Source organism: Pedobacter sp. Bi126 (assembly GCF_918698245.1).
Taxonomy (GTDB): domain Bacteria; phylum Bacteroidota; class Bacteroidia; order Sphingobacteriales; family Sphingobacteriaceae; genus Pedobacter.
This window is the reverse complement of the sequence record NZ_CAKKMS010000007.1, coordinates 1-57,671: the sequence shown is the minus strand read 5'-3', so window position 1 is coordinate 57,671 and position 57,671 is coordinate 1. Positions and strand designations below refer to the sequence as shown.

42 protein-coding genes and 2 tRNA genes (1 of these 44 running past the window's edge) are annotated in these 57,671 nt (G+C 39.1%); 6 read left to right on the top strand and 38 right to left on the bottom strand.

Annotated features, from left to right (window positions below):
• The 8 genes from LQ201_RS21875 to LQ201_RS21840 all read right to left on the bottom strand — a co-directional run.
• Positions 1 to 1,276: the 5' portion of a RagB/SusD family nutrient uptake outer membrane protein gene (locus tag LQ201_RS21875; RefSeq protein WP_230145802.1), read on the bottom strand. The gene continues 248 nt to the left of window position 1, outside the view; 1,276 of the gene's 1,524 nt are visible here — the first part of the coding sequence; it begins with the start codon at positions 1,274 to 1,276; the stop codon falls past the left edge of the window.
• 11 nt (positions 1,277 to 1,287) lie between these two features.
• On the bottom strand, positions 1,288 to 4,437 hold the full coding sequence (locus tag LQ201_RS21870) for a SusC/RagA family TonB-linked outer membrane protein (RefSeq protein WP_230145801.1): 3,150 nt from the start codon (positions 4,435 to 4,437) through the stop codon (positions 1,288 to 1,290).
• 21 nt (positions 4,438 to 4,458) lie between these two features.
• Entirely contained in the window at positions 4,459 to 5,547 is a 1,089-nt protein-coding gene (locus LQ201_RS21865) for a DUF5007 domain-containing protein (RefSeq protein ID WP_230145800.1), read from the bottom strand.
• A gap of 37 nt (positions 5,548 to 5,584) precedes the next feature.
• On the bottom strand, positions 5,585 to 6,694 hold the full coding sequence (locus LQ201_RS21860) for a fasciclin domain-containing protein (protein WP_230145799.1): 1,110 nt from the start codon (positions 6,692 to 6,694) through the stop codon (positions 5,585 to 5,587).
• 11 nt (positions 6,695 to 6,705) lie between these two features.
• Entirely contained in the window at positions 6,706 to 8,220 is a 1,515-nt protein-coding gene (locus LQ201_RS21855; protein ID WP_230145798.1) for a RagB/SusD family nutrient uptake outer membrane protein, read from the bottom strand.
• 34 nt (positions 8,221 to 8,254) lie between these two features.
• Complete coding sequence (locus tag LQ201_RS21850; protein ID WP_230145797.1) at positions 8,255 to 11,269, bottom strand: SusC/RagA family TonB-linked outer membrane protein; 3,015 nt, start codon at positions 11,267 to 11,269, stop codon at positions 8,255 to 8,257.
• 541 nt (positions 11,270 to 11,810) lie between these two features.
• Positions 11,811 to 13,346, bottom strand: a complete 1,536-nt coding sequence (locus tag LQ201_RS21845) for a SulP family inorganic anion transporter (RefSeq protein ID WP_230145987.1) — start codon at positions 13,344 to 13,346, stop codon at positions 11,811 to 11,813.
• A gap of 60 nt (positions 13,347 to 13,406) precedes the next feature.
• Positions 13,407 to 13,820 (bottom strand): helix-turn-helix domain-containing protein, encoded by a 414-nt coding sequence (locus tag LQ201_RS21840; RefSeq protein WP_230145796.1) that lies wholly within the window; start codon positions 13,818 to 13,820, stop codon positions 13,407 to 13,409.
• Between the two features lie 132 nt (positions 13,821 to 13,952).
• Between LQ201_RS21840 and LQ201_RS21835 the strand changes: the two genes are divergently transcribed.
• Positions 13,953 to 14,708: an SDR family oxidoreductase gene (locus LQ201_RS21835; RefSeq protein ID WP_230145795.1), complete on the top strand. Its 756-nt coding sequence runs from the start codon at positions 13,953 to 13,955 to the stop codon at positions 14,706 to 14,708.
• Between the two features lie 259 nt (positions 14,709 to 14,967).
• Here LQ201_RS21835 and LQ201_RS21830 read toward each other — a convergent pair whose 3' ends face one another.
• The 5 genes from LQ201_RS21830 to LQ201_RS21810 all read right to left on the bottom strand — a co-directional run bounded on the left by LQ201_RS21830 (position 14,968) and on the right by LQ201_RS21810 (position 20,670).
• On the bottom strand, positions 14,968 to 16,725 hold the full coding sequence (locus tag LQ201_RS21830; RefSeq protein ID WP_230145794.1) for a CocE/NonD family hydrolase: 1,758 nt from the start codon (positions 16,723 to 16,725) through the stop codon (positions 14,968 to 14,970).
• A gap of 17 nt (positions 16,726 to 16,742) precedes the next feature.
• Positions 16,743 to 17,435, bottom strand: coding sequence for a LytTR family DNA-binding domain-containing protein (locus LQ201_RS21825; RefSeq protein WP_230145793.1), 693 nt, complete (start codon positions 17,433 to 17,435; stop codon positions 16,743 to 16,745).
• Positions 17,432 to 18,493, bottom strand: a complete 1,062-nt coding sequence (locus tag LQ201_RS21820) for a sensor histidine kinase (protein ID WP_230145792.1) — start codon at positions 18,491 to 18,493, stop codon at positions 17,432 to 17,434. Before LQ201_RS21820 ends, LQ201_RS21825 begins: the two co-directional genes overlap by 4 nt.
• A gap of 392 nt (positions 18,494 to 18,885) precedes the next feature.
• Complete coding sequence (locus LQ201_RS21815) at positions 18,886 to 19,776, bottom strand: AraC family transcriptional regulator (RefSeq protein WP_230145791.1); 891 nt, start codon at positions 19,774 to 19,776, stop codon at positions 18,886 to 18,888.
• A gap of 75 nt (positions 19,777 to 19,851) precedes the next feature.
• Complete coding sequence (locus LQ201_RS21810; protein ID WP_230145790.1) at positions 19,852 to 20,670, bottom strand: SDR family NAD(P)-dependent oxidoreductase; 819 nt, start codon at positions 20,668 to 20,670, stop codon at positions 19,852 to 19,854.
• Between the two features lie 209 nt (positions 20,671 to 20,879).
• Between LQ201_RS21810 and LQ201_RS21805 the strand changes: the two genes are divergently transcribed.
• Positions 20,880 to 21,494 carry a hypothetical protein gene (locus LQ201_RS21805; RefSeq protein WP_230145789.1) on the top strand — a complete coding sequence of 205 codons (615 nt, stop codon included), beginning with the start codon at positions 20,880 to 20,882 and terminating at the stop codon, positions 21,492 to 21,494.
• 197 nt (positions 21,495 to 21,691) lie between these two features.
• Here the strand turns inward: LQ201_RS21805 and LQ201_RS21800 are convergent, their stop codons facing one another.
• Complete coding sequence (locus LQ201_RS21800; protein ID WP_230145788.1) at positions 21,692 to 22,030, bottom strand: L-rhamnose mutarotase; 339 nt, start codon at positions 22,028 to 22,030, stop codon at positions 21,692 to 21,694.
• 29 nt (positions 22,031 to 22,059) lie between these two features.
• A complete protein-coding gene (locus LQ201_RS21795; RefSeq protein WP_230145787.1) occupies positions 22,060 to 23,577 on the bottom strand; it encodes an alpha-L-fucosidase in 1,518 nt (505 codons plus the stop codon).
• Between the two features lie 295 nt (positions 23,578 to 23,872).
• Here LQ201_RS21795 and LQ201_RS21790 point away from each other — a divergent pair, with 295 nt between their 5' ends.
• Positions 23,873 to 24,286 (top strand): VOC family protein, encoded by a 414-nt coding sequence (locus LQ201_RS21790; protein WP_215125234.1) that lies wholly within the window; start codon positions 23,873 to 23,875, stop codon positions 24,284 to 24,286.
• Between the two features lie 231 nt (positions 24,287 to 24,517).
• On the opposite strand, the gene LQ201_RS21785 is transcribed toward LQ201_RS21790, so the two are convergent.
• From LQ201_RS21785 to LQ201_RS21695, 19 genes are all read right to left on the bottom strand, one after another.
• A complete protein-coding gene (locus LQ201_RS21785) occupies positions 24,518 to 24,835 on the bottom strand; it encodes an energy transducer TonB (protein ID WP_230146692.1) in 318 nt (105 codons plus the stop codon).
• A gap of 167 nt (positions 24,836 to 25,002) precedes the next feature.
• Entirely contained in the window at positions 25,003 to 25,383 is a 381-nt protein-coding gene (locus tag LQ201_RS21780; protein ID WP_230145784.1) for an energy transducer TonB, read from the bottom strand.
• A gap of 288 nt (positions 25,384 to 25,671) precedes the next feature.
• The gene (locus LQ201_RS21775; protein ID WP_230145782.1) at positions 25,672 to 26,088 is read right to left on the bottom strand and encodes an energy transducer TonB; all 417 of its coding nucleotides are present in this window, start codon (positions 26,086 to 26,088) and stop codon (positions 25,672 to 25,674) included.
• A gap of 3 nt (positions 26,089 to 26,091) precedes the next feature.
• Entirely contained in the window at positions 26,092 to 29,664 is a 3,573-nt protein-coding gene (locus LQ201_RS21770) for a DUF6443 domain-containing protein (RefSeq protein WP_230145781.1), read from the bottom strand.
• A gap of 65 nt (positions 29,665 to 29,729) precedes the next feature.
• A complete protein-coding gene (locus tag LQ201_RS21765; protein WP_230145779.1) occupies positions 29,730 to 33,821 on the bottom strand; it encodes a DUF5977 domain-containing protein in 4,092 nt (1,363 codons plus the stop codon).
• Positions 33,822 to 34,241: 420 nt separating this feature from the next.
• Positions 34,242 to 34,315, bottom strand: a tRNA-Asn gene (locus LQ201_RS21760).
• Between the two features lie 313 nt (positions 34,316 to 34,628).
• On the bottom strand, positions 34,629 to 36,194 hold the full coding sequence (locus LQ201_RS21755) for a SusD/RagB family nutrient-binding outer membrane lipoprotein (RefSeq protein WP_230145778.1): 1,566 nt from the start codon (positions 36,192 to 36,194) through the stop codon (positions 34,629 to 34,631).
• Positions 36,195 to 36,212: 18 nt separating this feature from the next.
• The gene (locus tag LQ201_RS21750) at positions 36,213 to 39,440 is read right to left on the bottom strand and encodes a SusC/RagA family TonB-linked outer membrane protein (protein WP_230145776.1); all 3,228 of its coding nucleotides are present in this window, start codon (positions 39,438 to 39,440) and stop codon (positions 36,213 to 36,215) included.
• 106 nt (positions 39,441 to 39,546) lie between these two features.
• Positions 39,547 to 40,707, bottom strand: coding sequence for a TIGR03364 family FAD-dependent oxidoreductase (locus tag LQ201_RS21745; protein WP_230145775.1), 1,161 nt, complete (start codon positions 40,705 to 40,707; stop codon positions 39,547 to 39,549).
• Positions 40,708 to 41,019: 312 nt separating this feature from the next.
• Positions 41,020 to 42,339, bottom strand: a complete 1,320-nt coding sequence (locus LQ201_RS21740; RefSeq protein WP_230145773.1) for a DUF5690 family protein — start codon at positions 42,337 to 42,339, stop codon at positions 41,020 to 41,022.
• A 154-nt stretch (positions 42,340 to 42,493) separates the two neighbouring features.
• Positions 42,494 to 43,384: an alkaline phosphatase gene (locus LQ201_RS21735; protein WP_230145772.1), complete on the bottom strand. Its 891-nt coding sequence runs from the start codon at positions 43,382 to 43,384 to the stop codon at positions 42,494 to 42,496.
• Between the two features lie 91 nt (positions 43,385 to 43,475).
• Positions 43,476 to 44,045 carry a helix-turn-helix domain-containing protein gene (locus LQ201_RS21730; protein WP_230145770.1) on the bottom strand — a complete coding sequence of 190 codons (570 nt, stop codon included), beginning with the start codon at positions 44,043 to 44,045 and terminating at the stop codon, positions 43,476 to 43,478.
• Between the two features lie 140 nt (positions 44,046 to 44,185).
• The gene (locus LQ201_RS21725; protein WP_167346157.1) at positions 44,186 to 44,344 is read right to left on the bottom strand and encodes a hypothetical protein; all 159 of its coding nucleotides are present in this window, start codon (positions 44,342 to 44,344) and stop codon (positions 44,186 to 44,188) included.
• A gap of 293 nt (positions 44,345 to 44,637) precedes the next feature.
• Positions 44,638 to 47,889 carry a TonB-dependent receptor gene (locus LQ201_RS21720; RefSeq protein WP_230145768.1) on the bottom strand — a complete coding sequence of 1,084 codons (3,252 nt, stop codon included), beginning with the start codon at positions 47,887 to 47,889 and terminating at the stop codon, positions 44,638 to 44,640.
• Positions 47,890 to 48,226: 337 nt separating this feature from the next.
• On the bottom strand, positions 48,227 to 48,802 hold the full coding sequence (locus LQ201_RS21715; protein WP_230145766.1) for a DUF4256 domain-containing protein: 576 nt from the start codon (positions 48,800 to 48,802) through the stop codon (positions 48,227 to 48,229).
• A 569-nt stretch (positions 48,803 to 49,371) separates the two neighbouring features.
• Positions 49,372 to 49,956, bottom strand: coding sequence for a YdeI family protein (locus LQ201_RS21710; RefSeq protein ID WP_230145765.1), 585 nt, complete (start codon positions 49,954 to 49,956; stop codon positions 49,372 to 49,374).
• Positions 49,957 to 50,013: 57 nt separating this feature from the next.
• Positions 50,014 to 50,397, bottom strand: coding sequence for a DoxX family protein (locus tag LQ201_RS21705; protein ID WP_230145763.1), 384 nt, complete (start codon positions 50,395 to 50,397; stop codon positions 50,014 to 50,016).
• Between the two features lie 6 nt (positions 50,398 to 50,403).
• Entirely contained in the window at positions 50,404 to 50,871 is a 468-nt protein-coding gene (locus tag LQ201_RS21700) for an SRPBCC domain-containing protein (RefSeq protein WP_230145761.1), read from the bottom strand.
• A 6-nt stretch (positions 50,872 to 50,877) separates the two neighbouring features.
• Entirely contained in the window at positions 50,878 to 51,201 is a 324-nt protein-coding gene (locus LQ201_RS21695; protein ID WP_057931288.1) for a helix-turn-helix transcriptional regulator, read from the bottom strand.
• 214 nt (positions 51,202 to 51,415) lie between these two features.
• Between LQ201_RS21695 and LQ201_RS21690 the strand changes: the two genes are divergently transcribed.
• Positions 51,416 to 52,318 (top strand): PhzF family isomerase, encoded by a 903-nt coding sequence (locus LQ201_RS21690; RefSeq protein WP_230145759.1) that lies wholly within the window; start codon positions 51,416 to 51,418, stop codon positions 52,316 to 52,318.
• 80 nt (positions 52,319 to 52,398) lie between these two features.
• Here the strand turns inward: LQ201_RS21690 and LQ201_RS21685 are convergent.
• A tRNA-Asn gene (locus LQ201_RS21685) sits at positions 52,399 to 52,475 on the bottom strand.
• Positions 52,476 to 52,619: 144 nt separating this feature from the next.
• On the opposite strand from LQ201_RS21685, the gene LQ201_RS21680 reads away from it, so the two are divergent.
• Entirely contained in the window at positions 52,620 to 53,540 is a 921-nt protein-coding gene (locus LQ201_RS21680; RefSeq protein ID WP_029280619.1) for a PfkB family carbohydrate kinase, read from the top strand.
• 147 nt (positions 53,541 to 53,687) lie between these two features.
• Here the strand turns inward: LQ201_RS21680 and LQ201_RS21675 are convergent, their stop codons facing one another.
• The 3 genes from LQ201_RS21675 to LQ201_RS21665 all read right to left on the bottom strand — a co-directional run bounded on the left by LQ201_RS21675 (position 53,688) and on the right by LQ201_RS21665 (position 55,630).
• Positions 53,688 to 53,930: a cytochrome b5 domain-containing protein gene (locus LQ201_RS21675; protein WP_230145757.1), complete on the bottom strand. Its 243-nt coding sequence runs from the start codon at positions 53,928 to 53,930 to the stop codon at positions 53,688 to 53,690.
• A gap of 463 nt (positions 53,931 to 54,393) precedes the next feature.
• Positions 54,394 to 55,098 carry a lycopene cyclase domain-containing protein gene (locus LQ201_RS21670; protein ID WP_230145755.1) on the bottom strand — a complete coding sequence of 235 codons (705 nt, stop codon included), beginning with the start codon at positions 55,096 to 55,098 and terminating at the stop codon, positions 54,394 to 54,396.
• Position 55,099: 1 nt separating this feature from the next.
• Positions 55,100 to 55,630, bottom strand: a complete 531-nt coding sequence (locus tag LQ201_RS21665; protein WP_230145753.1) for a hypothetical protein — start codon at positions 55,628 to 55,630, stop codon at positions 55,100 to 55,102.
• Positions 55,631 to 55,841: 211 nt separating this feature from the next.
• On the opposite strand from LQ201_RS21665, the gene LQ201_RS21660 reads away from it, so the two are divergent.
• Positions 55,842 to 57,323, top strand: a complete 1,482-nt coding sequence (locus LQ201_RS21660; protein WP_230145752.1) for an NAD(P)/FAD-dependent oxidoreductase — start codon at positions 55,842 to 55,844, stop codon at positions 57,321 to 57,323.
• The last annotated feature ends 348 nt before the right edge of the window (positions 57,324 to 57,671 follow it).

Here is a 57,671-nt window from a genome sequence, read left to right as displayed (position 1 = left end):
CATATCTTGATGCTTGTGCCCTATCTCTCACCATATTTACCAGCTTAATTGCTTCGGCATCTTCTCCTAAATCGGCAAGTGCTTCTGCGGCCAGTAAAATTTCGCCACCATACCTAAAAATCATAAACGTATTATCAGGATTGGCATCTTCTTCGCCTGTAGAGAAAGAATTCTGTGCAAATTTTAACATCATAAATTTTCCGTTATCGGCAAAAATATCTTCGTTAAACCAACTGGTAATTCTCTTATCGCTACCATCCTGAAAAAGTTTTTGCATGTACTCACCCCTGAAATAAGCAAAACTTACACGGTGGGTATATTCTGGCCTTTTATATGGGTAATGCAAAAACATATCAGCCACTGGTGCCGTATTGGTATTTTGATCACCATAGTTTATACTGCGGTAAAATTCGAATAAGCTCTCGTCTGATCTTCCTTTAATTACAGTAGCCCATTCTGTAATTGGCAATAACCGGTATGCACCACTGGCAATCATTTCGCGCCCTAAATCAGCAGTTTCCTGGTAATATTTCTTCGAATTATTTGCATCAAAACCGGCATTCCACATGTTCATTTCCATAATTAAGGCAATAATGCTTCCACGGCTGGCCCTAACTCCTTTTAAGGATGGATCGGTATAAGTCCATGGGATCTGATTTTTATAGGTTTTAAGATCAGCTATACATTTGTTTAATACGGAAACAAAGTTTTCGCGTGGCAAAGCTGTTGAATGGAATGCATCGGTATAATACACTACATCGCCATATAACCTTACCATAACAAAATAGCTTAACGCACGGATAAATGCAGCTTCGGCTTTATACTGGTTTTTCTGCACATCGGTAAGCCCGGGTACACCTTCGTCTAGCTTCGCCATTAAAATGTTGGCACCTTGTATGGCACGGTAATAATCGGTCCAATCGGTAATTCTATTGAAATTGTAAAAATCCCATGGGCGATTGCCCGACAGTAAACCTAACAGGTTGTTTTTACCTAAAATCTCGACAAACTCGCGGGCTGGTGCTAAATCAGACTGACTTTCGTAAAGTACCTCGCCAGAGCGGTATTCGCCCGTTGCACCTATAAAATGTGTTTCGTTAAATTTACCGAACACAATACGTGATAAATCGTAAATATTAGCTTCTACATCTTCTTTAGATTTAAAGAAGTTATTTCCTGATAACTTATCTAAAGGTTGAATATCCAGAAACTTTTTACAAGCAGGCAATGAAAATGTTGCTGCTAAAATCAAAGAATAAATGATAAACTTTTTCATAATAATATCTATTAATTGCCTGTATTAAGTTCTAACTGTACGCCAATATTATAAGTACGTGGTACAGGGTATCCTGTAGAAATATCGCGGCCCAATGTGGTTACGTTTTCAGGGTTCGGCCCGGTGTACTTAGAAAAAGTAATCAGGTTATCTGTAGAGGCGTAAATTCTTAAACTGCTCATTCCAAAACGTGAGATAAACTTTTTATCGAACATGTAAGAAAGGGTTACGTTACTCACTTTTAAATAGGTTCCGCTTTCTTGCCAAAGTGTTTGATCGGCCCTCAAAGGTTGAATCTGACCAAATCTCTTATAATCATAGGGATATGGGTATTTTGCCACATCACCTGGTTTTTTCCAGATATTAAGATCGTTTAACGGAACCACCGATGTGAGTGAATATGGATCGCGCATAATGGCTATCCTATCGGCCAACGCATTGTTCAGGATGGTTCTGTCGGCCGTGTAAGTGGCATAAACATTTAAACCCCATTTTTTATACCTGATATTGGTAGATAATCCACCAGTCATTAACGGTTGTGAGTTACCTGTTACTTCATAATCACGGCCATCTAAAATATAATCGCCGTTTACATCTTTCATAATCGGATCTCCACCAAAGAAAAATGCCCCGTTAGATTGATATCTTTTACCAGTAACAGGATCGGTAGGTACATCTGCATCTGTTCTGTAAACGCCCTGGTTTATCCTTAAATAGTTTGACAATGTATTTCTGCCAACACGATAAACGTTATGTTGTAAGTAACCAGAGCCATCAAATTTAATGTATTGACCATTGTACTCAGCCGGAAGTTTTAACAGCACATCGCGGTTAAGTGCACCGTTTACCGAAACCGTAAGGTCAAAATCTTTACTAACCACAGGTCTTACGGTGATCATTATTTCAGATCCATAATTGGCAATACCTAAATCGTTACTCGCCAGCTTATTAAATCCGGTGGTATTGGATAAAAACCTATCAAAAAGCAAATTATCAACCTTTTTAAAATAGGTATCAAAGTTTACAGAGATTTTATCGTTAAATAAACCCAGATCAAAACCTAAATTATACTGGCTAGTTGTAGTTGGTTTTAAGTTAGGGTTTGGAACAATGTCATAATCGATACCGATTGTTGGGTTGTTATTAAAGTTACCGTTTAAGTTAAAAACGCCATAAATACTCTGTAGGTTACCTGTAGGCACAATATTTTGGCCCCATGTTAACCTTAAACTACCATACGTTAACCATTTCATGTCGGCCAGCCAGTTCTCTTTATTAAAGTTCCACCTTAAACCGATAGAAGGGTTTTTAGAATATGGATTTTCCAGACCGCTTGATGATGTACCATCCAAACGGTAAGAAAATTCTGCTACGTATTTCTTATCATAATCATATGATACCGAACCTGCAAATGAAGCAATGGTTGCATTTTTATAATTGGACAATACTCCCCCGCCACGTGAGTAGTATGCATCGTAACCTATTGGGCCCTGTAACTGATCGTTTGGTGTTCTTTCCTGGCGGGTAATGCTAGCTTGTGCACCCTGTTTATAAATTTCATTAAAGGTGTTTACAAAAAGATTATGTTTTTCGCCAAAGCTTTTGGCATAGGTAATACCATTTCTATTATACAACTGGAAATTTCTTCCTACATAATCATACACTTTGGCAAACTGTCCATTTGCTGCTGCTGGTGTAAAGGTCGATTCTGTATCTGATGTATAATCGTAACTCAAAGTAGATGATGCGGCCAAACCTGGAATAAACTCATAACGTGCTTCAATATTGGTTCTCAGGTTTCTTGAGTTGTTATCGTTTAAAGTTTGCAATGCCGATAAAACCCCACCTGATGCCTGATAGAATGATGGTGGTGGCAGTAAGGTAGATACCTGCCCGTTTGCGGCCACACCCGATTGTAAAAGGCCTACACCATTACCCTTATTCTGCTTTCCTACTGAACCATTAATGAAACCAAAAAACCTAAATTTATCGTTTGGTTTAAATTCCATGTTCATGTTTAAATTGTAACGGTTATAGCCAGTATTCTTGATTACTCCTTTTTCTGTGTAGTAACCCAGGTTCGCCTTATAGTTAAACTTAGGATCGCCACCATCTAAAGCGAGGTTATGACTTTGATTGTAAGTGTTCTGATAAAACACGTTCTGCCAATCGGTTGAGTTGTTCCAATACGCATTTAAACTGTCGGCAAGAAATGAAGTGTTGGAAATTCTTCTGATATCATCAACATTTTGTGCATTTAAGATAATCTGTTGGATTTTTAACGATCTCTCTGAATTACCTCCCAAAGTTTCGCGGAGTTTTGGTGGGGTTTTAACAAAGAAATTGGTTACATACCTAATTCTTGGAACTTTAGAGTTACCTCTTTTTGTTGTGATGATAATTACACCATATGCACCTCTTGAACCGTACATAGAGGTAGCTTGCGCATCTTTTAAAATCTGGATGTTCTCAATATCTTCCTGTGGGATTAATGAAAGCGGACTCACACCAGGACCTTGGCTCTGAAAACCAAACTCTGCCGCTTTATCTGCATCCAATGGAACACCATCAATAATATATAAAGGCGAGGTTGGCTGTAGAAATGATTCGTTACCACTGCCCGAGATACTTAAACTCGACAATCCACGAACCTGCACCGAGCCTCTAAAACCCGGGGCACCGGTGTTGTTCTGAATATTTAATCCGGGTACTTTACCTTGTAAAAGCTGTTCGACGTTAGAAACCGGTATATCCTGAACTTCTTTAGCCTGAATTAATACAGAAGATCCGGTTGTGGTTTGCTTAGATCTGCTTTGGTAGGCCACAATAACCACTTGATCAAGCTCTTTATTATCTTCAGTAATGGTTACAGTTATATTGTTTTGATTGGTAATTTTTACACGTTGTGTGTTGTAACCTAGAAACTTAAATATTAAGGTAGCGCCCACCGGTACATTAACCGAAAATTTTCCGCTACCGTTGGTTTGGGTTAAACCTTTATTGGTGCTTTCTAAAATAATAGATACACCCGGAACGCCTTGTTTTGTTTCTTTATCAACAACGGTACCATTCACAAGGTTAAATTTCTCTTGCGAAAAAGCACCGGTGCCAAGCATTATACACACTACAAGTAATGTATAAAAAAGTATATTTCTTTTCATAATATTAGCTTTAAATGTTGCTTATTCGTTGATAAACTTTGGATTGTCTGTTTTGAAGTGGAATACAATTTCCCAATCTCCAGCCTGATAAATGGCAAAATCCACCCCGAAATTGGCAATGATACGCCCCCCACCGAAAGCGCCTCTCGAATAACTCAACTGTGCTTTGGCTCTTGAACCTCCAGGTGCGTAAAATGTTGGGATTTCTACCAATGGAATCGGATAGGCTACATCATACTGAACATATTTATCCGTTTTCTGCATGTTAAAACCATGTATCATTTTGTCCCAAACGGTTTCGTTAAAGGACGATGGATTAATTTCAACCGAATCTTTATTTAATGCTTTAATACGGAGTGAATGACCATTGCCGCCTGTAAACGGACGGATATATACCACTACATCTTTTTGATCGTTGTTACTGATCAGGTTTTTGTTGCTTGTAGCGCCAATTACGTTGTTTAAGTATGGGCGGATATAATCCCTCAGCTTTTTATCTAAAGGAAATTTAGGATCGGGAGCAGGCAAACCGGTATAAGCATTAAAGTCGTTAGAAGGCTCATAAGGTCTTTCTCTAAAAGGTCTGATCTGCAGGTCTCTGATCAAACGTTCACCACCGGTGTTTTTGATCTTTACATCAAAAAAACGGGTATCCTGAGAGAAGTTTGTACTGTCGGTTGGCCTAGGTTTGATTAATTGGTTGGTAGACGACCCCCACAGTATAAACTCTCCCGACGAACGTACTTCAAATAATGAATGTTGCTCTATTTTTCTTTTAGCCTCTATTTCTGCCAGACTTTTTTCTAAGCCTGTATATGGAGCAGTGAACACGTAGGTAGGCACTTTCTGAAAAATATCAGTAACCGGTCTTCCATCGCCAAACCTTGCATTCACAATTTCGAAAGTTATCGGCTGTGTAGAGTTATCGCCATTAAAACCACCCATTAGGTTCGTTCTGCCAATAATTGGCTCTAATATTTTATTGCTAAAGTTTACATTGTTACTCAGGTAATCTTTTTCTTCTGGCAGGTTGTACAGTTTTTTGCATCCGCTAAAAGCGATCAATGCAAACAGAACCACAACCATTTCTATTTTTACGATTGACTTCATAAGTTTCGTTATTTTATTTTTTCTATGTCCCATCACCCTATTTCGATTTGTTTATAGTCCATTCTGCAAGCTGGAAGGTACCCCCGCTTCTCAGCTCGGTAATATTTAAGCGGTAATAGAGATACGCTGTAGTATTGGTACATCTAAAAACTTTTTGCTGATACCTTTCTTCGAAAAAGAAATTAGTTACCCGGTGCAGCTCGGTCCAGTTAATACCATCCTGTGAGCCTTCGTAAGTCCAGGCTTTCGGATCTCTCTCTACCGCATCATTTGCCGAGGTTAACGTGTAAACAGAAGAAACCTCAGGCGTTTTTAACTTAAACTGCATGGTTAAAAAGCCTTGCAGATCGCATAAAAACTTGGTGTGGTCGTCGCCATCGATAACTTTTTTAGAGTTTTCTCCACTGGTTGGTCCACCACCATTTTCGCGGTTGGCAGAAAAAGTACCGCCCACAGTAACCATTAAGTTTGGCGGAGGAGGAATAAAAGTTAAGCGGGTAACAAAGCCATCGAAACCGAAAATATGATCGGGACTGATGACGTGCACAATACCATTTTTGGTTTTGATATTGTTTGATGCGGTTGTACTTGTAGACCAATTTCTGATAAATTTGCTCTTTTTGGTATTGCTAAACTGAATCACTTCCGGACCGGCACCTACCTCGCCTGAGGCAGAGCCCCGCACCGATTTAGCATGCATGGGATAGGCTACTTTAACACTGGTTAAATTAAGTCCATCCTGCAGTTTTAAAGAATCAGACGGTTTTACGCCTCTGATGATGTAGTAAGAAACCATAGTGTCTAACTGTATTCCATCAATATTCGATAAAAACAAGGGGTCTTTATCTGATTGTTTTCTTAAAGTGTTTAAGTTTCTTAAGGCCAGCTGAAAACTAGGGTTGGTAACCGCAAAAAGCGTTACATTACTATCGGTCAGGGTTTTCTTCAAACCCATTCTATCAACTGCCACAATTAACGAGTCGTAAACCCCTGGCTTACTTTTTAAGTATTCGTAAATGTTTCCATTATAGGGTACCGCGCTATCTTCTACATCGTAATAGCCTCCATTTTTTTTACAAGCCGAATAAATGATAGTGAATAACAAGAGTATTGTTAGCACACCAATATATTTTATAAAATTTTTCATATCAATATTATTTAGCGCCAGTAAGGATTCTGAGTTAATAAACTGTTTTGAGAGATCAGCTTTCGTGATATTGGCCAATAGATCCCTCCGGAATTGATGAGGTTCATAAACCTGGCATCGTTCTGCTTAATTTTATTGTATCTGATTAAGTCGTACCACCTATGTCCTTCTCCCAATAATTCGCGGTGCCTTTCTTCGAATATCATTTTGATAATATCATCTTTACTGAAATCGAATTTTATTTCAGTATCAGTGGGTAAGCGTCTGCTCATTACTTGCTTCAACTCATCTGTAGCACCCTGTTGATCGCCCAAGACAGATAGTGCTTCGGCCCTTAACAATACGATATCTTCTAAACGGGTAAAAATTAACGCGCTGGTAAAATACCTGAAGTTTGGATCTGTACCGCCACCTTGAATAACCTTGATTTTACTGAAAATTGGATATTTACCATTTAAATTGGTGAAATACCTGTCGAATTTCGATTGACCCAATGTATCGATAGAGAATCTTTCATCTTTCGCTAAATTGAAATATTTTAGGATCGAATCTTTTGGCAGATAGATATCAGGAACAGACTTGGTAATGATGGGCTCTGCAAGGGTTAACTCTTCAATATGCCCGGTTGATGAACCATCAATATGACCATAATCTGAATTAAAGCCAAACATCTGTCGGTTATTTTTATTGTAGAAGAAACCGTTTGAATTGCTTAAATCGGTAGTAGAAGTAAAACCACCGCCACTTCTGCCATAATTATCTTCAACAAATTTGGTGTATTTGGCAACGTTAGCATAATCTGCATTCCAGGCAGCAACGTGCGATAGCACCGCATAAGCGGTAACTTTAGTGGCCAAAGCCCCCCCCCACCTTCCGCCGCCTTCGTTATAATAGTCGCCTGGTTGCTGAATATCGTTTCCGCTGTAAATATATGGCAGATCGGCCGCAGCCCTTAATATTTCCGATTCTACCCAGGCTAAAACCTTAGCTTGTTTTTCTCTGGCTTTATTCTCAAAAGCACCTTCATTTGACGAGATAATAAAAGGAACATCACCCCAGATGCGCACCATGTAGAAATAAGCAAAAGCCCTTAAAAACCTGGCCTGGGCAATATCTACTGTCATGTTATTATCTGAATAGCGTTTATCGGTTGCTTTAACGTGTGCAATATTTTCCAGAAAAACATTAGCACCATTAACAATAGCATAAAACCTGGTCCAATCAGAAAGTGACTCTACCACAGGATAAGATGCATTTAAGTTGTTGCTGATAACCGCTTTTAAATCCTGTCTTTTCGGGCTCGTAAACTCGCCCGGTCTTACATCACCATAAATCCAGTGGCTGTTGTTATCAGAAAGTGCAGCTCTGGTTAAGGCATAAACCCCCAAAATTCCGGCACGGGCATCCTCTACCGTATTCCACATATTTTTTTCGCCCACCACCCTGCTCGAGTCGGTTTCCAGTGCTTTATTGCAGCTGGCTAAAGCCACCACAGCAAGCAGAAATGCGTATAATATATTTTTCATCGTAATTGATGTATTTTTAGTAGCTATTTCCATATTATAATTCCATTTTAACTCCTAAAGTGTATGTTCTTGGTATCGGTTGTCCGTAGCCGGTATCTACGCCATCATAGCTTACCAGCTCTGGATCTTGCCCGGTGTACGGCGTGATGACAAATACATTGCTTACTGCGCCGTAAACGAAGAATTTATTAATCTTTATATTTCTCTTTTTCAACAGGTTGCCAAGTTCATAACCTACAGATACCGATCTCAATTTCAAGAACGACGCGTTTTCTAAGAAAAGGTCCTGATCTACACGGTAAGGAATAACGGTGCTCCATGGATTGTATAGTGGGTATTTGCTATAATCGCCACGTTTCTCCCAAAAAGTAATTTCTTTCACCGAGCTTACATCAGTATTACCTTCGCGGTTTACAAAATCGAAGCGGCTGGCCATTTCCTGGTTAATCAGCTTTCTGCCCAAATTGAAATATAAATTGGTGCTCAAACTCCAGTTGCCATAGGTAAAAGCGTTATCAAAACCACCAGAAAGTGTTGGCAATGAGTGCCCTTTTAGTACTTTGTCTTTTTCGTCGATTACATGATCACCGTTTTGGTCTTTCCATCTCGGATCTCCAGCCTTTAATGCCTGTCCGTTATATTTTAACGGCTGACCATTTACTACCGGAACTTGTGCAGTAGAAGTGTAGATACCTTCATTTTCCAACAACCAATATTGATCTACCGGTTCGCCCACTCTTAATAACCTGTTTCCGATTATAATTTCATTTAAGCCTCGTGGCAATGCTTTTAAGGTATTGCTATTGTGGTTAAAATTTAATGAAGAATTCCACAAGAATTTATTTTTAGCCATTACCAATGCGTGGATGGATAAATCGACACCAGTATTGCTCACATCCATTCCGCTTTCTATTGATTGTTTGTAGCCATATTCTGCGTACGATGGAATGCCGATCAACTGGTTTTTATCGGCCTTGGTGTAAAAATCGACCGAAACATGCAGGCGGTTTTTTAACATGGCTATATCAGCACCCATATTTAGCTGATCTGAATAGGCCCATGGCACGCCATAACCCACCCAACCAAAAGAATAGGGCCTGGTTAATACACCGAAAGCATTGTATCCTGGCACGGTTAAATTGCCTGTATAACCAACAGATGCAGTATATTGTGGCCCCTGGGCATAATTATCATAGGTAAATGTTCTGCCTAAACGGCCAACACTTGCCCTTAAAACTAAATCATCAACTGATCTGATATCTTTTAATAATTCGTTTTTAACATTCCATGCACCTGAAATTACCGGAGAATAAAACCAGCGTTTTGTAGGTTGTGCATTAGATGATCCATCTAAGCGCAATGTTCCGGATAAGAAGTACTTATCATTATACGAGTAGTTTACTTTACCATAAAATGATAACAGGTTATCCGCTGTTTTATCTAAAAAGCGATAGGTAAGTTCTCTTGGAAATGCTCTTGGCGTCAGATAATCCGGATTATCACCGCCGTTAGGCAATTTTGGATCAGAATTCAGTAAGTTAATTTTGATATAATCATTCGCACCTTTATACGCATAGGCATAGTTATACTTATAAATATCCCACATCATCGATTGGCCTAGCTCTACATGAAAATCATGTGCGGTATTAAGCTTGAAATCGTAAGCTGCTTTATTATCAATCATTAACCGCTGGTTAAAACCATAATAGTTTGAGGCGTAGCTATTGCCCTGCAACAAGGTTCTGGCATAAAATATATCGCGATAACCTTCATTATAATCTACATTAAAAGCCGATGATAATTTAACCTTGCCCAGTGTAGCCACCAATTTGGCATAACCCTGGATCAGGTTGGTTTTATTATCATCAAAACCTTTCTTGTATTCATTTAAATAAGTACTATAATAATCTTTATTGGGCGCAGGTGGAGCGCTCAGATCGGGAAAGTAATTAATCTGCGCAAACCGATCCCTAAGTGTTCTGTTCCGGTCGCGGTTTAACCTGTTCCCGTTAATCATGGCAGAGAAAAGCAACCATTTAACCGGGCGCATGTTGATGTTGAACATGGCACTGTAGCGGTCTAAGCCTGTACCATCGGCAACACTCTGGCTTTTGGCATTACCTAACGAAAATCTAAAATTCGCACGGTCCGACCCTCCGGTTAAGCCAAAATTTATGCCGTATATCAGTGCATTTTTATAGTATAGATCAGTCCAGTTCGATTTACCACTATATACATTATTAAGCGAATCGCTTAAATAAACAGGATATTCTTCATCATCCGAATATCTGCCATTGGTGGTATAAATATCATAGAACCTTTGCCTGAATTCATTTTCATATTTACCATTAATGGTATTAACCGTTGGTTTTTGCACCATACCGATATATGAATTAAAGCTAATGCTCCTCGAATTGCCCGAAGCCGCTTTTGAGGTTAACACGATAACACCATTTACTCCTCTGGGGCCATAAATAGATGATCCTGCCAAATCGCTCAATACCTCTACAGATGCAATGTTATTGAGATCAATTCCGGCAAGGAGATTAGTAGCTGGACCAATTCTGTTAAAATCGTACTGTTGAATATCGAAGGCAAAAGGATGCTCTCCGATTAACGGGATTCCATCCAATACCACCAATGGCTGTATGGCATATACATCCTTCTTTGAAAGCAGTGGTGTAGCAGCACCCCTGATGATCATATTTTGGATAGCGCCGGGTTCGCCTGATGGTTCTTGTACGTACAAACCCGCATAATTTCCTTTCAGGTTTTGCTGTAAGGAAATGGCGGGAAACAGCGAAAGATCTTTAACATCTTTCTGTACACCTCCCGACAATTTACGGTAAATTGTTTTGAGTTTAATTTGTTCTAAACTGTCTTTCCTCAGAGAGTCTTTTGGCGACACATACTTAATTTTAGTTGTATCCTGCAGAACAAAAAGATTGGTTGTTAGGCCTTTATAAACTTTTTTGCCCGCCGAAAAAACAGGTAAAACGTTTAATGTAAACGCGGCAAAAAAGACAAGGCACGCCCATAAGTATCGCATAGTTAATGGATCTTTTAATTGGTAAAAAAATGATTTCTAAAACTTATTTTTTCGGAAACGGCATAGTATGTCCTAGGTTAAAGAGACAGGTACTTCGGTAGTAATAGTTAAGGGTTCTCATAAAATTTAGCATTTGGTTAACTCAAATATATACTATACTAAAACGTTTTAATAACAAATTGTCATTTTTATGAAATTTTTATAAAACACCACAATAATATTTAATTCTATTAAAATAACTGTCAGTCAGACAGGTAAAAAAATAAATATTATCAGAATATCTTAAAAAATTAACATCCTATAAAACAGTCTATAAGGACATTTTTAGCCAGCAATAACAATAAATCGAACAATTTTATGTTGCTATTTTCTTAAAGTACTTAAACGTTTTAGTAAAAACATAAAATACAGATCAAGAAGTAAAGATGAAACCGACAATAATTGTTTAGGGATGAGGATAGCCCTTTACCATATTATATATTATAACATTAGCTTCGATATAGTGGTACCTTATATCATAAAACAGAAAGGTTAAAATCGATTATTTTTCTGTGGCCACCCGATAAGTAGGATCTTCTATAATGTTTACGGCTATAATCTGATCTGCATTTTTCAGCAAGCGCTTACAGTCGTTACTCAGGTGCTTTAATTGGAGTTTTTTATCAGCCGAACGGTAACGTTCGGTTAGTTTATTCAGCGCGTCAATACCCGACATATCAAAAACACGGCTATGCTTAAAATCAATTACGATATGCTGAGGATCATGAGCCACATCAAACAGCTCATTAAAATTGGCAATAGATCCAAAAAACAAGGGGCCAAATATTTCGTAGGTTTTTACACCACCGGTATCGATATGTTTAGTGGCACGTATCCGTTTAGAACTTTCCCAGGCGAAAACAAGTGCCGAAATAATTACACCTATTAACACCGCAAGCGCCAGGTTATGCAGCCAAACTGTAATTACAGCCACCAGTATGCCGATGATAATATCCTGCGAAGGCATTTTATTTATCACTTTAAAGCTCATCCATTCAAAAGTGCCAATGGCTACCATCATCATTACACCAACCAAGGCCGCCATGGGTACACGATCTATTACCGGAGCGCCTACCAAAATAATAACCAATATAGTTAAGGCAGCAATAATGCCCGATAACCTTGCCCTTGCACCTGCAGAAAGGTTAACCAGTGTTTGGGCAATCATTGGGCAGCCGCCCATGCCCGTAAAAAAGCCGTTTGCAATATTGGCAATTCCTTGAGCAATACTCTCTCTGTTCCTATCGCCTTTGGTTTCTGTAATTTCATCAACCAGATTCAACGTAAGCAGGCCCTCCGTTAAACCCACACCTGCCATAATGAGCGAATAAGGAAAAATGATCTTCAGCATATCCAGATTCAACGGCACTTTCGGAATATGAAATGGAGGGAACCCACCATTTACTGAAGCAATATGTTTAACCAGTTTGGTATCAATTCCAAAACATAAAACGATAAGAAAAACGACAATAATAGCCACTAATGATGATGGAATGGCTTTGGTTATTTTAGGGAGAATGATCACTATTGCAACGGTGAGTAATACCAAAGCCAACATGATATATAAAGGAGTACCACTCAGCCATTCTACTCTGCCGTTAACAAGGGTTTTGAACTGTTCCAATTGCGACATGAAAATAATAACCGCCAAACCGTTAACAAAGCCAAACATTACGGGCTGTGGAACCAGCCTGACGAATTTCCCGAGTTTAAACAGTCCCACTATAATCTGGATTACGCCTGCTAAAGCAACTGCCGCAAAAACATATTCTATACCCTGGGTTTTCATTAAGGCAATGAGCACAATCACTGTTGCACCTGCCCCACCCGAAACCAAACCTGGCCTGCCCCCTAAAACAGCCGTAACCAATCCCATAATGAAGGCGGCGTATAAACCTGTTAAAGGAGGAAAACCTGCAAGAATAGCAAATGATAACGATTCGGGGATCATCGTCATGGCCACCGTTAAACCCGCAAGAATTTCAGTTTTATAATTTATTTTCTTAGAAAAATCGAAAAGTTGCAGGTAAGGCTTCATCATTTAAATTATTAGCAGTTGCAAATATCTAAATTATGGGAACATTAGTGCTATAATAAACTAGGTGCGCTCAATAAGTTCTGTAAGTTGCGATTCATCTTTGAAAGAATAACAGTTTTTATCATGATCTGCATTCCCCAGAGTTGGATTGATGCGGTGTTGGAAGTTACTGCCCCAGATTTCTAAAGCCTTAAAAACATCAGTCAGCTTTTTTCCCGATTCGGTAAAAGAGTATTCTACCTTGGGTGGAACAACAGGATAGATTTTTCGCTCAACGATCTGGTCTTCTTCCAGCTCCCTTAACTGCTGTGTGAGCATCTTTTCGGTTATACCTGCAACACTACGATGAAGTTCACCATACCTTTTCGGACCAGACAAAAGCCTGTTCAAAATAGTCAATTTCCATTTACCTCCTATTACATTTAGCGCCGCTTCCATCGAACAGGTATACTCGGCTTGTCTTTTTTTTGTCATATAAAAAATTGATGCGGGGATTTAAAGAATCTGGGGTCATATCGTACAAAAAAGTGCGTACCGAACCAAAAAGTACATACTTGATGAGCAATGTAATTAGCCGTCTCTTTGATGTATTAAAACATAAAGATAATGAAAAAATTAGAAGGAAAAACCGCAATCGTTACAGGCGGAAACAGCGGTATAGGTTTTGCAACAGCGCAAGATTTTTTAGCTCAGGGCGCCAAAGTGATTATTACCGGAAGAAATGAACAATCGGTAAAAGATGCGATTGCCCAACTTGGCGAAAATGCATATGGAATTATTTCGGACAGCGCTTATATGGAAGAAATTACAAAACTGGCCGATCAGGTAAAAACCATTAGTCCAACTTTAGATATTGTAGTGATTAATGCTGGTATTGGAAAATTTAATACGTTAGCGCATATGACTGAAGAGATGTTTGATGAGATTATGAACATCAACTTTAAAGGCGCCTATTTTAGTTTACAGCAATTGCTGCCACTAGTTAATCAAGGTGGATCAATTATTTTAAATACTTCGATAAATGCACACATCGGAATGGCAGGTGCAACAGTCTACGCAGCAAGTAAAGCCGCCTTGTTAACTTTGGCCAAAAATCTTTCTGCTGAACTAACATCAAGAAAAATAAGGGTAAATGCTGTTAGCCCCGGTCCTGTTGGCACACCATTGCACAGTTCGGAAAAATTGGGCTTAAGCGACGAGGATTTACAGCAAATGGGCGAAAGCCTGGTGAAACAGATACCAGTTGGCAGATTCGGACAGGCCGAAGAAATTGCTAAAACAATCGCTTTCTTTGCTTCGGATGACTCATCGTTCATTTTAGGATCAGAACTTATTGCCGATGGTGGTATGTATAATTTATAATCTTAAACCTTAAACCAGAGCGCCGCAAACCGCTTTGGTTTAAATTTAGGTTAGATGATGGATTAGTCTGGAGTCTATTGTTCAAAAAAAATGTCTTTGTGCGCTTCGTGCCTTGGTGGTTAGAGGATGGAAAATGTAAGTTGGATGATGGAATTAATTCTTCGCTCATCTTCTACATCTGCCGGACAAATAAATAACTAAAAAACAGATTGCAAATCCATAGTACTTGGGTCTGGATTGCAAATCCAGACCCGCTACATTATTTAAACAAACTTTTTGCATCTACCGAAAAACCAAGCTCAATAAAACTCCGTGTAGACCATTTAATTTTGAGTGGAGTACCTGCATCTTTTACCGTTTCTTTACTCACATCCTTACCGGTTCCATAATTGATCTGTGCAAAAGGATTTTTATCAATGTTGAGCACTAAAAGCAATCTGCTCCCTTTTTGCAGCTGCTTACTGAATACTCTCGATCTATAAAAAGGTATGGATTCTAATTTCCCAGGTTTAAGCAAGTTTCTTTTACTCATATCGTATGCGTAACTGGCTCTTCCTAAATAATAAGAAAGCTGAAAATATTCGCCTGAGGGCGTAACTTCATAAAGAACCAGGCCTACATCCATATCCTTTTTGTTTATGATGGCTTTAAGCTGTCCCTCTAGTGCACCTGATACTGAAATGGCTTGACTAAATGGCTCCGTGATAAAAAACAGTCCATTGGATCTGTCGATCTCTTTTTTGATGATCGGATCAGGGTAATAATCATTATAGAATGTGGTTCTGTCTGCCAGATCGACCTGCTGATGCATAAAAACTTGTTCAGCTGGCTTTTGCTGCGATAACAGCATCGTTCCGTTTATACTATCTAAATAAAATCGGATACGGTGATCTTCCATTTTTACCAATGAAGCAGCATGTTTCCACTTATTTGCGCCCATTACCTCATAATTGATCTTATCTTTTAACAGTATAGGTTTCTTTCCGCCTTTAAGAATATAATCAAGCCATTGGAAAGTTATTTCACGGGTATTGATTAGTGCTACTGAATCTACCTTATAGTCCCTCAGCTTGGCTACTCCACCTATCTGCGATCCAAAATGATCATAAGGGCCTATAATTAAATAATGTTCGGCCGAGGGATTATACTTATAATGTTCGCGGAGGTATTCCAATGCCGAAACCTGTCCATCATCATAATAGCCGGTAATACTAAGTACTGGAATATTAATGTGTTTAAAATCTTTACCATAAGGCACCATCGACTGCCAGTAGGCATCGTAATCGGGGTGACTAAGCCACTTCTGTAACAATGGATTTGGTGTACCGTCAATGCTGTCGATCTTATTGTAAGCAGCCCCACTTTCCCACCAGTTATTCCGCATCCTGTGCCAACGGGCATTATCGTTATTCACAGCATCATCCGTGTATTTGTTATTGGTGATGTAAAATGCCCATTGATAATTGGCTGCTAAAAAAACATTATTTTCCATGGGTAAGCCAAGCCCTGGAATTGCAGCTACATAAGGTACAATGGTTTTAAGCGCCGGATGCAGGTGCTTGGTGGCGGCCCATTGTGCAAAACCAGAATAACTTCCTCCATACATGCCAACCCTGCCATCACTCCATGATTGATTGGTGATCCAATCGATAACCGCGTTCACATCCTGTGCTTCATGCTCATAAGGTTCGGGCCTATCGGGACTGAGCCGTTTCCCTCTGGCATCAGCAACAATGCCTACATAACCATGATCGGCAGCGTATTTGGCCTCCATCAAACTTCTATTGGTGTTGGAATAGATAAAATAAAAGAGTGCGGCAGGTAATTTCTGCGGCATACCTTTTTTCCTCACCACTACAGCAGATAAAGTAATGCCGTATTTTGTTTTAATCATCACGCTATCGTTGATGATATAATTAGTGGTATCTGGCAAGGTTAGTTTTCGCTGTGCAAAGGTTTCAATGCCCATTACGAGGCATAGCGCAGCCATACCCAGTTTTACTAGGTTTATTTTCATGATCAAAAAATTACAATTTATGTTTTAATGAGGCTCCGTAATTTAACAGCCTGCCGTTCTGATATTCTGATTAAATTTCCCGTTTTAAGTTCTACAAACATCCCCTCATCATCTTTTTTTACCGAACTGATGTAGTCGAGGTTAAATAATATACTTCTGCCGGCTCTAAAAAATCTTTCACAATCAGGGTTTTCTTCGAGTTTGTTTAAGGAGGTTTTGAGCAATACCTGCTCTTGCCCGAAAAAGAGGCGGGCGTAATTCTCTACCGACTCGATCAGATGCACATCTTTCCATTTAATGAGGTGGTGTTTGCTCCTATCCTTTATAAAAACAGCTGCTCCATCATTCGCACCGATCTTTTCTATGGCTTTATCCATTGCACTTTTAAAGCGTTCCTCCCGTATGGGCTTCATCAGGTAGTCCATAGCACTTACTTCAAAAGCCTGCACCGCGTAACTGTCGAATGCCGTTACAAAAATCACCTGCGGCACATGTACCAAATTCTCCAACAGGTCGAAACCCGAACGGCCAGGCATCTGTATATCCAAAAAAATCAGGTCGGGCTTTAAAAGCCCGACAAGTTGCTCGGCTTCATCGGCATTAGCAGCCTCACCCAATACCGTAACCTGCGGATAGCTTTTTAACATCCTTATCACTTCCTGCCTTGCGCCACGTTCATCGTCAATAATCAGTGTTCTAATGTTGCTCATCTGATTGGGATTTTAATTTCGGCGCAAACCTTTTGCTCCATTTCATACAGGCTGAAAGATGCATGGTGCTGGTAACTGAGATCGAGCCGTTCTTTCAGGTTCTGCAGTCCTATGCCTGCCACCGTTTTATTTGGTTCCAACTTGCCAGGGTTTAAAACACGGATGCTTACCAATCCATTCTTTTCGTTAATTATTACCTCAATCTTCCCACCCTGCTTTTCTAGTGCAACTCCATGTTTTACCGCATTTTCTACCAATGTTTGAATGCATAAGCGTGGCACCATCAGCGCAGAGAGCGAAATATCGATATCCAAATCGTATTGTAATCTTTCTTCCATCCTGAAACCTTCTAACTCCAGGTAATCTCTCACCAGGTCTATTTCTTCATTTAACCTGATCAGCATGGCGCTGCCTTTATACAATCCACTGCGCAACAGTTCGCTTAGCAGATCGATTGCCCTACCCGCTGCATCGGGCCGGGTATATACCAAAGATTTTATGTTATTGAGTGCATTGAACAAAAAATGGGGATTTAACTGAGCAGAAAGATTATCCAGTTGCGACTGTTTAAAGCTAAGCTCCAATCTGGCATTTTCTACTGATAACCGCATTTCCCGTTTTGCGTAGTGGTAAAGGTGGTAGGCTAAAAGCCATATGGCCATTAAGCGGATACCAGCAACAAAAATACCTACTGCATTTAAACTAAAAAAACCAGCAAACGACTGGTGTGGGTGGCTTAGAAACAGTAATCTCACCAGGTACAACTTACTAACCGTAATTATGGCATAAAAAACACCCATTACTGAAATAACGATCAACATCCGCCAGATCAGTTTCTGAAGCGCCAGGTCATGCCAATGGTTTTTATTTGCAAAATTACGGTACAAATGGGTAATCAAAATGTACATGATCACATCCGAAACAAACTGTACAACAGCCATATCGAATCTGAAATTACCAGCTGCAGACCAACCTTGACATGCCCAATACAAAGCGGCCACAGACCAGCCAATTAGCTGACATTTCCAATAAAGCGATATGTAGGGTTTCTTTTCCAAAAATTTTCTGTTCCAAACAAAGCAACGAAAACTAATTTTAAGAAAAAAGATAAAGTACAGGAGCGTAGGGTTTTCGGGGATGAGTGGTTCTTTTAGTCATGAGTCTAGAGTCCAGAGTCTATCGTGCAAAGAAACAAATATGCCTTTGTACGCCCTGTGCCTTAGTGGTTATAGGAAAGAAAATATAGAATGGAGATGAGGCTAGTTGGGAGTCAGAGGTCCGGAGTCTATTGCGCCAAAGAAACAAAACATGCCTTGGTGCCCTCTGCGTTAATCTTCTAAATCTGCGGGACAAATAAATAGCTAAAAAACGGATTGCAAATCCTCACCAACAGAAGCCTATGCCTAACTTTGTGGTCGTTGTGTATTCTGTGGTTAAAACATCGAAAACGTCAATTCAGCAACTGCTTTTTAAACGTATTAGGGCTAATACCAACCTCTTTTTTAAATAAACGCGAGAAATAAGAAAGGTTCTCAAACCCCAATGCATAAGCAATCTCCGAAACCGACCTGTTTTCACCGATCAAACGGTTTTTTGCTTCAGATATCAGGTAAATATGGATATGTTCTAAAGCTGTTTTTCCACTTTCCTGTTTTAAAACATCTGTTAAATAACCTGCCGAAATGTTTAAACGCGCTGCCATATCATGCACTGATGGCAAACCTTTAGTAGCCAATAATCCATTAGCAACGTATTTATTTATTTCTTCATTAAACCGGGTTACTGTTTTGCCCGAAATTTCTGTACGGTTAAGAAATTGCCTTTTGTAAAAACGTTGACTGTACTTAAGCAAAGTATCTACATTAGCCAAAATCAATTCACGACTATATTCATCCTGGTTGTTTCGGTATTCGGTTTCAATTTTATGATACAGCTCCCATACTGTGCTTTCTTCGCTGGGCGAGAGATGCAGGGCTTCGTTGGTTTCGTAATCGAAGTAGTGGTATTTTTTGATGGTATCATGCAACATATGTCCATTTAAAAAATCTTCATGAATAAAAATCAAAAAACCATCTTCTTCCATCTCCAGGTTTTTTATTTCTATTACCTGATTGGGCTTAAAGAACATCATCGAACCACTTTCGTGGTCGTATTTTGTACGGCCATAAAGGATTTGTCCTGCAATAATTTTTTTAAAACCGATCATATAGAAATCGCTCGTAAATTCCCGGTCGCCGATGGTACACCTATTGTCACACTTGTAAATGCTAAACAATGGGTTCTCGGGCGGTGGAAATGCATTTTCTCTGTGTAATTCGGCTAAATTTTTATAGTGTTTCATCCCTTTGAATAATAATTAACTACAAGCTACACAATTACCCCGTACAGCTTGTAGTTAAAGGTTTTAAATGATTTATTAATGACCGTGTGCATTGGCCGCTACCTCAGCCCATTCGTCAAATTCAGCTAAACGTTCTGCATAAACCTGTTTAACAACTGGTAGAGCCACTTTGCCCAACAAGAAGTGTAAAGGAGGTTTAGGACTGTCGATCAATGCCAATACAGCGGGTACTGTCGCTTCTGGTTTGCCCCAACCATCGGGTGTTGAAGCATCAAAAAATGCTTTTTTAACTGGAGCATATGCTTCTAGCGGTGCTGTTTGGAAAGCTGAAGCACCCGACCAATCGGTAGAAAAACCATTAGGTTCGATTAAACTTACATTAATGCCAAAACCTTTTACTTCCGTAGCCAAGGTTTCACTTAAGCCGTTAACCGCATATTTTGAGGCATTGTATAAACCCAGCACGGGCAAACTCACCAAGCCCAGGAAGCTAGAAACCTGGATAATGTGTCCGGCTTTTTGTTCGCGCATTACCGGAACAATTGCTTGTGTTACCCACAGCAGACCAAAAAAATTGGTTTCCATTTGTGCGCGGGCCTGTTGTTCGGTCGTTTCTTCTATGGCGCCAAACAAACCAAATCCTGCATTATTGATCAATACATCAACGCGGCCAAAATGCTGCTTAACTTTTTCAACTACAGCAAAACAGGCATCTCTATCGTTTACATCCAATTGAAGCGGCAACACGGCATCGCCATAAGCTTCTACCAAATCATTTAAATCTGCTATATTTCTTGCGGTTGCCGCTACTTTATCGCCACGCTCTAAAAGGGCCTTTGCCCAGATTTTACCAAAGCCACGTGAAGCACCGGTAATTAAAATTATTTTCGACATTTTTTTCTTTGTTAAATATTGATAACAAAGGTATTGTAGCACACTAAGACCGATTTATACAAAACACGGGACTATTAGCACATTTTAAGGTTTAGCTAGATTATCAGTTTGAATATTTAACAATAACCCGAAAGATTATCAATCTGTTGTAGCGCTTAGGGGTGTTTTTACGTTTTATGAAGAACCATTAATCTAAAAACCACTCACCTATGAAAAACCTACTTTTTCTTTTTGTTGCCTTTGCACTTGTTTCTTGTAAAAAATCAGAAAGATATGGTCCGCTGAACTTAAAAAATGGGCAGGAAGTTGAACTGCTGGTAAGTCCTCGTTATGCTGCAGATAATGATGTGCTTTTAAAGCTGCCAGGCAATGTTGATGCTGGTGCTTCGTTATGGGGTTTTGATCAAAGAGAACCTGGTTATTCTTACCGTGTTAAAGCCAGATTCAACCGCGATAAAGAGCCTCTTCAAGACGGACCTGAATACTACTTTATTTTCGAAAAGATAATTAGCAAAGCGCAATACAAAGGAACTGAATCATTTCCTGTTCAGCTGATTACTTCATATGTACCTGGCGGACCAGTAATAAGACTAAGCAAAACAGGAAATAATTATTATATGGTTCCAGATAAGTTGCAGCTCACTTATGAAAACAGTACCGTACAGAACGAACTTGAAGAAATCTGGCTAAATGCACAGGAAATCCGTGCAAACTGGCAAAAAGGACAACGGCCAAAATGGAAAGCCATTAAAGCAACAGTGGTACACGATCCGCAGAAATTTGGAAAGGCCTACCTGGTACAACAGATACAATTCATTGATTAACAGAAAATACAAAAGGAGAATGTTCTAAGAGCATTCTCCTTTTGCTTTTAAGTAAAACCTAAGGTTTATTACTTAGATACTGTAATTAAATGATTCCGTTTCGATTAACCCACGGTGCTGCATTTCAGTCCAAAATTGCGAGGCCAGCTGGAGATCAAATATATCCGGTGTGCATGTTCCCGTTCGGTTTTTTCATATCACAATTCGTTTAACTTAAATATATTTTTCATCAGTAGCCACTTTTCTCCAGGCTTTGCCAAGGGTAATGCCTGCTGATATTTCCACATCAGTTCTTCCCACTCTTTCACCTTAGGGTTAGCAATATCCATAGCTGTTTTTTTTTCAAAACTGAAATCATCCTCCGTTTCCATAATCATGAACAAACGGTTCGAAATGCGGTATATTTCCATTTCCAAAACCCCCGACTCGATAATACTCTGCTTAATTTCAGGCCAACCGTTAAGGTGATAAGCTTCATACTCCGCTATGAGTTTTGGATCATCAACGAGATCCAGTGCTAAACAATATCTTTTCATTTTTCACTTTAAAATGTGAGCGGCTCTCCTTATTTTTTGAATTCTATTTTGAAACCTGTTACCGACCAGGCCGGATAATCTGCGGGTTTGCTAATTACAAGGGCATCATCTTCCTGCACCCACTTTAATTTACCCTTACCGCCCAGTAGCGTAACCGAAGTGATGGGCTTCTCCAGGTATTTCGATTTGCGCCCAAGTAAGGTCATCCTGATGCTTTCATTTGGCACATTCAAACAGAAAGCAAAAAGATTACCCTCCTTTGTGGTATACCTGATATCCGTAGATTGATATTCACCTGAGTCGGTTAAGCCACCAAAGTGGCCCTTTTTCTGGTTTGATTTAATGGTAGATGGGCCTTCTCCATATACTTTCCATGGTCTCGATGCATAAATACCTTCTCCATTCAATTTGGTCCAGTCGCCAATTTCCGTAACAATTTTAACAACATCCGGTTCCAGGTCTCCCTCTGGAGTCTGTACAACATTGATCAAAAGATTTCCGTTTTTACTTACAATGTCGATCAAAAGCTGGGCGATTTCATTCGCACTTTTATATTTTTGCCCGGTTCTATAATACCAATCTCCTATTGAAGTATCGGTTTGCCACGGAAACGGGCTGATCGAATCTAATACTCCGCGTTCTACATCTTGTGCCCATTTACCTTCAGATGGCTCTTTTGGCGTATATACTGCCTCTAGTTTGCCTTTATTTTTGGCCATATCCTGATTGTAATAGTGCGCAACCATTGTACGCCCTATATCTTTAAAAGGAAGTTTACTATCCGAATAAAGTAGGTCGGGGTGATAATTATCGACTAGTTCGTTAACATTTTCCAACCATTGTTTATGCCAGCCCGGATTATTGGTCAGCCACTCTTTCATATCAGCCGAATCTGCAGGTAGATGATAAAGATCAGCATATTTCGGATCATGCCCATCGTAGGCAATTCCTGCAAATTGCCCTGTTTTGTCTGCACCATGACTTGGCTGAAACCAGTTAAAACTAGCAGCAAGGTGCTCGGAAACGCCAAAACGGAGTCCTTCTTTTTTAGCCGCTTTTTGCCATAAACCCACTACATCTTTGTGTGGCCCCATATTTACCGAATTCCATTTATGGATTTTGGAGTTCCATAGGAAGAAATTATCATGATGCGAGCCCATGGTTACAAAATATTTGGCACCGGCCTTTTTATATAAGGCCATCAACTGCTCAGGGTTCCATTTCTCTGCTTTCCATAAAGCGATAATATCTTTGTATCCAAATTTAGATGGCGTACCATAAGTTGCCACGTGGTACTTATTCTGCGCACTGCCCTGAACATACATATTCTTGGCATACCAATCACCCTGTCTGGGAACTGCCTGAGGGCCCCAATGCGACCAGATTCCAAACTTGGCATCTCTGAACCAATCTGGATATTTATACTGTTTTAAGGATTCATCAGTAGGTTTAAAAATCCCTTGTTCTATCTTATCCGTTTTTTGTTGGGCCTTGAGGTTTAAGCCCAGGGAACAAGCCATAAGGCCAACTAATACTAATTTTTTCATTTCCTTATATTTGGTTTTATCAAAAATAGGTAACTCATCCGCTCAATTCTTGGAATAAATAGACTATTTGTTGTAAAAATCCGACATTTAGGCATGATCGAAAAAGCATCACAGAACACCTTTTTCTTACTGAACGTAGATTATAAACTCAGCCCAGGCATTCCGTTGACACTTCAGTTAGATGACGATTTTATATTTCGTGCAAGTCGCGTTTAACCCCTTAACTTGTCGTTTTTGCACATTAATACCTACCTGGTTTTGTTATACTTTTGAATATACAAAATCAGAAAACAATATGGCAACTCAAATTTTTGTGAACCTATCCGTTAGCGACCTTAACAAGTCGGTGGAGTTTTTCACCAAACTTGGTTATACTTTTAACCCGCAGTTTACCGACGAGAAAGCAACCTGCATGATCATCAGCGATACCATTTATGTAATGCTGCTGACCAGAACCTTTTTCCAAACTTTTACCCAAAAAGAAATCATCGATGCCCACAAAGCAATAGAAACTTCTATTGCCATATCGGCCGATAGTAAAGATGCCGTAAACGAAATGGTAGATAAAGCAGTAGCTGCTGGTGCCACAATACCGAATCCGGCTACCGATTATGGTTTTATGTACCAACATAGTTTTGATGATCTTGATGGCCACCATTGGGAATATGTATGGATGGATCCAAATGGCATGCCTGAGCACCAAGGGTAGTTAGGAGAAAGTTATTGATAAAAAAGGGCAACAACGGATTTTCTTTGTTTGCCCTTTTTTGTTTGGGATTTACTTGAATGTGGTTAACCTGATATTGATCCGTAGTAGGGTTATTTTGCTTTTATGAAAGAATATGGGAATATGATCTTAGCAAGATGCTAAGACGAGTTAGATCAGTACGAATAGTTCTTTTTATACCCTCTTTAAATTAAGGATTATAAATACTCTATCCTATTGTGGAGTTATACTAAAAGTAGTACTGAATTTAAAGGGTACTACTTTCCCATTACACTTGGCTGGTTTCCATTTAGGCATTTTTTTCGCAGCGCAAATGTACTCCAAATCTAACTTCGAATATTCTTCTGTTTTCTTATTATCTATACCTGCATTTATTATACAACCTTTTTCATCGATTACGAAAGTGAGGTCTACTTTATGTTGCCAACCGCTGTTGTTATAACTTCCCTCATATTTAACCTTATCAAAAAATGAGGAAAGCTTACGCATACCCCCTGGACAACGGGGCATTTCATCGACACTTGTGAACACATTACGTTTTAGGGAATGATCATAATAACTCTGACACTGAAAAAAAGTTTCGACATTTTTATCCTTCTTCACGTTCAAGCTTAAAAAACATAAAATCAGAATTAAATATTTCATGATAAAGTAAAGCCCTTTTCTTGATCAATTAACTATAAAGTATGTTATAGCAGTTAAAAATTTATGGTGTAGAATACTCGAACAGCAACTTTCTTACCATTACATCTTCCTGGCTTCCATTTAGGCATCAATCGTGCAACCCTGATAAATTCTTTGTCTAAAGAGGTATAATCCTTTTCTGATCTGTCCTCAATTCTATAGCCTGTAGAGGAGCCACTTTTGGTAATTATAAAACTTCCCCTAATAACTCCTTCAAAATTCTCTCCTGCTTGTTCCTGTGGATAACTCATCAGTTTATAAAAAAAACGGTGCTGTTCTCTTCCTCCTCCCGGAAATTCTGGTAATTCATCACTATCTTTGTATACCTGAAGTCCAGTGGACCTGTCGAACGCAGAGGAACAGCTAAAGATTAAAATCAACAAAAAATATTTCATACAGTGTACTCTAAACAACTTTACTTTATTAGATTTTAACGATGATAGAAATTATGTCATACTCAAAAGTATCCATTAGCTAGAGTGGCTTAAGACCTCTTACCGATACAAATTATAAACAATGGGGTATTACAATTGTATTTACCAGCTTTAAATAACTACTCCGCCTGAATTAAGTCCTTAAATATCTATCCTAAAATTCCATCTGTTAATAATGATGGCCGTTTAGGAGTAATTCATTTATTAGGAATAATTATATCTCTTATCTTTAAGTGTCCATCTAATTCATCAAAAACGGATTGGAGCTATTACCCTTGTTGCTACATTTTTCCCATTACATTTCGCTGGCCTCCACTTGGGCATCAGCAGAGAAACTCTAATAAATTCAAGATCCAAAGGCGTATAATCTTCTTCTTTCTTTCCTTCAATCCTGGGAGAAATTATAGCTCCATCCTTGTCGACTATAAAACTTCCCTTTATTGATCCTTGAAAATTATCTTGATCTGGATATTTCATTCTTTTTGCAAAAAAAAGATACTCTTTGCCAAATCCTTCTGGAAATTCTGCTCGTTCATCCACATTATGGAAAATCTTTATTTTAAGTTTTTTATCGTAATACGACTGACAAGCGCCTGACTGGATCTTTCCACGTTCCTGAAATGAAGAACAACCAAAAAGAAAGAATAATATGATATAATTCTTCATGACCTATTTTTTAATTACTGGAGTTCCAGGGAAATTATTCCAATACTGCTCATAATCAGCGCGGATCGTACCCATTCCCTGTTGTTGAAGCCCAATTTCCCTATAGATAAACTCAATCTGCTGGGGAGTGAGTTCTAAGGTTTTAATATCTTTCCATAGATCACCTAGTCGTTTCCCGTCAATTGAAAGCATTGGATAGTTCATTATATTGTAATCTATCCTTGGATCTGTTTCGGGGGTGCTTGAGTAATTGTTTTTGCCAGAAGCAATGTTTAGTTTGGTATCAGCAGTCTGTGTATTTTCAAATGGATGATCAAGTCTTAAGGTGTGAAGGATTTCATGGACCACATCCCACGCTAGCTGAGTAGGTGTCTTTATTGTACCATTTTTATTATATAAGTTTACATTAGCTACCCCAGGCCCTTGCAATCCATATATGCTCGTTTTTTCATTAGGATCAAGCTTTTCTGCATAAATGCTTAAGAGAGGCACAAAAACTCCTAGTGCTTTTTCATTCCCGCCCTCAAAACTCATAAGTCCATGCACTTTACCTTTTGTAGAAGTCTGAAACATCAAGTCAAAGGCACTATTCATAGCACTCTGATAATCTTTCGTAGTGAGACCATCAGGCAAAAGCCCAGATTCATCGAAAGAAAAATTTGTATTAACCTTAATGTAAGAGTTTCCTTGCTTGTCGACAGTTGCTAACCATTCCAACCCATCTAGGTCTATACCGTTAACCGGCCTATTTTCTGCATAATCATAAGGACTTTTATAAGTATAGCTACTTGCGAGTCTATCGATTCCAGAAAACCTACCAATTAATGGATCATAATATCTGGAACTAAAATCCAACTGCCCTGCACCAAATTCAGAAAGTTCTTCTTTCCCATTAAATTTAAACTGATTAACAGGGCTTGGCGTAACGGTATTGTTCGCATTCATATTAAGCCCAAATGGATAATAGTCCTGAACCTGAAGAATACTGCCATCCTGTCCCACCGTTGATCTGGTATTTCCAAGGTGATCCTTCAAGAAATATTGATAAATATATGGAGTACCTGGAATTGCTCTTCCTTCTTCTGTCATAATAAAATCGATATTATTACCATTATACTGTATTCCATCAACGTAATCAGTAATCTGACTTCCTAAGCTTTTTCTTAGCCTTTTCCCTTCGGCATCATACATCATAGTTAAAACTTCACCAGTTGCCCCCCGGGTTATCGCTTGTGGTAAATTTAAATAATTATAAGCAATATCTGTAACACCAATACGTGAATTAAGGGTTTGATTACCATTTACATCATAGTTATAATTGCTACCCTGGGCTGCAGTTCCATTATCAACTACTCCCCATAACCGATTTCCGGGCTGCCCATTGGCTCTATAATTAAAAACCATATCGTTTATATACGAGCTGGCAGAATTTCCGTTACGCCTCAACGTTACAATATTACCCATAACATCATAGCCGATTTCCTCATTGAAAAAATCATTTTTCCCTGTAGACACGTAGCTTCCTTTTGTTAATCGGTTTAACTTATCATATTGATAATTAAAACCTTGTATACCATCATTTAAAGAATATCCCGGCGGCACCTGTGTTCTCCAAGTTAAAGATGCAATATTTCCATTATAAGTATCAGCATTAGCGGCATAGGTAATGGCCATTCCAAAAACCCTTGAAGGATCTAGCTGTGTTGGATCATTAATACCAGTAATCCAGCCTCTCTCATTGTATGCATAATCTATTTGCTGTACGAAAGTGGTACCGTCAACACTGTGCAGTTTTTTTCTTAATAGTTGTCCGATATCGTTATATTCCATTTTATTCAAGAATAATTCATCCTGACCATTGATGCTCTTTTTCGTTGCAAGTACCCTCCCCATATGATCAAACTCAGTTTTAGTCTTAATCTTTGTTTGCACTCCATGACCATTATGGGTTCTTAATGTTTCTATAAGTTCGTTGTTAAAATTCCAGTTTTTATCAACAATATCATCTCCGATTTGATTTTGCTTTTTGATCTGAACCACCCTACCATCTAAATCATAATAATTCACACTCAATAGCATTGACGTAGACCCAATAATAGAAAGCTTCTGTGCGGTAAGTAAGGTTTTTATAAATACACCATCTGCCTGGCCATCGGTTGCTCCGCCATAAATATTTCCTGGAAAACTGTAGTCATCATAATATTTAATGGAAAGATAATTTGCGGTGTTCTGTGGATAGGCATTATTACTATACCCCTGATCGGAGTTAATTCTGGATTCCCAAAGCACAGACTGGTTATTCACCGTGTTTTGCATAGCTACCCTGAGCTGAGAACTACTTAGTATACCAGAAACAACTTCCCTACCAAAAACATCATATTTAAAATATGTCCATTCAGCCAGGCTACGCTGTTTTTCATCTTGCGAAAGTACCAGCTGGTCTTTTTTGTTATAAACCATATGCTCCCAACCCTTTCCCGGAATCGCTTTTTCAACCAAGCGATTTTGATCATCGTAGTGGCTTGCATAAATATAGTTTTGGAAAACATCATCATTCTCGTTAAATGAATAAGTATTCGCTGTTTCCAGGAGGCCGTTTTCATTTACAGCTGGTGGAAGTACATACCTCAATTTTCCAAGCTCATCGTAAACATAATAGGTAGAAAGGCTTTCTGTATCAGATTCCCAAACACGCCTTAAAACAATCTGTCCTTCAAAATCGGAAAATTCTTCAATAACTCCTTTATTTCCTGAAACCCAGTTCTCATCCTTACTTATTTTTTTTGATAGGGCTCCTGCGGGATAAAAACCAATCGATGAGGCGCTATTTAAAAGACTCGTTGTTGTCCATTTTCTTACCTCCTGATCTGTATTAAAACCGTATTCATTTTTGTATGTATGTCCTGAAGAACTATTTGGAATAGGCTGCCAGTCAACTCCCTGAGCACCAACCTCAACTGTACGTCCAAGGGGATTCTGTTCGAAAACACTAACGGAAAATGGAGCAGCCGAGTTTTTGACCCCCGTTGGAGGATTAATATAATAATTTTTAAGCCCCGCACCATCCGTAAGGGCGTCACTTCTATAGCTTCCATTTATACCACCGGCAGTATACATCTGGTAACTGATATTTGTCCTTCCCATCGCATCATAACTAAATGGTTGGATCAGATCTGACAAATTAGGGCTCCCTTGTACACTAACAGACTGGATTACACGACCCAGGCCATCAATGTACTGAATGGTTTGGTTTTCATCGCATATCAAACGGTTACTATTTAAGTTACTGTTGGTTACACCTGGTTTTTTAAACGTACGGGTTAAGATGTAATTCTGATTATTGCTTACCGAAGCACTCAGAGGAACACAATTCACATAGCTTAAACCAGTTGTGAACACTCTCAAAGTGCTTCCCAAAGGGGCATGAAAGCCATTGGATAAAGTTACACTAACAGGCGCACTAATTTCTGATTCACCGTTGTAGCTGGGTACATTCTTTTGAGAAAAAGCCACATATGGAAACAGCAATACTATTAAACATAAAAACTTCTTAAATATCGAGGCACATTTCATCATCGTTAATTTTATAATGGTAAAATAGTTGTGTTAAATTTAGATTGGAGAACGTTTAAGCCATCTCATTAATGCGGAGGATCCGGAAGCTCACACCAGTTTGAAAATAAAACCTTTCCATTTTTTAGATAATAAAATTTTTCACCCGTATGCATCGGATCTTGCTCATGTAATGTATAGTAACCGTCAGGCGCTAAAGCAGACTGGTTATTATCTGTATAATACACAGCAATTGGAGAACCTATCACCTGGGGCGCATTAAAGCTCCCACCTGTTGAATATAGGTCGACTGAAAATTTAGCCAGGAAAGGATCACACATAGAAGTCCTATCAGATGAATATGCTGCGGTGAACATCTCTGTGGCGGGCTCTAGGTCAGGCTCAAAGGGCGGGTGATAAAGGAAAATACCATTCGCTACCTCCTGGCAGCTCTGGATTCCATAAACAACACCTTGACTGACTATAATGTAAATTTTATTACCATCATAATAATAGCCTGAGCTTGCTTTTATATTAAGCATGGGTGTTTTATAAAGTGTTGTCCCAACCACAACCGTAGCATCGCTATAATAATAAAGATTATAGTTATCTGACTGGCATATACCTACAATACTCTGATCTTGTCGGGTCATATTGGCAGAATTATAATTAGGCGTTACTACGACGGCACATGATTCTTCCGCTGTGATAATACCAGAAACAACAGTATACTTCATTCCATCCTTTAGGTAATATCCATCTTCAATGAGGCTAAAAGGCAAAGAAAGAGTAGCGCCCACATAAAGTAACTGATAAGGATCGCTGACGTAAGCGTAACGGTGGATCAATCCTGACCCACAGTCTGTAACAGGACTTCCGGCAGGTGAAAAACTAAATTGTAAGGGATCTTCCTGACCGCAGGTATTGGTAAATTTCACATATCCGTCCTCTACAAACTGATAAGTAACCGGAATGTTGGTGCTTCCCTGAACCACATAGTAGCCTGTAGGTACGGGAAAAGTCAAATATTCATCACCATATATCCTTGTATCATATATAGGATCATTAATGAGCATTTGCCTTACATATCCCTGTATGAATTGGATCGCTATGGGGCTGCTCATAAAATTGCAGATTTCATGCTTCATTGATGAATAGGAATAATTCACCATATCGCTAGGTGGACGACAACGGCCTATCAGATTGGCATTCTCCTGACCTTTTAAATTCAGTTCTGCAAGAGCTAATGCATTGGCCTCCTGTTTTGAATTTATAGAAAACACGGTATTTGCCTGAACCATAAAAGGTACATTTTCAGCAATGTAATTTATCGGACAACCCTGTTTTGTAAAAGAACCAAACTGTGCATCGTTATAAACATAAGGGGGATGATAATGATAGGAAAAATTCTTTTTGATATTTCCCTCACGATCTTTTACATTCATTAATCTATTGAATTCATCATATTCATAACTTATTGCGAGCCCTTTAGCATCAACCTGAGCAGTCATGCCAATTAAAGGATCATATACAATGGTGGATACCTGAGCTTCTGGCAGATTTAACCTTAATTTATTAAGCTCATTTTGATTTTGTACATCAGTATAATTATAAGCTTGATCAATCTGGTTCAAATTTACCCACTGCAGCGCTTGAGCATAACCAGAATTAATGATCTTTGCAACCAAAAACTCTTTATCATATCCCCATATATATGATTCTTTTACACCATGAGGCATCTCACTCTCTAACAAGTTCCCTTTATCATCATAACTGTTAAAGATTATTTTTGTAGCTAGTGGTGCTGAACCAAAAGCTTGTTTATTGAGGGACGGAGCTGTTATCCCAGATGGCCAAAAAGCAAATTCTTTTGATTCTCTCCCTTTCAGGACTCCATTCATATATTTTTCATGGCCGATAGGCTCTAAAATGCGGTTTTTAGAAACCATATCTGAGAAAACCGGATTTGCCATCTGGTCAAAGGGATATGAAAAAGTTTCCAAGATTGTATTTCCCGCTACATCAGTAACAGTTTTTGAAAGCAATAGATTTTTTGCAAAGGATGTATAAGTAAATGACTCGGAGATACTGGAACGTTCAACCCCATTGACAAAACTTTTTTCTGTTTTCCCGATAAGTTTATAATCCCGGTTTGCATAAATATATTTCCCGAAATTATATATCTTTTCGCTGTTGATAAACCCTTGAGCAAAAGCTTTTATTCCTATAATCGGATCTGTAGCAGCAGTAAGACTATAATTGTAAACAACTTCTTTAATCTTGACTCCAAGGGGGTCTATCAGCTGTTCATTTTTGATCTTTCCTCTCGCGAAAGAAAAAGAGGTTGCGGGGAATTGAGGACGTATGTTAAAATTAAAGTTACTATTGGAATTTTCTTGATCAATCGCAGTTTCGTATTTCCTTTGATCATAAATATCAGGGTTATCAGAATAATTAGAAAAATTATATATCGTAGTTCCATTCTGTCTTTTAATACTCACATAAGAATATCCTACTGCTGTTTCGTTGACATCGAAAAGTGAAATCAAAGGTTCCGAATAGGTATAATGATTTTTGAATACGCAAACCCAAAATGCTCCGCCAAAGCTAAAGATTGTCGCCATTTCTGTAACAAGCTCCCTGTTATTCTGGCTCACAAATTGCTGGCCACTTGAATTGGTACTACCGGGATTTTTATAATTGTATTCTTCATTAAGTAAATCTGGCAACTGTTGGTTATCACTTGTTCTTTCATACTTTTTCTTCACCCTTAAACCACCTCCAGGTTGGTTAGCACCATTTTTATAATAGTCATTTAGTTCATATTCGAAATATAGCGTCCCACCAGTTTTGTTATTTACCTTGGTTAATACGCAGGCCATTGTATTCTCATAATCTGAACCTTTAAAACCATTTTCATGCCCTTCTATATTTGATGTCCCATAATTTTTATTATAATAGCCCCAATAATCTGTCTTGATGGAATTTCTTGCAGGAAGTATGGTTGTTTCATTATAAACAAAATGAAACATTGTGTTCTCTCCACCCGATTTGCCGATTTCCCTGATCTTATCAAGTTTTAAACGCTTAGTCCCACTGCCATCTGTAGAAATGAAATAGCTATAATCAAGCGCTATTTTTTTCTTTAGCTGATCGTTGTATTTCAAAGTAACTTCCGTTAATGCTTTTCCATTTGTTAAATCTTCCCTATTGTGTCCATAATTAAGCGATACCACAGTTTTATTATCAAGGGTCTTTATCTCACTTAGGTATAAGGGGGTTGCGATATTGACATCCACATTTTCATTCCAGAAATTTTCAGCAGGACCATTGTAGGAACAAGGCCCACTAAGTTCGTTTGTCCGCTTGAAGTTAACGTAATAGGTACTGTTTGTTGCGGCGCCTGTAATATAATTAAAAAGTATTACCTGATTATTTACAGTAATAATCTTGCTTATGTACCAGCTTGAAATAAAAGTTTTAGTTGTTGTTTTCGCTTCTCCGTGTGAGGTACTTGAAGTTGTTTCCGTGTTGCTCCCGCCAAAGAAATAGCGGTTTCCATTCTGGTCACTTACGATCCATTCTTCTGCACCACCATTCATTCGCCCATTTGTACTGTTAAAAGGATTATATTCAATTTTAATGCCATTATCAGTAGTTTCAAGGATAGCTTTTCCATAAGGATCCAATCTCATACTTCCAGAAATACCCATGAAAGAAAAATAAAATTTATCTGGCTGTGAATCCCATTCGGCATTGGTGATCTTATTAAAATAATCATCATCCAGAGTACCTGAATTTTTAGTGCCTATATGGTTTGGCCCACAATATCCATTTCCTTCCTCATCTGGTAGGCCTTCCACATATCTCGTAATTACACCTCCAAAGTTTTGGCCCCAGCCAAGACCAACGGATCCGGATACATCCTGAACTTTGAAACCGGCAGTACTATATCTCAATCCAAGATTGAAATTAATTCCCTTCATACCTACTTCCAATAACGATGCGGAATAACTTAACCTACCATTATAGTATCCTAGTGCATATAAGCCATTTTTTGGTAAAAGACTTGCAGCTTCAGGAGATGGAGGCGAGTAATTGTTCATATTCTCAATGATACTCTGTGCTCGTGCCTTAACGAGCAAAAAAGAGAAAAGCAGCAGGAAAAGTAGTTTTTTCATAGAGCGTTTTAATGTTGAGCGTCAGGAGCAAGGTATTAAATACTAAAATTTAATTTCCAACGGAATTTAGATATTCCTAAAGAGACCTTTTTCTGATTAGTTCCGAATATAAAATATTTAAACAAAATTTTAAAATTTCTGGACGGATATACAATATTAGGTGATGAATAGTATTAAATACATGATGAACTAGGGAATATACTTAATAGTTTTTACACAAAGCATGAATTCTTTGGGCTCACCGAGTAAAATCGGAATGAACTTCCCACGCAGCCGTAAACGAAAAAAATCCACAACTTTCGTTGCGGGTTTTGGCTCCTCTGCTGGGCTCCCTTTGTCTGCGCTCAGAATAAACTTCTCGCCGAGCAAGAATATAAAACAAAAAAGCCTTACAACGATGTTGTAAGGCTTTCAAATCTGCTCCCTCTGCTGGGCTCGAACCAGCGACCCTCTGATTAACAGTCAGATGCTCTAACCAGCTGAGCTAAGAAGGAATATTTATTTATTCTGGTTGTGTTTTCATTAATACCGATCAAAATCCTCTGATCTTTTCTTACCCTCTGATTAATCCCGATGCATCGGGACGCTAACCAGCTGAACTAAGAAGGAGTACTGGTCATTTCCTAAAACGAGGCTTATTTACACTTTGCAGTTAAATACCCTTGTTCGTTTTGGGAGTGCAATATTAGCGCTTTTAAACTATTTATGCAAAAATTAATTCAATTATTATTCAAGAAAACGATCCTCCCTTTACGACGCAGGATCGTTTTGCAAATTTCAAACTGAATATCAACAGGTTATCTTCTTCTATTTAACAATCCAAGGTGCAAGGTTAATATCATCTACACCGTTATACTGACGTTGCAATGCTACTTTTAGGTTTTCGCCGTTGGTTGTTCTTTCGATATTGGGGTACTGAAAACGCTTAGGAATCCTGTTGCTGTTACCTACGCCAGGACCTAAATCGAAAGTTGGCACAGCTGTTCGGCGGTACTGATAGTAAGCCTCGAAACCCGAATTACGGAAATAAGCTAAGTATTTCTGTGTCAGGATCTGCTTTAAACCATCGGCTGTATTACCGGCATATTTAACCGCAGCCTGCGAATAATAATCGCTTTCGAAAGAGAAATTAACATTAAAATTTTCAAATTCGCCCAGCTTCCCATCCTTTTTCAAAAAGGTGACCACATTAACGCCATCTTTAATACCATAGAAACCAATAGAAGCCTGAATCCCCTTTTTATACCAGCTTTCGGCATCACCAGTAGCCCAACCGCGGTTAATGCCCTCTGCTTTGATAAAACAAAGCTCAGGATAAGCAATAATAAAAGTATTTTCGGCTGTATAACCACTATAGTAGCGATAACGGCCAATTAGCGAATACAATCCCTTCTGTACCTTATCCAACATTACCCCCTGATCTTCCCCAGTAGGTGCACCAATAAAATTGCGGTAATCGGTAATGGCGTAACCATTGGCTTCTGCTATACCCCTTGCCGGCTCAGCTACCATATAAGCCCGGGGATCTTTAAGGGCCGAAAGCGTATTTAAATACGTACCCGCCATATTGTAACGCAGGGCATCATTACCAAAATTATCTTTATTGTTCGGATACTTGTTAAAACTCTCGTTGTACACAAACTGAAGGTTATCGGCCATATTCTCCATAACCGGATATTTGGTCGGGTTGCCCAACACTGTAGCAAATTGTTGTTTTACCTGTAAGTCGGCATCATCCGCTTTTGTGCTCAAATTGATCAAAGTCCGTAATTTAAAGGTATTCACCACCTTTTGCCAGGCTGCAAGGTCATTTTTAAGGTAGATATCGCCTTTTAATTCTTTATTGCTTGCAGTAATTAAAGCCGATAAATCATTGTTCGATTCTTCTAACCAGGTTAACGATAGTTTAAAAATATCTTTTTGGGTATCGTACTTCGGGGTTAAGTTGGCGAAACCTTTTAAGGCGTCAGTCATTGGTAAATCGCCCACTTTCAAACTCATTTTCACAAAATAATACGCTTTAAAGAATTTAGCCAGTGCCAGGTAAGGCTTAGCTACCGCACCGCCTAAACGGTTGGCTTCCTCTTCCATTTTTACCACATTTTTTAAAGTCGTGTAATCTAACGAAGCACCTGTCCAATCGTAGTTATTGGTTGCGTAATAGAAATAGTTGGCGGCAGTGTACTGGTTCCACCTTTCTGAGCCCGAAAAAGGCGCTTCGTACATATCGAACAAAATACTGTTCAATAATAAGTTTGGCGGAACGGTTTCGGCCTGGTTCGGATTTTTAAAATTGTCTTCAAATTCTTTCTTGCACCCGCCGCAAACAGCCACGATAATAAAGAGGAACAGGATTTTATATATTGATTTCATAATATTTATTGCTAAAGGTTAAAAAGTAACATTCAGGTTAAAGCCTATACTTCTTGTAGTTGGTGTTTGCAGTGTAGAGGTACCTTCTCTGCCCGAGTACTGATCTACATCCACATCGTTATAAGTAGAATTGATAAAGTACAGGAGATTACGTCCCACTACCGAAATATTGGCCGATTTGATAAACGTGCGCTCCAATAGTTTTTTAGGCAATTGGTAGCCAAAAGTTACTTCGCGCAATTTGGCATAGGTACGGCTCATCATGGTGTTTTCTTTGGCACCATAAAAAACGCCTAGATAATCCTGCAACAGCTGCGGAGTGGTATTTGGCGCAAAAGTTAGGTCGCCATAATTGGTAATCACACCCGTAACCGGATCGAAGTTAAGTTTACCGTTATTAGCAATCACAACCCCATCGCCTACCCAGGTGCCTTTGTAAGTTGGATCGTTTACACGCAGGTAATCTTGATATCTGGCTTCGCCCATTTTACCCTGGATGGTTTCGATCTGACGACCGCCCTGGAACGATTTTAACCTCACATAATCTTGCATTACTCCACCCACTTTACCATCTAACTGGAAACTGAATGAGAAATTCTCATACCTGAATTTGTTACCAATGCTCCATACCCAGTTTGGATCGGCGTGCCCAAGCAGCTGGTTAACCGGTAACGAAACCGGTGTTCCACTTGAAGTATGGATCACCTGCCCACTTAGTGTTTTAGCTAAAACAGAACCATAGATATTGTCGATACGGTCGCCGGTTTTAAAGAATTGATCAACCGATGTTTCGCCTGGGGCAAGTTCTTTGTAAATCTGTTTGTAGGTAGACCAGTTGATCATAACATCCCAGCCAAATTTGTCGGTCATGATTGGTGCACCAGATAAACTTAACTCCACTCCACTGTTTTGCGTTTTACGGCCGTTGATGGTATTGGTTTGGTAACCTGTTGCTGCTGAGATATTTTGTCTGATAATTTTCGGTCCATCGATATACCGGAAATATGTAGCTTCAAAACCTAACCGGTTTTTAAGGAACTTCAGATCGATACCACCTTCGTAATTGGTTCTGCTCTGCGCTTTTACCGCGTTCAGATCGATAAGGTTGTTGGTATAATAGGCACCCGTTTGGTTATTGTAGGTAGGCCTGATGCTGTATGGCGAAGAAAGACCATAACCAGGACCACCGTATGACGAAGTATATTCTGCACCATAACCAATTGGATAAGTTTGCAGAGGCGTTGCACCAATAAATTCCTGTGTACCCAAACCTGGGTCCTTAACGTTTGCATACGATGCCCTTACTTTTGCAAATGAAATAAAAGCAGGCATTTTTACATAATCGGAAATTACCGAGCTTAACGAAACCGAAGGATAGAATGCCGAATTGTTGCCCGGAGGAAGTGCAGAGTTTTTATCTACACGGCCAGTGGTATTAATATTCAGGTATTTTTTAAAGCTTAAATCGACCGAGTAAAAAGCACTTAACACCAACATCTGTGAATTGAAATCGAATGCTTTTACCGGGTTTTTAGAATTCGAGAAGTTATATACATTCGGAACATTTAAATAATCGGTTGTGGTAAAGCTCGAGTTGTAACTAAAGTTACGTGCATTACCACCGCCAAAAGCACTGATTTCAAATAAATCGCCAATGTTTTTATTGTACTTTAAAATCAATTGCGTATTATTTTCGAACATGCTACGGCGGTCTTCCCTGTAATCGCCTAAGCCTTCTTCGCGTCCGTATGGGTGAGCAGAAAAAGGCATTTTCTCGGTTCTTAACTGATCGTAGGTAGAGATCTGCGTTTTCAGCAATACATCCAATCCTTTGGTTACATTGTAATTTAAGGAGGCATAACCGTTAATATCGTTCTTTTTATGTCCGCGTAACCACTCGTAAGATAAAAAATAAGGATTGTGGTAACGCTGGTATTCGGCGTAAATAGACTGGATACCTTCTTTGCCTGGCTGCCAGTAGTTTTTCATGTCATCGATATTCCAGTCGGCACCACCCCAAAGGGTCATGTTATAAATCACACTGTTCGGGCCATAGTTTACATCTGGAATATTATCAGAAAACTGGCGGCTATAATTGATGTAGGCTTCGGCCCTTAATTTCGGGCTGATGTTATAAGAACCGCTTACGTTAAAATTATTGATGTTTAACTGTGTGTTCGGTATAATTCCTTTTTGATAATTATTGGAAATAGAAACCCTTAAATTGTACTTATCTGTTGCAGACGATAAGGCAACGTTGTTTGCAGAAAGCAATCCGGTTTGGATAAAACGCTTTAAGTTATCCTTTCCACGGGCTACCCATGGTGTACCCTGGCGCACGCCGTTCACAATCGGGCTATCATATTGAGGAATCAACTGACCGTCGAATTTTGGGCCCCAGATATCATAATCACCATCATTTAAGCCACCACCTTTTCCATCACCAAAAGCATAGGCACTGTGTTCACCTGGCCCGTACTCGTCCTGGCTTTTCGGCAAAGCGATAAACCCTTTGTTAAACTGTGTGCTCGAATTTAGTTCTACAGTAAAACCTTTGTCGCTCAGTTTACCTCTTTTAGTGGTGATTAATAATGCACCATTATAAGCCTGATAACCATAAAGTGCCGCTGCTGCCGGGCCTTTAAGCACGGTATAAGTATCGATATCATCGGGATTGATGTTCCAGGTATCCGAATTGATCGGTACGCCATCTACCACAACTAAATTAACATCGTTACCACGAAGGTAAAGCGACGAACGGCCCAAAAGCTCTGAAGATACACCAACAGTTAAACCAGCAACCTTACCCACCAATCCGTTTACCGGATTAGCTTCTCTGGCTTTTACCAGATCGGCTCCTTTTACTTCCTGAATGGCATAGCCCAGGTTTCTTTTCTCTTTACGGATACCGAGGGCGGTAACCACTACTTCGTTTAAATTTTTCGAGTCTGTTTTTAAAGTTACGGTAAGGTTTGCGCCCGTAACCTGAACTTCCTGCGGAAGAAATCCGATCGAACTAAAAACAAGTGTTTCGCCTATTTTGGCCTCGAGGGTAAAGCGGCCCGATAAATCAGTAGAAGTAGCCTTTTTAGTCCCTTTTACCATTATGCTAACGCCTGGGATCGGCTGTTGCGCATCGTCTTTCACCAGACCAGCTATTTTTGTTTGTGCCCAGGAAAAATAAGGCGTGAGGCACAGTAACAGCAAAGCCACCATGCACATCTTCATCTTGTAGAGATGTTTCATTTATCTATAATTTTTTTTAGGTTTTATAGATGCAATGATAAGGTGTGTATGTTAGCCTAATACCAACTTTTAGTTAACAAAAACCCCTATTTTTGTTTAGCATTTGTTAACTAAATATTTTCTTAATGCTTTCTGCGGCATAACCTGCACTGGCAGTCATTCCTTTACCGCCAATAGCCGTACGGATGTGGATGCGATCGTCGAGATCGTAAGTTACAATATGTTTTGTTGCATGCTGCGGATAAAATCCGGCCCAGGTACTTTGCAGTTTTCGCACATCGAAATCGACTATCCGGGCTGCTTCTTCGAGCATCAGCTCATTAACGTGGTGGCTTAAATCGAAACCAAGGTCATCGAAATGGTTTACATCGGCATACACATGCGAATCGCCAATAATAATCGTATGATCTGCAGCCTTTTTGAACAGGATATGTATACCCCATTTTTTTAGCTCTTCGTAATGCTCAGGAGTTTTAATGCTTTTGAAAGAAGGGCAATAGTGCTCAAAACTCTCGTAACGCCTGGTGGTTAGCCCGGTTAAAATATTACCAGCTAAAGCTACTTCTGGCATAGGTATACTGCGCATCATCTGCAGCTTACTAACCACAATACCGCTTTCGCTAAACAGTTCGGGATAAAGCAATTTAAATTCGTAACCGTTACAGATAATGGCTTTTTCCGCTGTAAAAAGTTCTGTATTGTTTCTTAAACCTACTTCAACACCAGTGCCTTTGCTTTCGCAGGCGGTAACAGGACTATTGTATTTAAGTGTGTATTGAGCAAACTTAGTCTGCATATATTCGTGCAGGCGGTGGATCATTTGATCTGGTGCTACACTAATTTCCTGGGGAAAAAAGATGGCTTCCTTGGCATAAGAAGATTTAATAGCAGGATATTTCTTTAAAACCGCTTCCCTACTAAGCAATTCGGTTTCGTAACCGATGGTATTATAATGTGCTTTCAGCTCGTGGATTAAGGTCTGTTCATCGTTATCTGATGCGATGTACACACTGCCGTTTTGCTGCACGGAAATATCGAATTCCTGTTGAATGGATTTATAAATATCTAGACCAGCCACACCATATTCGAACCATTCGGCTTCCATACCCGAGGGTACCACCTGACCAAAATTGCGTACTGTAGCGCCAACCGGAAAATTATCTTTTTCGAGCTGCAGTACCGATTTGCCCGAAAGTAAAGCATGGTAAGCATGGAATGTTCCTAAAATCCCTCCACCAATTACAATAAGATCGAAATGTTTATTCATTGTTTATTTTTTGCTGATATCAGGATGTTTTTAATTCATCCAGCCATCAATGTCAATATTGTTTTTTAATTATTTTTCTTCAACCAACGAAAGATTTCAACAGAAATCGTCATTGGGAGATACGAAGCAATCTTACAACTATCGCCGTTAGCGAGCGCATTAAGATTGCTTCGTCGGCCGAAAAAGCCTTCTCGCAATGACGACTTTTGCGTACACCAACTTCCCCCACTTCGACCATTTAAGAAACATATAAGCTTAAATGACCTTATATTCCTTACATGGTAAAAAATGATATCGCAAAAAAACGCCTTTTCACTTTCCTGCTAAAATTACACGCCCAGCAGCCTGCATCTTTTTATTTGTAAGCAAAGTTTTTCTTCTAAAATAGATCAAAGAAAGCACACTACATACCCCTCCAATTAATGGTATGGCAAACAAACACTGTTTAAAAAATTGCATCCAGCTGGTACTCGTTTCGCCAAACTCATGAAATAGCAGTATCGAAAAGCTACCTACGTAGCCTATTGAATCGGCCACATACATAATAAAACCGATGTTGCTCTTGTAATGAAAATTGGCAATCATCCGTTCAAAGAAAATGGCGTTATAAGGAATGTAGGCCATATACAGTCCCATTCCCAGCAAAGCCATCCAGCTAACAGGCCCAATGTAGCCCCTATCGAAAAAGAATGTACTTACGCCAATTAGCAAACAGCCCGAAATAACCATGATGTGGATCACGGTAAAAGCTTTGAGGTTATCTTTGATCAGGATCAAAAGTCCCATCATCACCAATACCACAACCGAAATCAAGGTATCAATCTGCGTGTAGATATGGTTGTTATGAATACCTAAGCCATTCCAGATTTCTACTTCGAAATTATCGCGCATATCGCGGATACAGGTAAGCAACACGTAAATGATAATGGTTAAGATGATACCCGGCAAAAATGTGGTGATAAACTTTCTGCGCTGTTTCGCATCCATTGGCACCCGCTTGGTACGTAACTCCTGATCTTCTTTTGAAGGCGGCGGAATAACCTCCAGGCAAAAAACAAACAGGAACAGCGGAAGCAGAAAAACCAGTCCGGTAAGAAAAGGCATCCAATAATCGCTTACCGAAGCAAACGACATCAGCGTTCGGGCTACCGTTTTAACAAAACCTGAGGCAAATATTAAACTGATCGACATTAACGCACCCATAAATTCGGTTGTTTTTCTTCCTTCCAAATAACTGAATACCAAACCCCAGATCATGCCCAGAGGGAAACCGTTGAGGAAAAGAAATACAATATTGTAGGGAGCAGGCACCAAAGCAAATCCGAGCAGGGCTAGCCAAGAAAAAAGAATCAGAAAAATGATGCTCCTTGCCCGGTTACTTTTCCCCGATTCAGAAATAAAACGGATACCATAAAACTTACTCAAGGTATAACCTACCATTTGTGCAATAACCAACCAAACTTTATAATCGATATGCAGAAATTCCTGGTGCTCAAAAGTAGCAGAGGCAAAAGCTTTACGAAAGGCATACATACTGGTGTAACAACCAAATGCTGCTATACCACCAAGCATTGTAATTAACCAATAAGGCCAATTAAGTGCTTTTTTGCGGGCAAGATGAAGCAAACTCATCCTAATATCTGCTTATGTTGTTTATCATACCGAACACCACTAATTTGATTTTCATATTTACTTAATCCAAAAACAATAGTAAACATTGTTTATTATTAGTAAACAATATAAAGATTATCAAATTGTTAAGTTTTAACCGTGTAGGGTGTGTATCTTATTTCGTAAAAGCTTCTAATACCGGCTTTCCTCTCCAACTTTGCGGTTGTTGCAACCTCATTAACCAGGCCAGTGTTGCAGCCGTATCGTAGGTAATAATCGCGTCTTTTAATTCGTGGTTTTTACGAACCCCAGGACCTGAGATAATCCACGGGATCTGCACTTCATCAAGCGATTTGCCCCCATGGCCTTTACCTTTACCACCGTGATCGGCAGTAACCAGAATAACGGTTTCATCAGCTATACCTGCATCGTTAACCGCTTTTACAATTTTACCTATCCGCTGATCTACCAACTCCAGTTGTTTATAATAAGCTGGTGTACGATGACCGATTGAATGCCCCGTACCATCAGGTTCGTCTAAATGTAGGAAGGTAAAATAAGGTTTTTCTTTTTTGATGATCGCAACAGTGGTATCGGTGCAAAAATCATCTTTATCGTTTCCACTAACGATAATGTTTACTGCTTCTTTTTCAAATAAATAACCAATACCGCTCCAACTATACACAATAGCCGTTTTAGCCCGTTTTTTTTGATCTCTGATTACACTAAATATCCCAGGGAACAAACCATAAGATGTTTTGGTGATAGATGGAATTTCGGGCACTTTACTGTCCCATTCGGTATAACCATGTTCGGTTGGTCCAGCGCCCATTAATAGGGAAGCCCAGTTTACAGCGCTGGAAGACGGCAATACACAACGTGCCTGTGTAGTCCATGAGCCATTGGCCATTAATGCTTTAAGATTAGGCATATTCGCTTCGGGCAAAGCGTAGCCGCCAAAACCATCGCAACCAATTAAGATTACGTGTTTAATTTTTTTAGATTGTGCCTGGGCAAATACACATAAACAAAGTAATAGTAAAGTACTTTTCAAAAATCTTTTCATATTCATAGTTTCTATTACCAAACCTAAGATTGGTTTATAAAGATGAAGATAAGTATTTGTTAAGTATTAATAAACTTTGTTTACCAAAATGTTATTCAAAAAAATAAACCACCAGCATTAGCGCCTTGCTATCGCCAATATTGACCGGGGTGTGAGAAAGCCTCCCATCGAAAAGCATAGAATCTCCTTTTTCGAGTATAATTTTCTTTTTCGAAAACTGATATTCTACCTTACCTTCTATCATATATTTAAATTCGAAGGCTTCGGTTTTCACCATTGGGCGATGCGCATTCACCTCGAGCTCGAGCAGTACAAAATCGGCAGTCGAAAACTTAATATTCTTGGTTAAAATACGCGAGTAGTTAAAACCTACTGCCTGTTCTTTTTCGAACTTCTGGTACTGATCTTTTCGCTTCACCAGAACGGGGGCATCTTTTTTATGAAAATTGATATCCTTAAAAAAACTGTTCAGATCTATCTGCAGACTTTTAATAATATCCATTAATACCATTAAAGAAGGGATGGTACGGCTATTTTCGATTTGAGAGATCAGCCCCTTACTTACCTCTGCTTTATTTGCAAGCTCTTGAACGGTAATCCCCAGCTCTTTACGTCTTTCTTTAATTTTAAGGCTAATCTGTAAAAGAATTTCTTCTTGCATATGCTAAAATCGTGTTAATAACGCTAATGTATTATTTTATTCCTACAATCTAAATCAACAATCGCATTAGTTACGGAATTACATTTTTAACATGCTTATAAAAACAATCGCCGCCTTTTTATGGCGGCGATAGCAAAATTTTAACGGTAATGTCCGGGCACCCAATACCGACCGCCATGAGGGCCAATATTATAATGCCCGCGTACCCAGTGTGCTCTTGGTGCACGTGCGCTCACCACGCAAGCACTAAAATTAACCGCCATAACCAATAAGAGCAATGCATTTACAATCCTTTTCATAACCTAACTTTTTAAATTGAAAAATAAATCAAGCTTTATGCTGTGTGTTTTATTTTGACGGAGGAAGGATAGGAAAGGTTTAATTGGATACATCAGAAAGATTTCCAGCGTTTTCGAATGGTTGCCATCTCGACCGAACTATGCGAAGTGTTTCAATGGAACTCCCTCGGAGGAGAGATCTATCTAGACAGATTTCTCTACTGCGGTCGAAATGACGATTTATGGTAAGCCTGCACAAAAAAACGGTCCAACCTTATTTAGGTCAGACCGTTGTATATTAATATTAAAAAAGATTAGAAACTATATCTCAATCCCAATTGCATCTGATAACGTGAGGCAAAGAAATCTTTTGAATAAGAGGTTACATCTTTCTGAGCAAAGGTATATACCGGATATGCGGTTGGTGTACCTGCTGTTGCCACCTTAATACCCACACTCGCCATTGAGTTATAAGTATTAGGAGAAAAATATTGAATTCCCCAATCTTTATTTACCAAATTGGTGAGGTTAATAATATCGTAAGTTAAAGTAAGTACATGTGGATGCTTTCCTTTTGCAACCTGAATATCCTGAGAGAAGCGGAAATCGGCCTGAACATTCCAAGGGGTGCGTGCACCATTACGCTCCGTAAAATCGCCACGACGCGTACTTAAGTATTTATCGTTATTGATATAATCATCAAATGCGGCAGCTTGCGCAATTCCTGCTGCGTTGTTGGCAAAGAACTTTTGTGTTTCGCCTACAGCCGGAATATACGTCAAACTTACGGTTTGGCCAGTTCCATTGATCCTGGTATTCACCAAACCTAATGAATAAGGCGAACCTGACTGGCCGCTGAAGAATAGCGAGAAGTTAGATACATATTTACCGTTTTTAGCCCAATCTAACCTGTAATTGATAGTCGAAATAATCCTGTTACGGATATCGAAATTAGAATAAGCCAAGCCTGGATTATTTGGACTAAGAGCCTGGTTTAACTGCCAGTTAGATTCCATTGAATTACGGATACCATTGGCAATATCTTTCGATATTCCGTAGGTATAAGCCACCATCATATCTAAACCGATAGGAAGTGATTTACTCACCTGAGCGGTTAAGCTATATTTATATCCTTTATCAGTATTTGATAATAGGTAGGCATTGGTATATAAAGGATTTATTTTGGCACCTGAATAAATAGGCTGCTGCTTCTGGGTATCATAAGCCATGTAAGTAGGGTTATCTACATAGTTGATCTGCTGAAACTGCACATCTTTAATCACCTGGCTAAAGATTCCCTCCACCGTAAATTTCCACTGGTCGTCTGTTTTATAATCGAAGGCTAAATTACTTCTCCATGCTTTTGGCATTTTAAAGTTGTTATCCACCAAATCTACCTGTGTTGCACCTTTAGCATCTTTAACATTAACACCTTGATTAGCAACATAACCAGCTTCACCATTACCTGTTAAAGCATCTCTGATCGGATCAGTACCCGCTACAGGTGTTACAATTTTGGCAGGATCAGCATTGGCATAAACATACGATTTATCGAAAGCGCCATAGTTTACACCATTGTTGTAATATGCATAACCGATCCATGCAAAAGGAACACGGCTGGTAAATAAGCCGGTACCACCACGCATAACCAAACTTTGGTTACCCAGCACGTCGAAATTAAAGCCAACACGTGGAGAAACCTGGATTTTGTTCAGGAATTTCCCGGTAATTGATGATGGTTGTGTGTAAGTATAGGTTGTACCGTAATTTGCATCAACCGGAGAATTGGTTGTTTTTGGACTTAATGATGGCATATTTGGTAAATCAGCCATATCGAAACGTAAACCCGGCGTCAATTTGAAACGATCGCCAATACGGATCTCGTCCTGACCATAAACGCTGTACATGTTCACATTAAATTCTGCAGTTGGATTCTCAATAATATGATCGCGCGTATTGTCATCGTAGTTATAACTTGTACGTACCCTATTTGGTTTGTTGGCCAGGAAATCGGCGATGCTGCTATAAGCAACACGGCCATTCCATGAGTTTACGAAACCATAGTTGATGTTGTAAAACTCATTGTGCGTACCAAAGGTAAAAGTATGGTTCCCTTTGCTGAAAGTATAGTTATCGGTAAATTCGAAAGTATTCTGCTTCATGTTGAAGATACTTGCCTCACGGTCGGTACCCAAAAACAATGTTCCCCCGTTAGAAGCAATCTCGATCTGCGGCAAAGCCGGATTAGACAGTGGATCGCGGTAATCGTGAACGGTTGAGTAACCAACAATCACGTTATTGGTAGCTGAATTTCCGAAACGGGTTTTCAGATCGGCAACAGTTGAAGTCTGATTATTATTCTGTCCGAAATCGATACCGCCAAACCTGAAGTTAGACTGATCTCTTTCTAAGTTTGTTGCTTTCGAAATGATGGTATTATTTCTGATGGTTAGCTGGGTGCTTTCACTGATGTTCCAATCTAAGCGGTTAAAGAATTTGTTAGACTGAGAATAGATGTTGTAATCGCCAAACGAACCGGCATCTACACCATAAGCTGTTTTCATGCGGTCAGAAATCTGCTGTGCCTCAGTTAAGGTAAGCAATTTCATATCAGACGATCCTGCGCCTAAAATTACCGGATCCTGACGGCGGGTAATCTCTTCATTGGTGAAGAAAAACAATTTATTTTTTATAATCGGGAAACCTACACGGAAACCCGTTTGGTAATCGTGAAAAGCGGAGGGTTCTTTGCTGTTATCGCCGATTTTATTTCTACCGATTAAAGAGGCGTTACGGCCATAACCGTAAACCGATCCAACTACCTCATTAGTACCACCACGCGTAACAGCATTAATACTGCCACCTAAAAAGTTACCCACTTTAACATCGTAAGGAGAAAGTAAAACGGTAACATCCTGAATGGCATCTAACGAAACCGGATTGGTACGTGTACTGCTTCCAGGCATACCCGAGCTTCCACTTTGCCCACCTAATGAAGGACTAAAACCAATGGCATCGTTATTAATTGCACCATCAATAGTCACGTTGTTGTATCTAAAGTTTGTTCCTCCAAAGGTATTATCTTTACTGCCTTGAGGAGTAACCCTTGTTACATCCTGCAGGCTGCGGTTCATGGTTGGCAGTGTTTTGATCTGACCTTCGCCGATACTGGTGCCCGCACCAGATTTTGTTCCGCCTTTTTGGCCTTTAACACTTACTTCGGCCAGTTGATTACCTTGCTCCTGAAGATCAAGATCGAGCCTTACGTCCGAACCCAAGGTTAAATAGATATTCTCTTTTACCACTGGGCTATAACCCACAAAGGTTACGGTAATTTTGTATGGCCCACCTGGGTTCAAGTTGCCAATGCGGTAAAGTCCGTTCTCATTTGACGAACCTTTAGATACAGTACCTGTTGGAACATGCATCATCACAATGGTTGCCCCTGGGATGATACCCTTATTATCCTTAATCTTTCCATTAATACTAGATGTTGTAACCTGTGCCTGAGCAAATGTGACCAAGAGCAGCAGAATACTTACTAGGGATAGTATGCGTGATTTCATTTTCTGTTGTTTTATTTTCATGCAAAACAACAGTCCTAATGTTAATTCAATATTAACAATAAATTAAGTTTAACATTACGTTAACAATATGAAAATCAGAATAATACAATAAGAAAACAATTCCTTAACAACCAAGATTTAAGGCCGGAATATAATGAAGAATAGAAAGCCCAAAGGTGAAAACAAAAGATGAAGATTTAATGAAGTTTTGATTAGTCCGAAGTCCTTAGTGCGGAGTCCAAGGTCGATTAACCGATTCAAACAATTAACCACAGAACAAATTTCTTCTCCCTGCTAACTAATGAACCAATGACAAATGAACCAATGAACCTATAGTTTACACTTTTAACAAACCACGAAATGCTCTTGCAGCATAATACGATTGTGCACCATTGTGGTAAACAAATACATGATCGTAGCGGCGATCGCCGAAAAGCGCACCACCCAATTTTCTAATCTCTGGAGGAGTAACAATCCAGCTTGATGTTTTGGTATCGAATTTTCCGAGTTGTTGCAAAAAGCGGTATTGTTCTTCTGTTAAGAGCTCTACACCCATTGCAGCAGCCATATCAACAGCATTATTTTCCGGTTGGTGCTCTTTTCTCGATTCCAGCCCTTCCAAATCATAACAAGTACTTCTACGGCCTTTGGGGCTTTCTGCCGAACAATCGTAAAAAATATATTCGCCTGTTTCTTTATCATAATCAATTACATCAGGTTCGCCACCTGTTATTTCCATTTCGTCAAGCACCCATAGTTTTTCGGGCTTCGCAACTAACCTTTCTTCTACTTTTGCCCATTCAATACTTTTATGGCGGTCCATGTTTTTCTCGAAACGGACTTTTAAAGTATGGAGTAGTTCTTCGGCTTGCACTGCCGACAACTCTTTTTTATTATTATTTATTTTACTCATATGTTTTATTTTTGCTTAAAATCCCGTATATCTTAAAGTTAAAGCTTTAGGTATAGCCTGATAAATCAATTTATAGTCTATATAATTAAAAAAGATTATCCTTCGACTACGCTCAGGATGACATCTTTTTTTTGAAAACCATATCCTTTAAATTCCAATACATTAGCAACTTCTGTTTGGAGCGCAGTGCCTGTACAAAACACTAAGTTTCTTCCCGTTTTACGCTTTTACGCTTCGCTTCCTCATACCTCGTTGCTGCAGGGTAACGCTTCAACCGGGGCTAGGTAACAACAGCAGTATTTCATTTGTTGGGTTGCTGGGTGCACGAACCTTTCCCCCTAAACCCGATTGCAATGAAAAGCCCACAGCGTAGCGAGGTCTTGTAATGGAAAGCGGGACTAGAAGCCGCCAAGAACCACAAAACGCTCATTTCCTAATTTTAAAGAACTGGCTGTTAGACACAATACCTCTACACTAAAAACCCTTCGACTCCGTTCTCCACAGGAGTCCTTTGGACAGGATGACAAACCAATGGTGATAACATCCAACACCATGAAATGAGGAAACGATTAATCGTCCAATCCTTTGCCGTTTAATATCTGTGGCATAAATTTCTCTACTCTTGCCTCACGGGTTTTAGCTTGTTTGGGTGCCGCAAAATGAAGCAGATAAGCTCTTTGCCTTCCTGGAGTTAAGGCTTCGAATGCCGCTTTTAAATCTGGAATGTGATCTAATTTATGTTGAAACTCAACCGGAACGGTATATTCCGTAGTCTTTTTCAAATCTACCTTCAAACCAGCTTTTTCTACCTCAATGGCTTCATAAATATAAGTCTTCAAAATAGGTTTAAGCTCCATTATTTCGAGGGCATTGGTAAAGCGCACCTGCCTGCCTACTTGTACATTCTTCGTTTGCTGGATCAGGATCCCAGCCGTATCATTCAATAAAACGCCTTTAAAAAATAAAAATGCGCAGTATTCTTTAAAATCATGTATTAAAACGATGTTGTTATTGTTTAAGGTATAACAAGGCACTCCCCATTTTAACTCTTCGGTAAGCCCACAATCTAGGACAATTGTCCGTAGCAGCAACAGTTCTTCCTGCCACTTTTTCGCTTTGTTAAAATAAAAATCAACTTTTGGGTTCGTTTTCATATCAGTCGAATTTGTTTGTTCCTCTGCCCTGTTCCTTCTTTTATGGTTTAAGTTATTTTAGTTAACTGAGCTAATTTTTCTATCCGCAGGCCTAAAATACCACGACACTACAGTTAACACAAGTAGCAATATTGGCCCGAAATATGCCGAAGTACTGGTATCGCCAATTGCTATGTGCGAAAAAACAGCACCAGACATGGCAAAGAAAAAACCTGCATAAGCCCATTCTTTCAGTAAAGTAAATTTAGGAATTAACACCGCAACCACACCCAAAATTTTCCAAATTCCCAATATAGTCAGAAAATAAAGCGGATAACCCAATTGCGTAAACAATGCCACTTCTTCTTTCATTTTTATCAACTGTACTATTCCTGTTGATAACATGCCTAGCGACAGCCAAACGGTAGCAATCCAATAGATAATTTTATTTCTCTTTGTCATAGTGTACTATTTTAATTGATTTACAATGTTTTGTAAACGGTTATGTGCCATATTAATACCCTGCGCAAAAGGCAAGGCAAGTATTTGATCCCTTAACGCTACTGATCTGTAAATCACATGCATAGTAAGTTTACTACGATCATCGGTTAGTTTATCAAACTTTAAAAACTCAAGCTGAACGCCAAAAGGTGTATTTTCCATTTCGAATGTCCGCGTTATTTTTTCATCAGGCACAAACTCGTGTATAACTCCGGTGGCTACAAACGCTAGGTTCCCTTTAGCATCAGCCGTTTCAAACTGGTAACTGCCATACTTTTTGTTTTCAAGTTTCAATACTTTTGTCCCCATCCATTGCGCTATTATTTCAGGTTCAACATAAGCCTTAAAAAGTAATGCTACAGGCAGCTCAAATTCTCTGGTAATGATCATTTCCTGTTTGCCATTTTCGGCATCAATTTTTGTTTTCTGCTCCATGTTATGCTATTTGCTTGGTTTATAATTTTTCATAATATCTTCCAGTTTGTTAAATCTGTCGTCCCACATCTTGCGGAACGGCTCAATAAAATCGGCAATTTCTTTCATTTTTTTTGCGTTAGTGTGGTAATGAATTTCTCTGCCGTTTTGTTTTTGCTCCAACAACTCGCATTCCGTGAGGATCTGCAGGTGTTTTGAAACAGTTGGCCTTGCGGTGTCGAAATTGGTAGCTATCGCACCAGCCGTCATCGATTGTGAAGCAACTAAAAGCAATATCGCCCTTCTCGTAGGGTCGGCAATGGCCTGAAATACATCTCTTCTTAAATTCATTATGTAGCTATTTGACTACAAATATACATGTAGTCATTTAACTACGCAAATTTTTATGAAAGTTTTTTAATAGGGCTTTCTTCAACAGATCGTCATAAGTTTGGTTTCATCTGTTATATGTATTAAAGCATCAGGGTCCCATTTATAAAATTGAATATATTTGATCAGTGTATGCAAAAAGAGGAGAAACCCCTTTAACAAACCTGAAACGACCATGAAAACGTATAAAATATACCAGATAGACGCTTTTACAAAGGAAAGATTTAGCGGAAATCCGGCGGGTGTAGTTGTGAATGCAGATGGGCTGACTGATGCTCAAATGCAACAGATTGCCAAAGAATTAAATAATTCTGAAACAGCCTTTCTTTTTTCTCCCGACGACAATGATTCTGATGGTTTAATCAGGTATTTCACACCAACATCAGAAGTTCCCATTTGTGGCCACGCCACAATTGCCGCAATGTATGCAAAAGCTATTGAATACAATTTAGACGCTTGTGTTTTGAGGTATAAAACCAAGGTTGGCACACTGCCTTTTGAGATCATTAAGAAAAACGGGGACTATCAGATAATAATGACCCAGGGTAAATTTGAACTCAGCCCGATATTCGATAACACTACCACTCAACAGATATTATCATCACTAGGACTTCATTATAATGACACTGATGAAAGGTGCCCGGTCCAGATTGCTTCTACAGGACATTCGAAAGTGATGATTGGAATAAAAAGCAGAGAAAAGCTGAACAATCTGAACCCTGATTACAATAGCTTGATTGATCTAAGCAAACAGATTAATTGCAATGGCTATTTTGTATTCACATTTGACTCGGACGATGATGATGTATTAACATACGGAAGAATGTTTGCCCCTGGAATCGGAATAAATGAAGATCCGGTTACAGGTAATGCAAATGGACCTTTAGGCGGATACCTCATACAAAATAAAATTGTTGATTTTAAGGATAGCCTTTTCGAATTCAACGGCAAACAAGGAGAAAAGATAAACAGACTCGGAATAATAAGCGTTAGTGTCGGAATTGAAAATGACCTACCGTCGCTAATTAAGATAAAAGGTGATGCTACGGTAGTATTTAAAACTGAAATTAAAATATAACAATTTAAGGCTTTACTACATTCAGCATAACTTCACCTATCCCCTAAACTCAAAAAACCCACAACTTTCGTTGTGGGTTTTGGCTCCCTCTGCTGGGCTCGAACCAGCGACCCTCTGATTAACAGTCAGATGCTCTAACCAGCTGAGCTAAGAAGGAGTACTGGTCGTTTCCTAAAACGAGGTTCTTTGCACTTTACAGCACACATACCCTTGTTCGTTTTGGGAATGCAATATTAGGGCTTTTAAATTATTTATGCAATATTTGCAGTGAAAAATTTTAAAAAAAAATTAACACATAGATATGAGCCTGATAATCATAGGTACTGTAGCTTTTGATGCTATTGAAACTCCTTTCGGAAAAACAGATAAAATTGTAGGTGGAGCAGCAACCTACGCAAGTTTAGCGGCTTCCTACTTTTACAATAAAGCAAAAATTGTAGCAGTAGTAGGTGATGATTTTCATCAATCAGATATTGATACCTTCACCACACACGGTATTGATACCGAAGGACTACAGATTAAAGCAGGTGAAAAATCATTTTTTTGGTCAGGAAAATACCATAACGACATGAATAGCCGTGATACTTTAATTACGGAATTGAATGTACTGGAAAATTTCGATCCGATTATCCCAGAGAGCTATCAAGACTGCGAATACCTGATGTTAGGCAACCTAACCCCACAGGTGCAGCAAACGGTAATCAAACGCCTTAAAAACCGCCCGAAATTAATCGTAATGGACACCATGAACTTCTGGATGGATATTATGATGGATGATTTATTGGAAACCATTAAAATGGTAGATGTATTAACGATAAATGACGCCGAAGCGCGTCAGTTATCGGGCGAATACTCATTGGTTAAAGCTGCTAAAAAAATCCTTGCCATGGGACCAAAATATTTGATCATTAAAAAAGGCGAACATGGTGCATTGTTATTCCATGAAGATCAGATTTTCTCAGCCCCGGCTTTGCCTTTGGCAGAAGTATTTGATCCAACAGGTGCTGGCGATACTTTCGCAGGAGGCTTTATCGGCTATTTGGCTAAAGTGGGTACAATTAACTTCAATAACATGAAAAATGCGATCATTTATGGCTCTGCTTTGGCTTCTTTCTGTGTAGAGAAATTTGGAACGGAAAGGTTATTAAATTTAACCGATGAAGAAGTTGCAGCAAGAATCCAGGAATTTGTAAGCTTAAGTGCTTTTACTATAGAAGTTTAATAAGTTTTCAGTTAACAGCAGGCAATTTTCAGTTGCCAGTTGTAATTAAATAAACTTTAGCCGTAGATTTAAAGATTAATTTCTTTTAAATCTGCGGCTTTTTTATGGAGTAAAATCTTTACACCAAACCATCTGTACATACCAAAATCAATTTGGTGTAGCCAATACGGCTATCGGTACAAATTTTTCAAAAACAGCTTCGGTGTGGGGTGCATCGGTCAGTTCGTCTGTTAAATCCTGCCCGGCCCAGTGTTCATAATGTTTACCGTTCCGCCACAGCCTGCTATCGGTCATATCATAGATCAAACCTTTATAAGCCACCCATATTTGAGGTTTGTCCTGTCCGTTGCGTAAAGCGAGTTGCTGCTTGGTATAGCTGGGTAAATCCATTTAAATTAATTTCGGGTTGAAGATAATTAAAAAGATTGTCCTTCGACTACGCTCAGGATGACATCTTTTTTAAAGGAGCCATTGTCTTCTGAGCGGAGTCGAAGACCTTTATACTGGGTATTTCAATTTATTACTCTCATTTGAAGCGCAAGGCTTGTACAAAACACTAAGTTTCTTCCCGTTTTACGCTTATACGCTTTCCCGAAAGTTCGGGATACCTCGTTGCTGCAGGGTATCGCTTCAACCGGGGCTGGTTGGCCACGACAGCATTTCATTTTTTGGGGTTGCAGGGTGTACACCCCCCTGTCCTTAAACCCGACAGCAGCGGCAGCTCCCGATTTTTCATCGGGACTATAGCGAATGGCGGGGCTGCAAACCGCCACAAACTGCTGCACGTTCATTTTCTAATAAAAGACTACTCTTCGTCCATGCCCAGGATGAAATTTTTTAAGAAATAAACTTTTTAATTTTCCAATCTTAACTCTTCTTTCTTCGCGGTACTGCTTTTAAAAACTTCGTACAGGTAGATATTCATCAACAACAGCCCCATTAAATAAAAATGATCTTCGAAAGGGATAGTACCTACCCTAAAACCAAGGTTTTGCTTATCGTTATACATCACCACAGGTATAGCAGTTAAAAACCCATTTACAATATAGAAAGGAATAAGCGAAATTAGGTAGGCCCTATAGAACTTGTACATAAACCTGAACCGGACGTTTACATACTCTACATAAGCCAGCACCATAAATAAAAAGCCAAAATTGATCAGCGTGTACCACCTGCTGTAACCAAAAAACAAAATGGCCACACAAAGCCCGAGGAACAAATTACTTACTGCGAGGCTATACTTTTGCAAGTCGTTTTTTGGAAAATAGGCATTCAAACATTCGTAAATAAACACACAGGCATAAGGAACTGTTAAAAAGAATAGAATCTCTTCTAAAGGTAATCCCAAAAGATTTACCCCGATAAGGTAATCGGGATTAAAAGACCACACATTGAGCTTGGTAAACAGGATATCCCAAATTAAAAACACCAAGCCCGTGATCAATATCGACGGGAATACAAACTTCCATTTGCTAAAAAAATGCACCTTTTTATCGAACGATAAAACCAGGGGAAAGAAAATTACAGCAAGATTGATAAGTAGATAGGTATAATTCATTCTAAAGGTGTTTTGTCAAAATTTTAACTTCAGCTGGCGTACATTTTTTACTGTCGATCATAAATTTAGCTACGTTTTTAACCAGTTCGCGATCGGCTAGACCAAAATTTTCATTTTGATAATGTTTAAGTATCTCTTTTTTATCCTGAGCTAAATCTTTACTGAAACCGAGAAAAGAAGGCGTATAAAACTCAATAGAAAACCGCATAAAGCGAATCTCCATATTTTCCTTATCCATATCAATTGCTTTTTGCATGGTTTTGAGCGATCGGCCTACATACTTAATCTTGTTATATGGATTCCATGAGTGCTTGGCCTTAAGTGCCTCCAACGTTCCGGTGTAACCCGTAATTAAGGCGGTTTTATTGGCCAGCTTGTTCAGTTTGGTAAATAATGAGTCGGTTAGCTTCGAATTTTCTACCGCTTTAACCATATTAGTTTTTAATATCGCAATTTCTTGGGTAGATAACTGGGCGTAAGTAATATTGCTTGCTGCAAACAGCAGAAAAAATATAATGCGTAGTTTAATCATGAGATGCCGCAAAGGTAAGAAAAGCTAATTGTAGATGCTTTGTATATTATTCAAAAGTGAAATATCGTCATTGCGAGGCACGAAGCAATCTTAATGCGCACGCTAGTAGCGATCGTTGTAAGATTGCTTCGTCGTTCCTCCTCGCAATGACGAAAAAACAATATTTGATGTTAACAAAAACAAAACGCAATAAAATTCCTTTATTTACACCATGGAGAAAAAACCCAGGGTTACCATTATCGGTGCTGGCTTTGCAGGTTTGGCTGCTGCGGCTTTACTGGCTAAAGATGGTTGTGATGTTATCGTGATCGAAAAAAACGAAATGGCCGGTGGCAGGGCCAGAACCTGGCAAAAAGACGGATTCCTTTTCGATATGGGCCCCAGCTGGTACTGGATGCCAGATGTTTTCGAAAACTACTATAACCTGTTCGGCAAAACTACCGCAGATTTTTATGCGCTAAAAAGATTAAATCCTTCTTACCGTATTTATTTTGGCAAACAGGATACTATTGATGTTCCGGAAACATTAGCTGATTTATACGCTTTATTTGAAAAGCTTGAGCCAGGAAGCAGCAAAAACTTAAAACATTTTCTTGATCAGGCGAAATACAAGTACGATGTAGGCATGAATGAGTATGTTTTTAAGCCTTCGCACAGTGTGATGGAATATTTCGATCCTAGATTGGCGGTTAGCGGAATCAAATTGCAGCTTTTGGGCAATATGCGAAAGCATGTTTACCGGTTATTCAAGAATGAGCGTTTGAGGAAACTTTTAGAATTCCCCGTTTTGTTTTTAGGAGCCACACCACAAAACACACCTGCCTTATACAGTTTAATGAACTATGCCGATCTCGTTTTAGGCACCTGGTACCCAATGGGGGGTATGCACAAAATTGTAATGGCCATGCAAAAAATTGCAGAAGAGCAGGGTGTAAAATTTATTTTCGATACTGAGGTAACCAAAATTGAAGTGAAAGACAACCTGGCAGAGGCTGTAATTACCAATAAAGGCAGTTTTAAAAGCGATTTTGTGGTAGGCAATGCCGATTATCAACATATTGATCAGCATCTTTTTGATAAACCTTACCGTAATTACAGCGAAAAATATTGGAATGAAAGAACCATGGCCCCTTCCTGCCTTTTGTTTTATATCGGATTAAATAAAAAACTAGACAATATATTACACCACAACTTATTCTTTGATGAGAATTTCGATCAACATGCCAAAGAAATCTACACCAATCCGCAATGGCCATCAAAGCCCCTGTTTTATGCATGCTGTCCTTCCGTAACCGATAAAAGTGTTGCGCCAGAGGGCTGTGAGAACCTTTTCTTCTTAATTCCGGTAGCACCTGATTTAGCAGATAGCGAAAGTAAAAGGGAAGAATACTTTAATTTATTGATCGAACGCTTTAAAGATTTAACCGGAAATGATATTAGTGGTAACATTTTATTTAAGCGCAGTTATGCCATGAATGATTTTATGGAAGATTACCATGCCTTTAAAGGAAATGCGTATGGATTAGCAAACACTTTGAAACAGACGGCTTTTTTAAAACCTAAGATGAAAAGTAAGGTAACAAATTTTTTATACACCGGACAATTAACCGTTCCAGGGCCTGGTGTACCACCTGCAATCATCTCTGGGCAAGTGGTAGCAAAAGAAATAAAAAAAAAGTTAAAAAAAGCTTGACAAATTTAAAATTTCCCTTATCTTTATAACCACAAAACAAAAATACTGCAATAAAGCTTCAAAACACATAATCGTTCGGGGTTTGCATTTGTTTCGAAATAAGAGAGAAGGCGAATTGTTGAAAGAAAAAATAAGAATCAACTAACCAAATATATGATAAGCAAAAAGGCCTGAATTTTCAGGCCTTTTGCTTTTTACAATACTTCTGGTTTCCAATTGTCGGATCAAGCGGAAAAGTTGGGGGGAATTAAATAATTTCTTTCTTTTGTAGTTTACAACAATTACGAATCCCCTTGAATCAAGCCGAACAGACCCTTATCAGTTTTTTATTACCAGGAGGTATCCTGG

Bases quoted from the DNA above. Each gene is read 5' to 3' on its own strand.
- LQ201_RS21830 (WP_230145794.1), bottom strand. From the start codon at position 16,725: ATGAAAATAAACCTAGTAAAACTGGGTATGGCTGCGCTATGCCTCGTA.
- LQ201_RS21815 (WP_230145791.1), bottom strand. From the start codon at position 19,776: ATGAAACACTATAAAAATTTAGCCGAATTACACAGAGAAAATGCATTT.
- LQ201_RS21855 (WP_230145798.1), bottom strand. From the start codon at position 8,220: ATGAAAAATATATTATACGCATTTCTGCTTGCTGTGGTGGCTTTAGCC.
- LQ201_RS21850 (WP_230145797.1), bottom strand. From the start codon at position 11,269: ATGCGATACTTATGGGCGTGCCTTGTCTTTTTTGCCGCGTTTACATTA.
- LQ201_RS21795 (WP_230145787.1), bottom strand. From the start codon at position 23,577: ATGAAAAAATTAGTATTAGTTGGCCTTATGGCTTGTTCCCTGGGCTTA.
- LQ201_RS21810 (WP_230145790.1), bottom strand. From the start codon at position 20,670: ATGTCGAAAATAATTTTAATTACCGGTGCTTCACGTGGCTTTGGTAAA.
- LQ201_RS21745 (WP_230145775.1), bottom strand. From the start codon at position 40,707: ATGAATAAACATTTCGATCTTATTGTAATTGGTGGAGGGATTTTAGGA.
- LQ201_RS21750 (WP_230145776.1), bottom strand. From the start codon at position 39,440: ATGAAACATCTCTACAAGATGAAGATGTGCATGGTGGCTTTGCTGTTA.
- LQ201_RS21660 (WP_230145752.1), top strand. From the start codon at position 55,842: ATGGAGAAAAAACCCAGGGTTACCATTATCGGTGCTGGCTTTGCAGGT.
- LQ201_RS21670 (WP_230145755.1), bottom strand. From the start codon at position 55,098: ATGAATTATACCTATCTACTTATCAATCTTGCTGTAATTTTCTTTCCC.
- LQ201_RS21775 (WP_230145782.1), bottom strand. From the start codon at position 26,088: ATGAAGAATTATATCATATTATTCTTTCTTTTTGGTTGTTCTTCATTT.
- LQ201_RS21825 (WP_230145793.1), bottom strand. From the start codon at position 17,435: ATGAGCAACATTAGAACACTGATTATTGACGATGAACGTGGCGCAAGG.
- LQ201_RS21730 (WP_230145770.1), bottom strand. From the start codon at position 44,045: ATGCAAGAAGAAATTCTTTTACAGATTAGCCTTAAAATTAAAGAAAGA.
- LQ201_RS21715 (WP_230145766.1), bottom strand. From the start codon at position 48,802: ATGAGTAAAATAAATAATAATAAAAAAGAGTTGTCGGCAGTGCAAGCC.
- LQ201_RS21690 (WP_230145759.1), top strand. From the start codon at position 51,416: ATGAAAACGTATAAAATATACCAGATAGACGCTTTTACAAAGGAAAGA.
- LQ201_RS21675 (WP_230145757.1), bottom strand. From the start codon at position 53,930: ATGGATTTACCCAGCTATACCAAGCAGCAACTCGCTTTACGCAACGGA.
- LQ201_RS21680 (WP_029280619.1), top strand. From the start codon at position 52,620: ATGAGCCTGATAATCATAGGTACTGTAGCTTTTGATGCTATTGAAACT.
- LQ201_RS21790 (WP_215125234.1), top strand. From the start codon at position 23,873: ATGGCAACTCAAATTTTTGTGAACCTATCCGTTAGCGACCTTAACAAG.
- LQ201_RS21870 (WP_230145801.1), bottom strand. From the start codon at position 4,437: ATGAAAAGAAATATACTTTTTTATACATTACTTGTAGTGTGTATAATG.
- LQ201_RS21755 (WP_230145778.1), bottom strand. From the start codon at position 36,194: ATGAAATCAATATATAAAATCCTGTTCCTCTTTATTATCGTGGCTGTT.
- LQ201_RS21740 (WP_230145773.1), bottom strand. From the start codon at position 42,339: ATGAGTTTGCTTCATCTTGCCCGCAAAAAAGCACTTAATTGGCCTTAT.
- LQ201_RS21705 (WP_230145763.1), bottom strand. From the start codon at position 50,397: ATGACAAAGAGAAATAAAATTATCTATTGGATTGCTACCGTTTGGCTG.
- LQ201_RS21720 (WP_230145768.1), bottom strand. From the start codon at position 47,889: ATGAAATCACGCATACTATCCCTAGTAAGTATTCTGCTGCTCTTGGTC.
- LQ201_RS21800 (WP_230145788.1), bottom strand. From the start codon at position 22,030: ATGAAAAGATATTGTTTAGCACTGGATCTCGTTGATGATCCAAAACTC.
- LQ201_RS21735 (WP_230145772.1), bottom strand. From the start codon at position 43,384: ATGAAAAGATTTTTGAAAAGTACTTTACTATTACTTTGTTTATGTGTA.
- LQ201_RS21710 (WP_230145765.1), bottom strand. From the start codon at position 49,956: ATGAAAACGAACCCAAAAGTTGATTTTTATTTTAACAAAGCGAAAAAG.
- LQ201_RS21840 (WP_230145796.1), bottom strand. From the start codon at position 13,820: ATGACAAAAAAAAGACAAGCCGAGTATACCTGTTCGATGGAAGCGGCG.
- LQ201_RS21865 (WP_230145800.1), bottom strand. From the start codon at position 5,547: ATGAAGTCAATCGTAAAAATAGAAATGGTTGTGGTTCTGTTTGCATTG.
- LQ201_RS21835 (WP_230145795.1), top strand. From the start codon at position 13,953: ATGAAAAAATTAGAAGGAAAAACCGCAATCGTTACAGGCGGAAACAGC.
- LQ201_RS21770 (WP_230145781.1), bottom strand. From the start codon at position 29,664: ATGATGAAATGTGCCTCGATATTTAAGAAGTTTTTATGTTTAATAGTA.
- LQ201_RS21765 (WP_230145779.1), bottom strand. From the start codon at position 33,821: ATGAAAAAACTACTTTTCCTGCTGCTTTTCTCTTTTTTGCTCGTTAAG.
- LQ201_RS21695 (WP_057931288.1), bottom strand. From the start codon at position 51,201: ATGAATTTAAGAAGAGATGTATTTCAGGCCATTGCCGACCCTACGAGA.
- LQ201_RS21780 (WP_230145784.1), bottom strand. From the start codon at position 25,383: ATGAAATATTTTTTGTTGATTTTAATCTTTAGCTGTTCCTCTGCGTTC.
- LQ201_RS21665 (WP_230145753.1), bottom strand. From the start codon at position 55,630: ATGATTAAACTACGCATTATATTTTTTCTGCTGTTTGCAGCAAGCAAT.
- LQ201_RS21725 (WP_167346157.1), bottom strand. From the start codon at position 44,344: ATGAAAAGGATTGTAAATGCATTGCTCTTATTGGTTATGGCGGTTAAT.
- LQ201_RS21805 (WP_230145789.1), top strand. From the start codon at position 20,880: ATGAAAAACCTACTTTTTCTTTTTGTTGCCTTTGCACTTGTTTCTTGT.
- LQ201_RS21860 (WP_230145799.1), bottom strand. From the start codon at position 6,694: ATGAAAAATTTTATAAAATATATTGGTGTGCTAACAATACTCTTGTTA.
- LQ201_RS21700 (WP_230145761.1), bottom strand. From the start codon at position 50,871: ATGGAGCAGAAAACAAAAATTGATGCCGAAAATGGCAAACAGGAAATG.
- LQ201_RS21845 (WP_230145987.1), bottom strand. From the start codon at position 13,346: ATGAAGCCTTACCTGCAACTTTTCGATTTTTCTAAGAAAATAAATTAT.